The organism is Agrococcus pavilionensis RW1, from assembly GCF_000400485.1.
In the GTDB taxonomy this organism is placed as follows: domain Bacteria; phylum Actinomycetota; class Actinomycetes; order Actinomycetales; family Microbacteriaceae; genus Agrococcus; species Agrococcus pavilionensis.
On record NZ_ASHR01000017.1, the window covers coordinates 56,543 to 112,829 of the forward strand.

Annotated in this window: 51 protein-coding genes and 1 tRNA gene (2 of these 52 cut by a window edge); 31 read left to right on the top strand and 21 right to left on the bottom strand. The window is 73.7% G+C overall.

Translation table 11 applies throughout. The features are described 5' to 3' along the window. The 3 genes from L332_RS20520 to L332_RS20530 all read left to right on the top strand — a co-directional run. A protein-coding gene (locus tag L332_RS20520) for an ABC transporter family substrate-binding protein (protein WP_021010140.1) crosses the window boundary here: on the top strand, positions 1–737 show its 3' end. The gene continues 1,096 nt to the left of window position 1, outside the view; only the last 737 of its 1,833 coding nucleotides appear in the window; its start codon lies beyond the left edge, outside the window; the stop codon is at positions 735–737. Between the two features lie 162 nt (positions 738–899). Next, complete coding sequence (locus L332_RS20525; protein WP_021010141.1) at positions 900–2,471, top strand: ABC transporter permease; 1,572 nt, start codon at positions 900–902, stop codon at positions 2,469–2,471. Further along, positions 2,471–3,616 (top strand): ABC transporter permease, encoded by a 1,146-nt coding sequence (locus L332_RS20530; protein ID WP_021010142.1) that lies wholly within the window; start codon positions 2,471–2,473, stop codon positions 3,614–3,616. Before L332_RS20525 ends, L332_RS20530 begins: the two co-directional genes overlap by 1 nt. Positions 3,617–3,623: 7 nt before the next feature. On the opposite strand, the gene L332_RS0114990 is transcribed toward L332_RS20530, so the two are convergent. Next, positions 3,624–4,208, bottom strand: a complete 585-nt coding sequence (locus tag L332_RS0114990) for a PH domain-containing protein (protein WP_021010143.1) — start codon at positions 4,206–4,208, stop codon at positions 3,624–3,626. Positions 4,209–4,282: 74 nt separating this feature from the next. On the opposite strand from L332_RS0114990, the gene L332_RS20535 reads away from it, so the two are divergent. The 8 genes from L332_RS20535 to L332_RS20565 all read left to right on the top strand — a co-directional run bounded on the left by L332_RS20535 (position 4,283) and on the right by L332_RS20565 (position 14,140). Beyond that, on the top strand, positions 4,283–5,983 hold the full coding sequence (locus L332_RS20535) for an ABC transporter ATP-binding protein (protein WP_021010144.1): 1,701 nt from the start codon (positions 4,283–4,285) through the stop codon (positions 5,981–5,983). 90 nt (positions 5,984–6,073) lie between these two features. Continuing rightward, the gene (gene typA, locus L332_RS20540; RefSeq protein ID WP_021010145.1) at positions 6,074–7,978 is read left to right on the top strand and encodes a translational GTPase TypA; all 1,905 of its coding nucleotides are present in this window, start codon (positions 6,074–6,076) and stop codon (positions 7,976–7,978) included. Between the two features lie 161 nt (positions 7,979–8,139). Further along, complete coding sequence (gene msuE / locus L332_RS20545) at positions 8,140–8,712, top strand: FMN reductase (RefSeq protein ID WP_021010146.1); 573 nt, start codon at positions 8,140–8,142, stop codon at positions 8,710–8,712. Positions 8,713–8,777: 65 nt separating this feature from the next. Continuing rightward, positions 8,778–9,884 carry a PIG-L family deacetylase gene (locus L332_RS29345; RefSeq protein ID WP_021010147.1) on the top strand — a complete coding sequence of 369 codons (1,107 nt, stop codon included), beginning with the start codon at positions 8,778–8,780 and terminating at the stop codon, positions 9,882–9,884. Next, positions 9,881–10,201, top strand: a complete 321-nt coding sequence (gene fdxA / locus L332_RS20550) for a ferredoxin (RefSeq protein ID WP_021010148.1) — start codon at positions 9,881–9,883, stop codon at positions 10,199–10,201. The genes L332_RS29345 and fdxA overlap by 4 nt, the downstream gene beginning before the upstream one ends. A 6-nt stretch (positions 10,202–10,207) precedes the next feature. Beyond that, on the top strand, positions 10,208–11,281 hold the full coding sequence (dapC, locus tag L332_RS20555; RefSeq protein WP_021010149.1) for a succinyldiaminopimelate transaminase: 1,074 nt from the start codon (positions 10,208–10,210) through the stop codon (positions 11,279–11,281). Positions 11,282–11,389: 108 nt separating this feature from the next. Then, entirely contained in the window at positions 11,390–12,646 is a 1,257-nt protein-coding gene (locus L332_RS20560; protein ID WP_041203899.1) for a citrate synthase, read from the top strand. Positions 12,647–12,688: 42 nt separating this feature from the next. Next, positions 12,689–14,140 carry an NCS2 family permease gene (locus L332_RS20565; protein WP_021010151.1) on the top strand — a complete coding sequence of 484 codons (1,452 nt, stop codon included), beginning with the start codon at positions 12,689–12,691 and terminating at the stop codon, positions 14,138–14,140. Between the two features lie 16 nt (positions 14,141–14,156). Here L332_RS20565 and L332_RS20570 read toward each other — a convergent pair whose 3' ends face one another. The 3 genes from L332_RS20570 to L332_RS20580 form a co-directional block, all read right to left on the bottom strand. Next, complete coding sequence (locus tag L332_RS20570) at positions 14,157–15,758, bottom strand: hypothetical protein (protein ID WP_021010152.1); 1,602 nt, start codon at positions 15,756–15,758, stop codon at positions 14,157–14,159. After that, a complete protein-coding gene (locus tag L332_RS20575; protein ID WP_021010153.1) occupies positions 15,740–16,525 on the bottom strand; it encodes an ABC transporter ATP-binding protein in 786 nt (261 codons plus the stop codon). Before L332_RS20575 ends, L332_RS20570 begins: the two co-directional genes overlap by 19 nt. Positions 16,526–16,623: 98 nt before the next feature. After that, positions 16,624–17,535, bottom strand: a complete 912-nt coding sequence (locus L332_RS20580) for a tetrahydrodipicolinate N-succinyltransferase N-terminal domain-containing protein (protein ID WP_021010154.1) — start codon at positions 17,533–17,535, stop codon at positions 16,624–16,626. Between the two features lie 22 nt (positions 17,536–17,557). On the opposite strand from L332_RS20580, the gene dapE reads away from it, so the two are divergent. From dapE to L332_RS29780, 3 genes are all read left to right on the top strand, one after another. Continuing rightward, positions 17,558–18,640, top strand: a complete 1,083-nt coding sequence (dapE, locus tag L332_RS20585) for a succinyl-diaminopimelate desuccinylase (protein ID WP_021010155.1) — start codon at positions 17,558–17,560, stop codon at positions 18,638–18,640. Further along, complete coding sequence (locus L332_RS20590) at positions 18,622–19,803, top strand: hypothetical protein (RefSeq protein ID WP_021010156.1); 1,182 nt, start codon at positions 18,622–18,624, stop codon at positions 19,801–19,803. The genes dapE and L332_RS20590 overlap by 19 nt, the downstream gene beginning before the upstream one ends. Positions 19,804–19,897: 94 nt before the next feature. Then, entirely contained in the window at positions 19,898–20,071 is a 174-nt protein-coding gene (locus L332_RS29780) for a DUF3117 domain-containing protein (RefSeq protein ID WP_021010157.1), read from the top strand. Between the two features lie 71 nt (positions 20,072–20,142). Here the strand turns inward: L332_RS29780 and L332_RS20595 are convergent, their stop codons facing one another. Continuing rightward, positions 20,143–20,787, bottom strand: coding sequence for an O-methyltransferase (locus L332_RS20595; protein WP_021010158.1), 645 nt, complete (start codon positions 20,785–20,787; stop codon positions 20,143–20,145). Positions 20,788–20,869: 82 nt separating this feature from the next. On the opposite strand from L332_RS20595, the gene L332_RS20600 reads away from it, so the two are divergent. After that, positions 20,870–21,241: a Sec-independent protein translocase family protein gene (locus L332_RS20600; RefSeq protein ID WP_200860957.1), complete on the top strand. Its 372-nt coding sequence runs from the start codon at positions 20,870–20,872 to the stop codon at positions 21,239–21,241. Between the two features lie 189 nt (positions 21,242–21,430). Here L332_RS20600 and L332_RS20605 read toward each other — a convergent pair whose 3' ends face one another. From L332_RS20605 to L332_RS20615, 3 genes are read right to left on the bottom strand one after another with little or no spacing between them, the layout of a single operon-like run. Then, positions 21,431–22,513 carry an Mrp/NBP35 family ATP-binding protein gene (locus L332_RS20605; protein ID WP_021010160.1) on the bottom strand — a complete coding sequence of 361 codons (1,083 nt, stop codon included), beginning with the start codon at positions 22,511–22,513 and terminating at the stop codon, positions 21,431–21,433. Next, positions 22,510–22,956 (bottom strand): DUF1003 domain-containing protein, encoded by a 447-nt coding sequence (locus L332_RS20610; protein WP_081646068.1) that lies wholly within the window; start codon positions 22,954–22,956, stop codon positions 22,510–22,512. Before L332_RS20610 ends, L332_RS20605 begins: the two co-directional genes overlap by 4 nt. A gap of 49 nt (positions 22,957–23,005) precedes the next feature. Beyond that, a complete protein-coding gene (locus tag L332_RS20615; RefSeq protein WP_021010162.1) occupies positions 23,006–24,235 on the bottom strand; it encodes a magnesium transporter MgtE N-terminal domain-containing protein in 1,230 nt (409 codons plus the stop codon). Between the two features lie 95 nt (positions 24,236–24,330). Between L332_RS20615 and L332_RS20620 the strand changes: the two genes are divergently transcribed. Further along, entirely contained in the window at positions 24,331–24,870 is a 540-nt protein-coding gene (locus tag L332_RS20620; protein ID WP_021010163.1) for a general stress protein, read from the top strand. Here L332_RS20620 and L332_RS20625 read toward each other — a convergent pair whose 3' ends face one another. Then, the gene (locus L332_RS20625) at positions 24,871–25,752 is read right to left on the bottom strand and encodes a LysR family transcriptional regulator ArgP (protein ID WP_021010164.1); all 882 of its coding nucleotides are present in this window, start codon (positions 25,750–25,752) and stop codon (positions 24,871–24,873) included. Positions 25,753–25,838: 86 nt separating this feature from the next. Here L332_RS20625 and L332_RS20630 point away from each other — a divergent pair, with 86 nt between their 5' ends. Beyond that, on the top strand, positions 25,839–26,495 hold the full coding sequence (locus L332_RS20630) for a LysE/ArgO family amino acid transporter (protein WP_021010165.1): 657 nt from the start codon (positions 25,839–25,841) through the stop codon (positions 26,493–26,495). Positions 26,496–26,501: 6 nt separating this feature from the next. Here L332_RS20630 and L332_RS20635 read toward each other — a convergent pair whose 3' ends face one another. Next, a complete protein-coding gene (locus L332_RS20635; RefSeq protein ID WP_021010166.1) occupies positions 26,502–27,965 on the bottom strand; it encodes an aminopeptidase P family protein in 1,464 nt (487 codons plus the stop codon). Between the two features lie 53 nt (positions 27,966–28,018). Then, positions 28,019–28,534 (bottom strand): ArsR/SmtB family transcription factor, encoded by a 516-nt coding sequence (locus L332_RS20640; RefSeq protein WP_021010167.1) that lies wholly within the window; start codon positions 28,532–28,534, stop codon positions 28,019–28,021. 53 nt (positions 28,535–28,587) lie between these two features. Between L332_RS20640 and L332_RS20645 the strand changes: the two genes are divergently transcribed. The 3 genes from L332_RS20645 to L332_RS0115000 are packed head-to-tail and all read left to right on the top strand — an operon-like array spanning position 28,588 to position 32,067. Further along, positions 28,588–29,922, top strand: a complete 1,335-nt coding sequence (locus tag L332_RS20645; protein ID WP_021010168.1) for an MFS transporter — start codon at positions 28,588–28,590, stop codon at positions 29,920–29,922. A 9-nt stretch (positions 29,923–29,931) separates the two neighbouring features. Next, positions 29,932–31,275: an MFS transporter gene (locus tag L332_RS20650; protein ID WP_021010169.1), complete on the top strand. Its 1,344-nt coding sequence runs from the start codon at positions 29,932–29,934 to the stop codon at positions 31,273–31,275. Between the two features lie 9 nt (positions 31,276–31,284). Next, positions 31,285–32,067, top strand: a complete 783-nt coding sequence (locus tag L332_RS0115000; RefSeq protein WP_021064956.1) for an esterase/lipase family protein — start codon at positions 31,285–31,287, stop codon at positions 32,065–32,067. 28 nt (positions 32,068–32,095) lie between these two features. Here L332_RS0115000 and L332_RS20655 read toward each other — a convergent pair whose 3' ends face one another. Further along, positions 32,096–33,103 carry an endonuclease/exonuclease/phosphatase family protein gene (locus L332_RS20655; RefSeq protein WP_021010171.1) on the bottom strand — a complete coding sequence of 336 codons (1,008 nt, stop codon included), beginning with the start codon at positions 33,101–33,103 and terminating at the stop codon, positions 32,096–32,098. Between the two features lie 24 nt (positions 33,104–33,127). On the opposite strand from L332_RS20655, the gene L332_RS20660 reads away from it, so the two are divergent. Continuing rightward, entirely contained in the window at positions 33,128–33,997 is an 870-nt protein-coding gene (locus tag L332_RS20660; RefSeq protein WP_021010172.1) for a PHP domain-containing protein, read from the top strand. Positions 33,998–34,185: 188 nt separating this feature from the next. Here the strand turns inward: L332_RS20660 and L332_RS20665 are convergent, their stop codons facing one another. Next, positions 34,186–35,754, bottom strand: coding sequence for a DEAD/DEAH box helicase (locus tag L332_RS20665; RefSeq protein WP_021010173.1), 1,569 nt, complete (start codon positions 35,752–35,754; stop codon positions 34,186–34,188). Between the two features lie 39 nt (positions 35,755–35,793). Between L332_RS20665 and L332_RS29350 the strand changes: the two genes are divergently transcribed. Next, on the top strand, positions 35,794–36,519 hold the full coding sequence (locus L332_RS29350; protein WP_021064958.1) for a ferritin-like fold-containing protein: 726 nt from the start codon (positions 35,794–35,796) through the stop codon (positions 36,517–36,519). Between the two features lie 51 nt (positions 36,520–36,570). Here L332_RS29350 and L332_RS20670 read toward each other — a convergent pair whose 3' ends face one another. Further along, a complete protein-coding gene (locus L332_RS20670; RefSeq protein ID WP_021010175.1) occupies positions 36,571–36,876 on the bottom strand; it encodes a hypothetical protein in 306 nt (101 codons plus the stop codon). Further along, a complete protein-coding gene (locus tag L332_RS20675) occupies positions 36,876–37,094 on the bottom strand; it encodes a DUF3107 domain-containing protein (protein ID WP_021010176.1) in 219 nt (72 codons plus the stop codon). Before L332_RS20675 ends, L332_RS20670 begins: the two co-directional genes overlap by 1 nt. 101 nt (positions 37,095–37,195) lie before the next feature. Here L332_RS20675 and L332_RS20680 point away from each other — a divergent pair, with 101 nt between their 5' ends. Together L332_RS20680 and L332_RS20685 are read left to right on the top strand one after the other, a co-directional pair. Then, positions 37,196–40,288 carry a UrvD/REP family ATP-dependent DNA helicase gene (locus L332_RS20680; protein ID WP_021010177.1) on the top strand — a complete coding sequence of 1,031 codons (3,093 nt, stop codon included), beginning with the start codon at positions 37,196–37,198 and terminating at the stop codon, positions 40,286–40,288. After that, positions 40,285–43,440 carry an ATP-dependent DNA helicase gene (locus L332_RS20685; RefSeq protein WP_021010178.1) on the top strand — a complete coding sequence of 1,052 codons (3,156 nt, stop codon included), beginning with the start codon at positions 40,285–40,287 and terminating at the stop codon, positions 43,438–43,440. The genes L332_RS20680 and L332_RS20685 overlap by 4 nt, the downstream gene beginning before the upstream one ends. On the opposite strand, the gene L332_RS20690 is transcribed toward L332_RS20685, so the two are convergent. Beyond that, the gene (locus L332_RS20690; protein WP_021010179.1) at positions 43,426–44,451 is read right to left on the bottom strand and encodes a phosphotransferase; all 1,026 of its coding nucleotides are present in this window, start codon (positions 44,449–44,451) and stop codon (positions 43,426–43,428) included. The genes L332_RS20685 and L332_RS20690 overlap by 15 nt on opposite strands. Before the next feature lie 58 nt (positions 44,452–44,509). Between L332_RS20690 and nudC the strand changes: the two genes are divergently transcribed. Both nudC and L332_RS20700 read left to right on the top strand, forming a co-directional pair. Further along, the gene (nudC, locus tag L332_RS20695) at positions 44,510–45,403 is read left to right on the top strand and encodes an NAD(+) diphosphatase (protein WP_021010180.1); all 894 of its coding nucleotides are present in this window, start codon (positions 44,510–44,512) and stop codon (positions 45,401–45,403) included. Further along, the gene (locus L332_RS20700; protein WP_031223460.1) at positions 45,400–47,103 is read left to right on the top strand and encodes an ATP-dependent helicase; all 1,704 of its coding nucleotides are present in this window, start codon (positions 45,400–45,402) and stop codon (positions 47,101–47,103) included. The genes nudC and L332_RS20700 overlap by 4 nt, the downstream gene beginning before the upstream one ends. Here L332_RS20700 and L332_RS20705 read toward each other — a convergent pair. Continuing rightward, entirely contained in the window at positions 47,033–47,749 is a 717-nt protein-coding gene (locus tag L332_RS20705; RefSeq protein WP_021010182.1) for a hypothetical protein, read from the bottom strand. The genes L332_RS20700 and L332_RS20705 overlap by 71 nt on opposite strands. Before the next feature lie 84 nt (positions 47,750–47,833). Next, the gene (locus L332_RS20710; protein ID WP_021010183.1) at positions 47,834–49,186 is read right to left on the bottom strand and encodes a zinc-dependent metalloprotease; all 1,353 of its coding nucleotides are present in this window, start codon (positions 49,184–49,186) and stop codon (positions 47,834–47,836) included. A gap of 20 nt (positions 49,187–49,206) precedes the next feature. Between L332_RS20710 and L332_RS20715 the strand changes: the two genes are divergently transcribed. From L332_RS20715 to L332_RS20730, 4 genes are all read left to right on the top strand, one after another. Then, positions 49,207–50,343: a YlbL family protein gene (locus tag L332_RS20715; RefSeq protein ID WP_081646062.1), complete on the top strand. Its 1,137-nt coding sequence runs from the start codon at positions 49,207–49,209 to the stop codon at positions 50,341–50,343. An 82-nt stretch (positions 50,344–50,425) separates the two neighbouring features. Then, the gene (locus L332_RS20720) at positions 50,426–53,383 is read left to right on the top strand and encodes a UPF0182 family membrane protein (protein WP_021010185.1); all 2,958 of its coding nucleotides are present in this window, start codon (positions 50,426–50,428) and stop codon (positions 53,381–53,383) included. Positions 53,384–53,429: 46 nt separating this feature from the next. Next, positions 53,430–53,503 (top strand) — tRNA-Met (locus L332_RS20725). Between the two features lie 84 nt (positions 53,504–53,587). Continuing rightward, positions 53,588–54,331, top strand: coding sequence for a class I SAM-dependent methyltransferase (locus L332_RS20730; RefSeq protein WP_021010186.1), 744 nt, complete (start codon positions 53,588–53,590; stop codon positions 54,329–54,331). 3 nt (positions 54,332–54,334) lie between these two features. Here L332_RS20730 and L332_RS20735 read toward each other — a convergent pair whose 3' ends face one another. Further along, positions 54,335–55,051: an AIM24 family protein gene (locus tag L332_RS20735; RefSeq protein WP_021010187.1), complete on the bottom strand. Its 717-nt coding sequence runs from the start codon at positions 55,049–55,051 to the stop codon at positions 54,335–54,337. Then, positions 55,048–55,353, bottom strand: a complete 306-nt coding sequence (locus L332_RS20740; RefSeq protein ID WP_021010188.1) for a thiamine-binding protein — start codon at positions 55,351–55,353, stop codon at positions 55,048–55,050. Before L332_RS20740 ends, L332_RS20735 begins: the two co-directional genes overlap by 4 nt. A gap of 84 nt (positions 55,354–55,437) precedes the next feature. On the opposite strand from L332_RS20740, the gene L332_RS20745 reads away from it, so the two are divergent. Further along, positions 55,438–56,238, top strand: a complete 801-nt coding sequence (locus tag L332_RS20745; RefSeq protein WP_021010189.1) for a carbon-nitrogen hydrolase family protein — start codon at positions 55,438–55,440, stop codon at positions 56,236–56,238. Positions 56,239–56,257: 19 nt separating this feature from the next. Here L332_RS20745 and L332_RS20750 read toward each other — a convergent pair whose 3' ends face one another. Beyond that, positions 56,258–56,287 carry the final stretch of an aminotransferase class I/II-fold pyridoxal phosphate-dependent enzyme gene (locus L332_RS20750; protein ID WP_021010190.1) on the bottom strand. 1,194 nt of this gene lie beyond the right edge of the window, so only the last 30 of its 1,224 coding nucleotides appear in the window; its start codon lies off the right edge, out of view; the stop codon is at positions 56,258–56,260.

The following is a 56,287-nucleotide window of genomic DNA, read 5'->3' on the forward strand; positions in this document are numbered from 1 at the left end:
TCTTCTCGACGCTCGAAGCTCGCCAGTCGTTCCTCATGACGATCCCGCGCCAGGAGATCGTCGACCGCCTCATCAAGCCCCTCAACCCCGAGGCCACGGTCCGCAACTCCGCGGTCTTCGTCCCGGGCGCGAACGGCTACGACGAGTCGGTCGAGGAGTCGGGCATCCTCGACATGTACGCCGAGGTCGACATCGAGCAGGCCACGGCGCTGCGCGAGCAGGCCGGTCTCGCCGAGGGCACGGAGGTCTGCCTCCTGTTCGCCTCGACGAACCCGCGCCGCGTGTCGGAGTTCGAGCTCATCCGCGAGTCGGCCGCTCAGGCCGGCTGGTCGGTCACCGACTGCTCGTCGCCCGAGTGGGGCGGCCTCCTCGGTGCTCCGGGCGTCTACGACGCCTCGCTGTTCGGCTGGCAGTCGACGTCGCTCGGCGTCGCCTCGGTCGGCCCGAACTTCGAGACGGGCGGCATCAACAACCTGTCGTTCTACTCGAACCCCGAGATGGACGCGGTCGTGCAGGAGCTCAACGTGACCGTCGACGAGGAGCGCCAGCTGGAGCTGCTCAAGGAGATCGACCGCATCCTCGTCGAGGACGCGTTCGGCATCACCATCTTCCAGTTCCCCGAGGTCACCGCGTTCTCCGACCGCGTCTCGGGCATCGACTCGTCGCCGCTCGCGCCGACGGTGTTCTGGAACGTGTGGGACTGGACCCCGACCGAGACGAACGTCTCGGAGGGCTGATCCCCCCGACCGCCGGGGGTCGCATCCACTGCTAGTGTGATGTGGCCTTCAGGCAGAGAGGCGCCGGGCCGCCTGGCCCGGCGCCTCTCGCATGAAGTCTTCCGACGCGCTCGATCAGCGTGAGCGGACCCATCCCGAACCGGAAACCAAGGAGGCGAACCGGTGGCGACATTCATCGTCAGGCGCCTGATCGCAGCGGTGCTCATCCTGCTCGCCGCGACCTTCCTCATGTACAACATGGTCGCCCTCTCGGGAGACCCGCTCGAGGATCTGCGCGGAGTCCAGACGCCCAACACGGCGCAGCTCATCGAAGCCCGCATCCGCTTGCTGCACCTCGACGTGCCGCCGCCGCTGCGCTACTTCATCTGGCTCGGCGGCATCGCCGGCTGCTTCATCGGCCAGTGCGACTTCGGCATGACCATCCAGCAGCAGCCCGTGCTCGACGTGCTCCTCAACTCGATGGACCAGACGCTCCGCCTCGTCACGGTCGCGACGCTCGTCGCCATCATCCTCGGCATCATCATCGGCATCACGACGGCGCTGCGCCAGTACTCGGCCTACGACTACGGCGTGACGTTCGTCTCCTTCCTCTTCTACTCGCTGCCGATCTTCTGGTTCGCGGTGCTGCTCAAGCAGTTCCTCGCCATCGGCGCGAACGACTGGCTGCAGCGGGGCGGGCAGATCCACTGGTGGGTCATCGCACTCGTGGCGCTCGCATCCGGACTGTTCTGGATGTCGGTGCTCGGGGGAGACGTGAAGCGCAAGCTCATCACGTTCGGGCTCGCCGCCGCGTCCGGCGGCCTGCTGCTCTGGTACATGAGCGTCTCGGGCTGGTTCCTCAACCCCCGCTTCATCGTCTTCGGCCTCGACTTCTCGCTGCTCGCGATCGCGGTGCTCTTCCTCACGGTCGCGCTGCTCGTCACGGCGATCCTCACCGGCCTCAAGAACCGCCGCTCGCTCTTCATCGCGCTCGGCATGGCGGTGCTCGGCATCGCGCTCTACTACCCGGTGAACTTCTACCTGTTCAACCCGCAGGTCGTGCCGATGAACGCGTGGATCATGATCGCGAGCTTCCTCGTGGTGATCCTCTTCGGCGTCGCGGTCGGCCACCTCTTCGGCGGCGACAACAAGGCGGCGAACCGCAAGATCGCGGCGTGGACCGGGTTCCTCGTCTTCGCGATCATGGTGGTCGACCGCCACATGCAGCTGTGGCAGGCCTACTCGCAGTCGGGCTTCATCCGCGGCCGGCCGATCGCGACGATCGGTGCGTCGAACCCCGGGTTCGCGCAGTCGTCGTTCTTCGTGCAGGGCGTCGACGCGTTCACGCACCTGCTGCTGCCGTCGATCGCGCTCATGGTCATCTCGTTCGCCGGCTACACGCGCTACACCCGCGCGAGCCTGCTCGAGGTCATGAACCAGGACTACATCCGCACGGCTCGCGCGAAGGGCCTCACCGAGCGCACGGTCATCGTGCGGCACGCGTTCCGGAACGCGCTCATCCCCATCACGACGATCGTCGCGTTCGACATCGCCGGCATCATCGGCGGCGCGGTCATCACCGAGCGCGTGTTCGGCTGGACCGGCATGGGATCGATGTTCCAGAACGGCCTCGACCGCGTCGATCCGAACCCCGTCATGGCGTTCTTCCTCGTCACCGGCGCGCTCGCGCTCCTGTTCAACCTGCTGGCCGACATCGCCTATGCGGCCCTCGACCCCCGGATCCGGGTGAGCTGATGACCACGAACATCCCGCAGACCAACGAGCCCCACATCACCGATGCCGAGGCGAACCTCGAGCTCAAGGAGGTGGAGGGCCTCAGCCAGGGCCAGATCGTCCGGAAGCGGTTCTTCCGCCACGTCGGCGCCGTCGTGTCGATGGTCGTGCTCGCCCTCATCGTCCTCCTCGCCTTCACCTCGGTGGGCCTGTCGTTCGGCGGCGTCCGGGTGCCCGGCTGGTGGCAGTGGGACTGGACCCAGAATCCGCGCCCCATCAACGGCGGCGTGCCGTCGTGGGAGCACCCGTTCGGGCAGGACTCGATCGGCAAGGACCTGTTCGCGCTCGTCATGCGCGGCACGCAGCAGTCGCTCATGATCATGGTGCTCGTCGGCCTCATCGGCGCGACGATCGGCATCGTGATCGGCGCGCTCTCGGGCTTCTTCCGCGGCTGGGTCGACGCCGTGCTCATGCGCTTCACCGACGTCATCATCACGATCCCGTTCATCGTGATCGGCGCCGTCATCGGCTCGACCTTCGGGAAGCTCGGCGCCTTCATCCTCGCGATCGTGCTCGGCCTGTTCTCGTGGACGGGCCTCGCGCGACTCGTGCGCGGCGAGTTCCTCACGCTCCGCGAGCGCGAGTTCGTCGACGCGGCGCGCGTCGCGGGCGCCTCGAACGGCCGCATCATCTTCAAGCACATCCTGCCGAACGCGATGGGCGTCATCATCGTCAACACGACGCTGCTCATGGCGGGCGCGATCCTCGCCGAGACGGCGCTCTCGTACCTCGGCTACGGCGTGCAGGCGCCCGACACGTCGCTCGGGCTCATCATCAGCCAGAACCAGGAGGCGTTCCAGACGCGGCCGTGGCTGTTCTGGTGGCCGGGCATCTTCATCATCACGATCGCGCTGTGCATCAACTTCATCGGCGACGGCCTGCGCGACGCGTTCGACCCGCGCCAGAAGCGCATGCCGTCGGAGCGCGCGATGCGCAAGTCCGACACGGCCGCGGCCGACGCGGCGGCGCTGCGCGGTGCCGAGGTCGAGGACGCGATGAGCGCCACGGCGAGCGTCGGCCAAGCGCAGGCGCCGGGGCCCGACGCCCGCGCGCCGCGCGTCGAGGGCGACACGGCGGGCGACAACCCCGACCGCGATCGGGACTGACGTGCGGTCAGCGCAGCAGCAGCCCCGCGGCCGCGAGGAGGGCCGGCACCGCGACGACCGCGATCGCCGGCGCGCTCCACGCGCGCGTCGCGCGGGCCGCGTCGTCGAGCAGGCCCTCGTCGCGCAGCTCCTCCCAGTGCGCGCGGGTGACGTGCGCGGCGGCGCCCGAGACGCTGTGCACGGAGTCGCCGGGGCGGATGCCGCCGCCGACCGTGCTCGACTCGCGCGCGAGGCGGATGTCCTCGCGCGTGATGCGGGCGATGCCGTAGCGGCTCGGCGCCGGCGCGGCCCACGCGGTCACGGTGCCGCGCTCGAGCGTGAGCTCAAGGGCCCACTTCGTGTCGATGCGCTTGATGGCGCCCCACGGCACGTGCCAGTCGGCGAAGGGGTTGCGGATCGCGACGCCCTCGCCGTCGACCACGACGCGCGGGCGCCACATGAAGGCCCACGTGACGGCGGCGCCGAGCAGCGGCCACGGCAGCACCCAGAGGCTCGCCGCCGGGTCGTCGGCGAGCAGGACGCTCACGAGCGCGAGCGCCATGAGGATCCCGATCACCACCGTGATCACCCTGCCGAAGGACGATCGGAACACCGCTCGCTGATAGGCCATCCACTCAGTTTCGCAGACCACCACTGCTTCCCTGACTACGCAGGAGAGGAGCTCCCGTGACCGATACGGCAGCCGCCCCCATCGCCGAGCGCGAGGTCATCCTCGAGGCCAGCGGCCTCAACGTCGACTTCTGGGTCGACGGCACGTTCTACCCGGCCGTGAAGGACGCCGAGTTCCAGGTGCGCGCGGGCGAGGTGCTCGCGATCGTCGGCGAGTCCGGCTCGGGCAAGTCGACGACCGCGATGGCGCTCATCAGCCTGCTGCCGCCGAACGCGCGCGTGCGCGGCTCGGTCAAGCTCAAGGGCCGCGAGATCCTCGGCATCCCGGTGCGCGAGATGCGCCACATCCGCGGCAACGAGATCGCGGTGATCTTCCAGGAGCCGATGACGGCGCTCAACCCCGTCTACACGATCGGCTTCCAGATCGTCGAGGCGCTGCGCAGCCACTTCGACCTCACGCCCGACGCGGCGAAGGAGCGCGCGATCGAGCTCATCGCGAAGGTCGAGATCCCCGACCCGCCGACGGCGTTCAACAAGTACCCGCACCAGCTCTCGGGCGGCCAGCGCCAGCGCGCGATGATCGCGCAGTCGCTCGCGTGCGACCCGTCGCTGCTCATCGCCGACGAGCCGACGACCGCGCTCGACGTCACGGTGCAGGCCGAGGTGCTCGACCTCATGCGCAAGCTGAAGGACGAGCTGAGCTCCGCCGTCATCCTCATCACCCACGACATGGGCGTGGTCGCCGACCTCTCCGACCGCATCATCGTCATGCGCAACGGCGAGATGGTCGACCGCGGCACGTCGCTCGACGTCTTCCAGCGCCCGTCGCACGAGTACACGAAGGAGCTGCTCGCCGCGGTCCCGTACCTCGGCGTGCACGAGGACCAGACGGGTCGCGCGTTCGAGGCGTCGAAGGTCTCCGACTCGGTCGAGCCGATCCTCAAGTTCACGGATGTCGTGATCGAGTACCCGAAGCGCGGTCGCGTGCCCGCGTTCCGCGCGGCGGAGGACATCAACCTCGCCGTCTACCCGGGCGAGATCCTCGGCCTCGTCGGGGAGTCCGGCTCGGGCAAGACGACCCTCGGCCGTGCCGCGATCGGCCTGCTGCCCATCACGTCGGGCACGCTGAGCGTCGCGGGCTACGACATCTCGGCGGCGTCGATGAAGGACCTGCGGCCGCTGCGCGAGAAGACCGGCATCGTGTTCCAGGATCCGTCGTCGTCGCTCAACCCGCGCATGCCGATCGGCGAGTCGATCGGCGAGCCGATCCTGCTCTCGCGCCGGGCGGCGAAGGACCCGATCGACGCGAAGGCGCTCGACAAGCGCGTGCAGGAGCTGCTCGAGTCGGTCGAGCTGCCCGCCTCGTACCGCAACCGCTACCCGCACGAGCTCTCGGGCGGCCAGAAGCAGCGCGTCGGCATCGCGCGCGCGCTCGCGCTCGCGCCGGAGGTGCTCATCGCCGACGAGCCGACGAGCGCGCTCGACGTGTCGGTGCAGGCGCGCTTCCTCGAGCTGCTCACGCACATCCAGCAGCAGCTGCAGTTCGCGTGCCTCTTCATCAGCCATGACCTCGCGGTCGTCGACTCGCTCGCCCACCGCATCGCGGTCATGCGGAAGGGCCGCATCGTCGAGGAGGGCACGCGCGACGAGATCCTGCGCGCGCCGAAGGAGGCCTACACGCAGCGCCTCATCTCGGCCGTGCCGCTGCCCGACCCGATCGCTCAGCGCGAGCGCCGGGAGGCGCGCCGGGCGAGCTGAGCGCCGCCCTCGACGAACGGCCGCGACCGCCCGCTAGACTGGGGGGTCGCGGCCGTTCGTCGCACACTCCCGACACCGGAAGGCACCTGCATGCCGATCGCCGCGCGATCAGACCTCCGCAACGTGGCGATCGTCGCCCACGTCGACCACGGAAAGACCACCCTCGTCGACGCGATGCTCACGCAGACCGGCTCCTTCGGCGCCCACGACACGCATGACGAGCGTGCGATGGACTCGAACGAGCTCGAGCGCGAGAAGGGCATCACGATCCTCGCGAAGAACACCGCGATCCGCTACGCCGGCGCCCACGCCGCCGACGGGCCTGTGATCATCAACGTCATCGACACCCCCGGCCACGCCGACTTCGGCGGCGAGGTCGAGCGCGGCCTCTCGATGGTCGACGGCGTCGTGCTGCTCGTCGACGCCTCGGAGGGCCCGCTGCCGCAGACGCGCTTCGTGCTGCGCAAGGCGCTCGAGGCGAAGCTGCCCGTCATCCTGCTCGTCAACAAGACCGACCGCGGCGACGCGCGCATCGACGCGGTCGTGGCCGAGAGCCAGGACCTGCTGCTCGGCCTCGCGTCCGACCTCGCCGACGACGTGCCCGACCTCGACCTCGACGCCGTGCTCGACGTGCCGGTCGTCTACGCCTCCGGCAAGGCGGGCCGCGCCTCGACGGTCAAGCCCGCGAACGGCGAGCTGCCGGGCAGCGAGGACCTCGAGCCGCTCTTCGAGGCGATCCTGCAGCACATCCCGGCGCCGACGTACGACGACGAGGCGCCGCTGCAGGCGCACGTGACGAACCTCGACGCATCCCCCTTCCTCGGCCGCATCGCTCTGCTGCGCATCAAGGCGGGCACGATCCGCAAGGGCCAGACGGTCGCGTGGGTGCGCCACGACGGCGAGGTCTCGAACGTGCGCATCACCGAGCTGCTCGAGACGAAGGCGCTCGACCGCGTGCCGACCGAGAGCGCGGGCCCCGGCGACATCGTCGCGGTCGCGGGCATCCCCGACATCACGATCGGCGAGACGCTCGCCGACCCCGACGACGTGCGGCCGCTCCCGGCGATCACGGTCGACGAGCCGGCGATCTCGATGACGATCGGCACGAACACGTCGCCGCTCGCGGGCAAGGTCAAGGGCGCGAAGCTCACCGCGCGCATGGTGAAGGACCGCCTCGATCGCGAGCTCATCGGCAACGTGTCGCTGCGCGTGGTCGACATCGGCCGCCCCGACGCGTGGGAGGTGCAGGGCCGCGGCGAGCTCGCGCTCGCCATCCTCGTCGAGCAGATGCGCCGCGAGGGCTACGAGCTCACCGTCGGCAAGCCGCAGGTCGTCACGAAGAAGATCGACGGCGTGCTGCACGAGCCCTTCGAGCACCTCACGGTCGACGTGCCCGAGGAGCACCTCGGGGCCGTGACCCAGCTGCTCGCGAGCCGCAAGGGCATCATGGACGGCATGACGAACCACGGCACCGGCTGGGTGCGCATGGAGTTCGTCGTGCCGAGCCGCGGCCTCATCGGCTTCCGCACCGAGTTCATGACGATCACGCGCGGCACGGGCATCGCGAACGCGATCTCGCACGGCTGGCAGCCGTGGGCGGGCGCGATCACGACCCGCAACAACGGCGCGCTCGTCGCCGACCGCTCGGGCTCGGCGACGCCCAACGCGATCATGGCGCTCCAGGAGCGCGGGACGTTCTTCATCAAGCCGGGCGACGACGTCTACGAGGGCATGGTCGTGGGCGAGAACGCGCGCGCCGACGACATGGACGTCAACATCACCAAGGAGAAGAAGCTCAACAACATCCGGTCGTCGACCGGTGAGGAGCTCGAGCGCCTGACGCCGCCGCGGCAGCTCTCGCTCGAGGAGAGCCTCGAGTGGGCGCGCGACGACGAGTGCGTCGAGGTGACGCCGCAGCACGTGCGCATCCGCAAGGTGACGCTCGACGCGACGACGCGCGCTCGCGAGGCCTCGCGCCTCAAGAAGCAGGGCTGACGCAGCCTCGAGCGGACCCCTTCCACCAGCGGGGACCCGGTGCACCGGGTCCCGCTCGGCGGGAGGGGTCCCGTCGTGCCGCGATGCGGCGGGTTCCGCCGTGCACGTCACCGAGCGTCACACTCGAGCGTCGCGCGGGCCCGCGCACCTAGCGTTGCCGCATGACGCATCCCGATCGACTCCGCATCGTCGCCGTGAGCGGCAGCCTGCACCGGCCCTCGTCGACGACCGCGCTCGTCGCGGCGCTCGCCGAGGCGGTCGCGCGGCGGGAGGCCGCCGAGATCGCGGTCATCGAGCTCGCCGAGGTCGGGCCGTCGCTCGCGGGCGCGCTCGACCGCGCCGAGCTGCCGGAGCGGGCCGAGCGGGCGATCCGGGCGATCGAGTCGGCCGACCTGCTCATCGCCGGGAGTCCCGTCTACCGCGCGAGCTTCACGGGGCTCTTCAAGCACCTCTTCGACTTCGTCGACCAGCGGGCGCTCACCGACGTGCCGGTGCTGCTCGCCGCGACCGGCGGCTCGCACCGGCACGCGCTCACGATCGAGCACCAGCTGCGGCCCCTCTTCGCGTTCTTCCAGGCGCTCACGCTGCCCGTCGGCGTCTACGCGGCGAGCGAGGACTTCGCGCACGGGCGCGTGCGGTGCCCTGCGGTGCTCGACCGCATCGAGGCGGCCGCCGACCGGGCGCTCCCATACCTCGGCAGGGTGCCGGCGCCCGTGCGGCCCGCGGTCTTCTAGCCCCGGCTCGCTGGCCGGGAGCGCGCTGGCCGGGAGCGCGCCGGCGAAGTGCTTGGATGGAGGGGATGGATCCCCGCCTCGAGCGCGTGCTCTTCGTGCACGCGCACCCCGATGACGAGACGCTCTCGACCGGCGCCGCGATCGCGACCGTCGCCGCCGGCGGCGGCACCGCGGTCGTCGCGACCTTCACGCTCGGCGAGCGCGGCGAGTCGCGCCCCGACAGCCGCGCGGAGGTCGAGGAGGTCGGCGTCGGCGAGGTGCGCCGGCGCGAGCTCGAGCAGGCGCTGCGCGCCCTCGGCGCGCGCGGTCGCCGCATCCACGGCTGGGACGACTCCGGCATGTCGTGGCTCGCGACCGGCCGGGCCTCGGCCGCGCCCGACGCGCCCGAGACGGCGATGAGCCGCGCCGACCTCGACGACCTCGCGGATGCGCTCGGCGCCGTCATCGAGGAGGTCGACCCGACCGCGATCGTCACGTACGACGCCGACGGCGGCTACGGCCACCCCGACCACGTCGCCGCGCACCGCGCATCCGTCATCGCCGCCCGGCGCTACGACCTGCCGCTGTACGTGCGCACCGACCGCCCCGCCGACGTCGCGTTCGAGCTCGCGCCGGTGCGGGATCGCGTCGAGGGCGCGCTCGCGGCGCACCGCTCGCAGCTCGTGCTCGTCGGCGACGAGGTCGAGCACGTCGGCGGGCAGCGCCGGCCGCTCGACGCGATCGAGCACTACCGGCTCATCGAGACGCGCCCCGAGCGCCGCACCCGCTGGAGCCTCCGCGTCGGCGGCCTCCTCGCGGGCGTCGTCGTCGGCGTCGTCGGCACCTTCTCGCACCAGCAGGTGCCGTTCGGCATCGCGCTCTCGCTCCTCGCCGCCGTCGGCCTCATCGCGGGGGTGCGCGCGGCCTCGGGCTCGCGGCAGCTCACGATCGCGACCGTCATCGGGCTCGTCGGCGTCGTCGCGCTCGTCGCGATCGACCCGCTCGGCCGCGGCGCGTGGGGCACGGAGCGCGCGCTCATCCCGGCGAACCTGGCGGGCTGGCTCTGGACGCTCGTGCCGGCGGCCGCGTCGTTCGTCGCGCTCGCGTGGCCCGACGCGGAGGCGCTGCGGCGGATTAGGATGGCTGGACGGGCGCAGCCCGATCGGTCGTCGACGGAAGGGGAACAGCCATGACCTACGTGATCGCGCTCCCGTGCGTCGACGTGAAGGACCGCGCGTGCGTCGACGAGTGCCCCGTCGACTGCATCTACGAGGGCGAGCGGATGCTCTACATCCACCCCGACGAGTGCGTCGACTGCGGCGCGTGCGAGCCCGTGTGCCCCGTCGAGGCGATCTTCTACGAGGACGACACGCCGGAGGAGTGGGCCGAGTACTACGAGGCCAACGTGCACTTCTTCGACGAGATCGGCTCGCCCGGCGGCGCCGCGAAGGTCGGCGTCATCAAGCACGACCACCCGATCGTCGCCGCCCTGCCGCCCCAGAGCGTCTGACGCCGGATGCGGCTGCCCGACTTCCCCTGGGACACGCTCGCCGGCGCGAAGGCGATCGCCGCCGCGCACCCGCGCGGCCTCGTCGACCTGAGCGTCGGCTCGCCCGTCGACCCCACGCCCGAGCTGCTGCAGCGGGCGCTGCGCGAGGCGACCGACGCGCACGGCTACCCGACGAACTGGGGCACGCCCGAGGTGCGCCGCGCGATCGTCGCGTGGTTCGAGCGCGTCCGCGGCGTGCCGGGCCTCGCCGAGGAGGGCGTGCTCGTCACCGTCGGCTCGAAGGAGCTCGTCGCGGGCCTGCCGCAGCAGCTCGGCCTCGGCGTCGGCGACGCGGTCGTGCACCCGCGCGTCGCCTACCCGACGTACGACATCGGCGCGCGCATGGCCGGTGCGACGCCCGTGCCCGCCGACGACCCCGACGACTGGCCCGCAGCGACGCGGCTCGTGTGGGTCAACTCGCCGTCGAACCCGACGGGCGCCGTGCTCGGCACGGATGCGCTGCGGCGCATCGTGACCGCCGCGCGCGAGCGGGGGATCGTGGTCGCGAGCGACGAGTGCTACGCGCGGCTGCCGTGGGAGGTCGACGAGGCGCCCTCGATCCTCGACCCGCGCGTCACGGACGGCGACCTGACGGGCCTGCTCGCCGTGTACTCGCTCAGCAAGCAGTCGAACCTCGCGGGCTACCGCGCCGCGTTCGTCGCGGGCGACGCGCCGCTCGTGCAGCGCGTGCTCGCGGTGCGGAAGCACCTCGGGCTCATGGCGCCGACGCCGGTGCAGCACGCGCTCGCCGTCGCGCTCGGCGACGAGGCCCACGTCGACGAGCAGCGCGAGCGCTACCGCGCCCGCCGCGAGCAGCTGCTGCCCTCGCTCGAGGCGCGCGGCTTCGACGTCGCCTCCGAGGCGGGCCTCTACCTCTGGGCGAGCGATGGCACGGATGCGCTCGCGCAGGTCGACGCGCTCGCGCGGCTCGGGATCCTGGTGGCGCCCGGCACCTTCTACGGCGATCCGAGCCACGTGCGGGTCGCGCTCACCGCGCCCGACGAGCGCATCGCCGAGGCCGCGGCACGGCTGCGCGGCTGAGGCGCGGGCCGAGGAGGGGCACGGCTCCGCGCCGGGTAGGCTGTCATGGTGACTGAGAACGCCGCGCTCGATCCTGCCCGCTCCGCGGACGCATCCGCACCGCGCACCGTGACGCTGCAGCACGCCGGCGGCACGACGCCGCTCGAGGTGCTCGAGGCCTCCGACGGCCGCTCGGCGATCGACGTCGCGAAGCTCACGAAGGAGACGGGCCTCACCGCGCTCGACTACGGCTTCGTCAACACCGCCGCGACCCGCTCGTCGATCACCTACATCGACGGCGACGCGGGCATCCTGCGCTACCGCGGCTACCCGATCGAGGAGCTCGCCGAGCAGAAGACGTTCCTCGACGTCGCGCACCTGCTCATCTACGGCGAGCTGCCGACGGAGGACGAGCTCGCGAGCTTCGACCACCGCGTGCGCCGCCACACGCTCCTGCACGAGGACCTCCGCCGCTTCTTCGACGCGCTGCCGCGCGACGCGCACCCGATGAGCGCGCTCTCGAGCGCCGTCTCCGCCCTCTCGACCTACTACGAGGCCGACCACGACCCGCGCGACCCCGACAAGGTCGACAAGCAGACCATCCGGTTGCTCGCGAAGATGCCCGTCATCGCCGCCTACGCACACAAGAAGTCGATCGGGCAGGCGTTCCTCTACCCCGACAACTCGATGAGCTTCGTCGAGAACTACCTCAAGCTGAACTTCGGCATCCAGGCCGAGCCGTACGTGCAGAACCCCGTGATGGTGCGCGCGCTCGAGCGGCTCCTCATCCTGCACGCCGACCACGAGCAGAACGCGTCGACCTCGACCGTGCGGCTCGTGGGATCGACCGAGGCGAACCTGTTCGCGTCCGTCTCGGCGGGCATCCACGCCCTCTCCGGGCCGCTCCACGGCGGCGCGAACGAGGCCGTGCTGCAGATGCTGCGCGGCATCCGCGACTCGGGCGAGAGCGTCGAGCGCTTCGTCGAGCGCGTCAAGCGCAAGGAGCAGGGCGTCAAGCTCATGGGCTTCGGGCACCGCGTCTACAAGAACTACGACCCGCGCGCGAAGCTCGTGAAGCAGTCGGCCGAGGAGGTGCTCGCGCAGCTCGGCGTGCGCGACCCGCTGCTCGACATCGCGCAGGAGCTCGAGCAGGTCGCCCTCGCCGACGACTACTTCAAGGAGCGCAAGCTCTACCCGAACGTCGACTTCTACACCGGCGTCATCTACAAGGCGATGGGCTTCCCCGAGCGCATGTTCACCGTGCTGTTCGCGATCGGCCGGCTGCCCGGCTGGATCGCCCACTGGCGCGAGATGATGCTCGACCCGCAGACGAAGATCGGCCGCCCGCAGCAGCTCTACGTCGGCCCCGTCGAGCGCCACATCTAGACCCTCATCCCGCCGCCTGCGCGGCACGAGCACGGAGCTCCCATGACCAGCACCACGCAGGCGTCGCCCAAGGGCGCGCTCGACCGATTCTTCAAGATCTCCGAGCGCGGCTCGAGCGTCGCGCAAGAGCTGCGCGGCGGCCTCGTGACGTTCTTCGCGATGGCCTACATCATCGTGCTCAACCCGCTCATCATCGGCGGCTTCGCGCCGGAGCAGGCCGCGACCGACGTCGAGGGCGGATGGCTCCCCAACGGCCAGGTCGCGGCCGTCACCGCGCTCGTGGGCGGCATCATGACGCTCGCGATGGGGCTCATCGCCAACGTACCGTTCGGCCTCGCGGCGGGTCTCGGCATCAACTCGTTCCTCGCGTTCGGCCTCGTCGGCGAGCTCACGTGGCCCGAGGCCATGGGCCTCGTGCTCATCAACGGCCTCATCATCGTCGTGCTCGCCGCGACGGGGCTGCGGCGGATGATCTTCGACGCCGTGCCTGCGCCGCTCAAGAGCGCGATCGCGGTCGGCATCGGCCTGTTCATCGCCTTCATCGGCTTCGTCGACTCGGGCTTCGTGCGCTCGACCGGCGCGGCGTCGCCGCCCGTCGAGCTCGGCGACGGCGGCTCGGTCACGTCGCTGCCGACCGCGACCTTCGTGATCGGCGTCGTGCTCATGGGCATCCTGCTCGCCCGGCGCGTCAAGGGCGCGCTGCTCATCGGGATCGTCGCGACGACCGCGGTCGCGATCGTGCTCGAGTCGATCTTCCGCGTCGGCCCCTCGCTCGGCGCGAACCCGGACGCGTGGAACCTCAACGCGCCCGCGCTGCCGACGAGCATCGTCGCGCTGCCCGACCTCTCGCTCATCGGCCAGGTCTCGTTCGGCTCGTTCGAGCGCATCGGGCTGCTCGCGACGACGATGTTCATCTTCACGCTCGTGTTCATGAACTTCTTCGATGCGATGGGCACCATGACGGGGCTCGCGCGCCAAGCGGGCATCGCGACGCCCGACGGCCAGTTCCCGGGCCTCAAGCGCGCGCTCATCGTCGAGGGCTTCGGCGCCGTCGCGGGCGGCGGGGCGAGCGCCTCCTCCAACACCGTCTTCGTCGACTCCGCCGCCGGCGTCGGCGAGGGCGCCCGCACTGGGCTCGCGTCGGTCGTCACGGGGCTGCTCTTCCTCGCCGCGATGTTCCTCACACCGCTCACGCAGATCGTGCCGCTCGAAGTCGCAGCGGCGACGCTCGTCGTCGTCGGCGCGATGATGATGAGCCAGATCACCGACATCGACTTCACCGACTTCCGAGTGGCGCTCCCGGCGTTCCTGACGATCGTCGTGATGCCGCTCACCTACAACATCGCGAACGGCATCGGCGTCGGCTTCATCGCCTGGGTGGTCATCAACGCCGTCTCGGGCCGCGTGAAGCAGATCTCGCCGCTGCTGTGGATCGTCGCGGCGCTCTTCGTCGTCTTCTTCGTGCGCGGCCCGCTCCAGGCGCTCATCGGCTGACCAGCCGGGAGCGCGCTCAGCGCTCCTTCGCCACGTGCGCGAGCACCTCGGGGCCGCGTCGGTCGAGCGTCGCGCCGCCGACCCGGATGCCGAACCACGCGCCGAGGGCGCCGACGACGAGCCCCGCGGCGAGGCTGAGCCAGCCGAGCCACGGGATCCAGACGGACGCGATCGCGAGGCCGATCGCCGGCGCGCCGATCGTGCCGAGCACCGGCAGCGTGAGCGCGAGGCCCGCGAGCGACTGCACGCCGCCGGAGGAGCCCCGCCCGAGCGGGTTCGCACCGGGCGCCGGCGCATCGCCCGGCAGCAGCGCGCCGAGCCACAGGAGCACGCCGGCGACGAGCAGGAAGGTGCCGACGCTCGCGCCGACGCTCCCGGGCAGCAGCGCCCAGCGCCCGCTCGCCCACGTCGCGAGCACGGCGGTGACGACGAGCGCGGGCAGGTAGACGATCGAGATGCCGAGCAGCCGCCCCGCCCGATCGGCGGTGCCGCGCACACCGGTGAGCACGTGCCACGCGAAGGCGCTGTTGTCGTAGGCGACGTCGATCTGCACGATCGCGGCCGCGACGATCGCCATGAGCAGCGGCAGGAAGGCGAGCCCTTCGGCCGGGATGCGATCGCCATCGACCTCGACCCGCACGATGCCGGCGAGGTGCACGCCGCCGATGATGACGGGGATCATGAGCGTCGCGATGACGTTCATGAGGTGGCGCACGTCGCGGCGGCGGTAGCGGATGCTGCGCGCCGCGATCGCGCCCGTCGGGGTCGCCGGCAGCAGCCGGTCGAGCGCGCGCCCCTCGCGCACCCGCCCGCCGCCGCGCAGCACGATCGGGTTCGTGAGGCGCTCGTCGAGCAGCCGACCCCAGCCCCACCACGCGATCGCGATCGTCGCGACCGCGATCGCGAGCTTCGCGGCCGCCTCGAGCCACGCGCCGTCCGCCGCGACGCGCGGGAGGTCGAACGCGGCGCCGAGCGGCGTCCACGCGAGCACCGAGACGGCCGTGCCGATGGCGCCGCCGAGGTCGGCGAGCCCGCTGAGCCCGTTCGCGAGCAGCTGGATGCCGAACGCGGCGAAGAGGATGACGAGCAGCAGCAGGATCGCCATCGCGTCGCGGGCGCGCTTGCTCGCGAGCTGGCGCGCGAGCAGGTCGGACCCGGCGCGCGCGAGCAGGAGCACCGTCGCGACCCCGATCGGGAGCGCGAGCACGGCAGCGACGAGCGCGACGGGGGAGGTCGACCAGACGATGAGCCACAGCGCGAGCGCGAGCGCGGCGACGACGCTCCACGGCTCGAGCACCTGCGCGGCGAGCAGGCCCGCGCGCAGCTGCCTAGCGCGCAGCGGCAGGAGGCTGAAGCGCTCGGGCGCGAGCGGGTCGCTCGTGCCGACGAGCACGGCGATCGCCGTGAGCACGACGACGAGCGCCGCGCCGCCGAGCACGGCGAGCGAGGCGCCGAGCTCCGGCGCGAGCGCGCGCACGGCGATCGCGGCGAGCGCGGTGCCGCCGAGCAGCGACAGCCCGCCGAGCACGCTCATGACGAGCGCGACGATCGCCCACGGGCTCTGCTTGAGGGTGCCGAGCAGCAGCCGGAACCGCAGCGCTACGAAGTGCGCAGCCATGCGAGCGACTCGCCTCCCTGCGCCTGCTGGCCGACCATCTGCACGAAGCGCTCCTGCAGGCTCGCGCCCGCGCGCACCTCGTCGAGCGTCCCGGCGGCGATGAGCCGGCCGTCGGCGACGACGGCGACCCGGTCGCACAGCGACTCGACGAGCTCCATCACGTGGCTCGAGAGCACGACGGTGCCGCCTGAGGCGACGAAGTCGCGCAGGATCGCGCGGATCGCCTCGCCCGAGACGGGGTCGACGGCCTCGAACGGCTCGTCGAGCACGAGCAGCCGAGGAGCGTGGATGAGCGCGCTCGCGAGCGCGATCTTCTTGCGCATGCCGGCGGAGTAGTCGGCGACGAGCGTGCCGCCCGTGCCGGCGAGGCCGAGCGCCTCGAGCAGCGACGCAGAGCGGCGCGCGACCTCCTCCTCGGGCAGCGAGCGGAGCAGGCCGTTGTAGCGCAGCAGCTCTGCGCCCGTGAGCCGATCGAAGAGGTGCACGCCGTCGGGCAGCACGCCCATGCGCGCCTTCGCCGCGGCGGGATCGCGCCACACGTCGTGCCCGAGCACGGCCGCCGCGCCGTGGTCGGGGCGCAGCAGTCCGGTCGCCATCGAGAGCGTCGTGGTCTTGCCCGCGCCGTTGGGCCCGACGAGGCCGAGCATCGAGCCCTGCGGCACCGTGAGCGTGAGCCCGTCGACGGCGACCTTCGGCCCGAAGCGCTTCGCGAGCCGCTCGAGGTGCAGGGCGGGCGGCGGGGCGTCGACGGGCGTCGGTTGCGTCATGGTCGCAAGCCTCTCAGGTGCAGCCCGTCGCGCGCGTCCCTCGAGCGGCGGATCCTGCGGGTTCCCTCAGCCGGGGGAGCGGCGCTCGAGCGGCCGGCTCAGTGCAGGGCGGCGTTGAGCTCGATGCCGCGGCCGTCGCGCGCGACCGCCTCGACCGCGCCCGTGAGCGAGTTGCGGCGGAACAGCAGGTTCGGCCGCCCCGAGAGCTCGGCGGCCTTGACCGTCTCGCCACCCGGCACGAGCGTCACCTTCGTGCCGGCCGTGACGTAGAGCCCGGCCTCGACGACCGAGTCGTCGCCGACCGAGATGCCGACGCCCGAGTTCGCGCCGAGCAGCACGCGCTCACCGATGACGATCCGCTCGGTGCCGCCGCCCGAGAGCGTGCCCATGATCGATGCGCCGCCGCCGAGGTCGGTGCCGTCGCCGACGATCACGCCCTGCGAGACGCGGCCCTCGACCATCGAGGCGCCGAGGGTGCCGGCGTTGAAGTTCACGAAGCCCTCGTGCATCACGACGGTGCCGGGCGCGAGGTGCGCCCCGAGGCGGATGCGGGCGGCGTCGCCGATGCGGACGCCCGAGGGGATGACGTAGTCGGTCATGCGCGGGAAGCGGTCGACGAGCTGCACCTGGATGCCGGCGCGCTGCAGCTCGACGCGGTGGCTCGCGGCCCACGCCGGGTCGACGGGGCCGGCGCTCGTCCACGCGACGATCGGCAGCGTGCCGAAGAGGCCGTCGAGGTCGATCGAGTTGGGCTGCACGAGCCGGTGGCTCAGCAGGTGCAGGCGCAGGTAGGCGTCCTCGACGGACGACGGCGACGCATCCAGGTCGATCTCGACGAGCCGCGGCTCGAGCTCGACGCCGCGCTCCGGGACGGGTCCCGCGTGCCGCGCGAGCCCGTCGGGCGCGGCGCTCCCGTCCGCCGCGCCGAGGGCCGGTGCGGGGAACCACGCATCGAGCGGCCTCCCCTCGAAGAGCGTGACGAGCGCGTGTCCGTGTGCGAGGCGGGCCATGCTCCAAGTCTAGGCTTGCGCCATGGCCGCCCCCTCCCTCGACCTGACCGCGACGAGCCTCGACCTCACGCGCGCGCTGTGCGACATCGACTCCGTCTCGGGCAACGAGACCCCGCTCGCCGACGCGATCGAGGCCGCCGTGCGCGCCCACCCGCACCTCGAGGTCACGCGGCTCGGCGACACGGTCGTCGCGCGCACCGACCTCGGGCGCGAGCGCCGCGTCGTGATGGCCGGCCACATCGACACCGTGCCGATCAACGACAACCTCCCGACGCGCGACGCGGTCGTCGACGGCGAGCCGCACCTGTGGGGCCGCGGCACGGTCGACATGAAGGCGGGCGTCGCGGTGCAGCTCAAGCTCGCCGCCGAGCTCTCCGACCCCGCCGTCGACCTCACCTGGATCTGGTACGACCACGAGGAGGTCAGCGCCGAGCTCAACGGCCTCCGGCTGCTCGCGGCCGCGCGGCCCGAGCTCATGCAGGGCGACTTCGCGATCCTCGGGGAGCCCTCGAACGGCACGATCGAGGGCGGCTGCAACGGCACGCTGCGCGTCGAGGTGCGCACGCGCGGCGTGCGCGCGCACTCGGCGCGCGCGTGGGCGGGCCACAACGCCATCCACGACGCGGCAGAGGTGCTGCAGCGGCTGCGCGACAACCAGCCCGGCGAGGTCGAGGTCGACGGGCTCGCCTACCGCGAGGGGCTCAACGCCGTCATGATCGCGGGCGGCGTCGCCGGCAACGTCATCCCCGACGAGTGCGTCGTGGCCGTGAACTACCGCTTCGCGCCCTCGCGCTCGCTCGAGGAGGCGACGGCGCGGATGACCGAGCTCTTCGCGGGCTTCGAGGTCGAGGTCGTCGACGCGGCCGCGGGCGCGCGGCCGGGCCTCGACGCGCCGCTCGCGCAGGAGTTCATCGCCGCCGTCGGCGTCGAGCCGACCCCGAAGTACGGCTGGACGGACGTCGCGCGCTTCTCGAGCCTCGGCATCCCCGCCGTCAACTTCGGTCCCGGCGACCCGACGAAGGCGCACGCCGACGACGAGTCGGTGCCGGTCGCGCAGATCGAGCACGTCGAGCAGAGCCTGCGGGCGTGGCTCTCGCGCCGCTGACCGATCGGGCGCGCGTCGCCGAGCGCTGGTGGCTGTGGCCGCTCGCGCTCTGGGCCGTGTCGCGGCTCGTGTCGACGGCGTTCCTCGGCGCCTTCGCCGGCGTCCAGGAGCGCAGCCACTGGACCCCGGCGCAGCCCGACCTGCTCGACTACTCGACGATGTGGGACGCCCACTGGTACTACATCGTCGCGGTCTCCGGCTACCCGGTCGAGCTCCCGCGGGGCGACGACGGCCACGTCGGCGAGAACGCGTGGGCCTTCATGCCCGTCTACCCCATGCTCGCCCGCCTGCTCATGCTCTCGGGGCTGCCGTGGGAGGGGGCCGCGGTGCTGCTCTCGGTCGGCGCATCCGCCGCCTTCTCCCTCGTCGCCTACCGCCTCTTCCAGGACCTCGCGCCGGGCCGGGAGCGGTTCGCGCTCGCGCTCGTGCTGCTCTCGCCCGTCGCGCCCGTGCTGCAGCTCGGCTACGCCGAGTCGCTCTTCCTGCTGCTGCTCGCGGGCACCCTGCTCGCGTGGCGGCGCCGCGCGTGGGAGTGGCTGTGGGTGCTCATCCCGATCATGTCGCTCACGCGCCCTGGCGGGCTCGCCCTCGCGCTCGCGCTCGGCCTGTGGTTCCTCGTGCGCTGGTGGCGGGAGCGCGACGGCTTCCCGGTCGGGGAGCGGTGGATGCTCGTGGGGCTCGGGGCGTGGAGCGCGCTGTGGGGCTTCGGCTGGCTCATCGCGTGCACGATCGTGACGGGGAGTCCGGGCTCCTACCTCGAGACCGAGCTCTCGTGGCGCTCCGCGTACATCGGCAGGCAGGAGCTCGTGCCGTTCACGCCGTGGCCCATCGGGCTCGAGTGGTGGTTCGGCGGGTGGTGGCCCGTGTGGCTCGTCGGCATCGTCGGCGCCGCGGTCGCGCTGCTCGCGGGGCCGTGGGCGAGGGGCGTGGCGCTCGAGGGGCGCCTCTGGACGATCGCGTACTTCGCCTACCTCGCGGCGGTCTGGTTCCCGCAGTCGTCGACGTGGCGGCTGCTCATGCCGGCGTTCCCGGCTGCGCTCATCCTCGCCGCCGTCCGGCCCGCGTGGGCGCGCGGCATCCTGCTCGCTGCCTCGATCGCGCTGCAGCCGGTGTGGATCTGGTTCTGCTGGCACCACAACGCACCCGACTGGACCGTGCCCTAGCACATCTCGCGAAGCGATGCTTGAGCGCGGCGAGAGTGAAACCTGTCACCTGGCCGTGAGAAGATGGGGGTACGAGAACCGAAGGGGGAGCCGTATGGCCGCCATGAAACCACGCACCGGAGATGGACCGCTCGAGGCCGTCAAGGAGGGCAGGCTCATCGTCGTCCGCGTGCCGCTCGAGGGCGGGGGGCGCCTCGTCGTGTCCGTGAACGACGAAGAGGCCGCCGCGCTGCACAAGGCGCTGGGCGAGGTCGTCGTCACGGCGTGACGGCTGCGCGCTGCTGAAAGCACTCAGCGAGAGGGTCGATCCATAGGCGGGTCGGCCCTCTTCGCATCTCCTCAGGCGGCGGCCGGCTCCGGCAGCCGCACGATCTGCAGCAGTCCGTCGCCCACGGGCGACACCGCGGCGCGCACCGCGTCGCTCGACGAGAGCGCCTTGAGCAGCGCGCGCAGGTCGGCGACCGCCTCGTCGCGCTGCGCGGGATCGGCGACCTTGCCGCCGAGGAGCGCGTGGGCGACGAGCACCGAGCCGCCGACGCGCACGAGCGAGAGCGCGTGCTCGACGTACTCCATGAGCCCCGCGGGGTCGGCGTCGATGAGCACGATGTCGTAGCTCGCCTCGTTCATGCGGGGGAGCACGTCGCGCGCGCGGCCGGTGATGAGGCGCGCGCGAGTGACGGGGATGCCGGCCTGCGTGAACGCCGAGCGCGCGTGCTGCTGGTGGTCGAGCTCGGTGTCGATCGAGGTGAGCGTCGCACCGGGTGCGCCGCGCAGCAGCCACAGGCCGCTCACGCCCGCGCCGGTGCCGACCTCGAGGATCGCGCTCGCCTGCGTCGACGCGGCGATCGCGGCGAGCTGCGCGCCGACGGCGGGCGCGATGGGCGCGACGCCGAGCTCGACCGAGGCGTCGCGCGCCGCGGTGAGCACCTCGTCCTCGCTCGCGAGGTCGTCGAGGTACTTGGCGATGAGCGATGAAGTCTGCACGGTTCCTCCGCCCGCGAGCCTACCGACCGGGACGCATCCGCCCGCCGCAGGCTCGCCGATGCGGCTCGACTACCCTGGAGAGGTGTCCCTCGCAGGCATCACGCTCGACAAGCTGGTGATCATCGCCCTGCTCGCGGCCTTCCTCATCGGCCCCGAGCGGCTGCCCGTGCTCGCCGAGAAGCTCGGCGCGCTCGTGCGGGGCCTGCGCGACCTCGCGGGCGGCGCGAAGGAGCGGATGCGCGAGGAGATCGGGCCCGAGTTCGACGAGGTCGACTGGCAGAAGCTCGACCCCCGGCAGTACGACCCGCGGCGCATCGTGATGGACGCGCTCAAGGAGCCGCCGGCGCCGCCGGAGGACTTCGCGAGCGCGGCGGCGAAGGCCTCGGTCGCGACCGTCTCGGGCCTCCCGCAGCGCCAGCGCGGCCCGATGCGCTTCGACGACGAGGCCACCTGACCCGAGCCGCCTGCTCGCAGCGTGCCGGCACTCTGCGATCCTCGCGCTCCTGGATCGCAGAGTGCCGGAACTCTGAGATCCTCGCGCTCCTGGATCGCAGAGTGCCGGAACTCTGCTGCTCCGTCGCCGCGGGATCGCCGCGTGGCGGAGCTCTGCGCGGTGCAGCGCAGGGCGGGGCAGGCGGATGCGTCAGGCGGGGGAGACGGGCAGGCCGCGGCCCGCGATCGAGCGCGTGCCGCGCAGCGCCTCCGCGAGCGCGATGATCGCGGCCGCCGCCGGGTCGGTCGGCTCCGCCGCGACGACGGGCGCGCCGGCGTCGCCGCCCTCGCGGAGCGCGACCGAGAGCGGCACGCGCGCGAGCACGGGCACGCCGAGCCGGCGCGCGGCCTCGTCGCCGCCCCCGGCGCCGAAGAGCTCGAGGATCGAGCCGTCGCGCTGCGCGAGCCCCGCCATGTTCTCGACCACGCCGAGCACGCGCTGCCCCGTCTGCCGCGCGACCTCGCCCGCGCGCTCGGCGACCTCCGCCGCCGCCCGCTGCGGCGTCGTCACGACGAGCACCTCCGCGTGCGGCAGCAGCTGCCCGAGCGAGATCGCGACGTCGCCCGTGCCGGGCGGCATGTCGATGAGCAGCACGTCGAGGTCGCCCCACCACACGTCGCTCAGGAACTGCGCGAGCGTGCGGTGCAGCATCGGCCCGCGCCACGAGACCGAGCGGTTGCCCTCCACGAACATGCCGATCGAGACGAGCCGCACGCCGTGCGCCTCCGGCGGCATCATCATGTCGCCCACGCGCGTCGGGCGATCCGCCGAGCCGAGCAGCGCCGGGATCGAGTAGCCGTGCACGTCGGCGTCGATGACACCGACCGCGAGCCCGCGAGCGGCGAGCGCGACCGCGAGGTTCGCGGTCACGGTCGACTTGCCGACCCCGCCCTTGCCGCTCGCGACCGCGACGATGCGCGTGAGCGTGTCGGGCCCGAACTGCTGCGGGCGCGATCCGCGCAGCCGCTCGACGAGGGCCTGCCGCGTCGCGGGCGCCATGACGCCGACCTCGATCTCCACGCGCTCGACGCCCGTGACCGAAACGGCCGCCTGGCGCACATCCGCCTGGATGCGGTCGGCGGCGGGGCACGCGGCCACCGTGAGCTCGAGGCGGATGCGCGCGGTGCCGTCGTCGAGGGACGCGGCGGTGATCATGTCGAGCTCGACGAGCGGTCGCCGGATCTCGGGATCGACGACCGTGCCGAGCGCGCGCTCGAGCCGGGGGTCGATCACTGCGCTCGGCGCTCGGCGCCGCCCTGGCGCTCGTCGAGCTCGTCGACGAACGACTTGAGCTCCGCGCGGATGAACTCGCGCGTGGCCATGTCGCGCATCGCCATGCGGAGCGCCACGACCTCGCGCGCGAGGTACTCGGTGTCGTTGAGGTTGCGCTCGGCGCGGATGCGGTCCTGCTCGATCTGCACGCGGTCGCGGTCGTCCTGCCGGTTCTGGGCGAGCAGCAGGAGGGGAGCTGCGTAGGAGGCCTGGAGGCTCAGCACGAGGGTCAGGAGCGGGAAGCCCTGATCCTGCGGGTCGAACTGCGCCTCGGGCGGCATGATCGAGTTGTAGCCGAGCCAGAACGTGACGAAGATCGTCATCCCGATGAGGAACGCGGGCGTGCCCATCGCGCGCGCGAACGACTCGGTGAAGCGGCCGAAGCGGTCCTTCGACTCCGGCATCCGCAGCCAGCGGCGGCGCGACTTCGGGCGCGCGAACTCGTCGTCCCGCTCAGCCACGCGACGCCTCCTCCTGCGCGCGCCAGTCCTCGGGCAGCAGGTGGTCGAGCACGTCGTCGATCGTGACGACGCCGACGAGTCGGCCCGCGGCGTCGACGACCGGCACGGAGACGAGGTTGTAGGCGGCGAGCTCGCGCGTCACCTCGGCGGCGGAGGCGGACGCGAGCACGGGCTCGATCTGGTCGTCGAGCAGCGTGCCGACGCGCTCGTTCGGCGGGTAGCGCAGCAGCCGCTGGAAGTGCACGATGCCGAGGAAGCGGCCGGTGGGGGCCTCGTACGGGGGGAGCGTGACGCAGATCGCGGCGGCGAGCGCGGGCGCGACCTCGTGGCGGCGGATGAGCGCGAGCGCTTCGGCGACCGTCGCGTCGCTCGCGACGATGATCGGCTCGGTCGTCATGAGGCCGCCGGCGGTGTCGGCGCCGAACGCGAGCAGCATGCGCACGTCGTCGGCCTCGTCGGGGTCCATGAGCTCGAGCAGCGTCTCGCCGCGCTCGGGGGTCATGTGCGCGATGAGGTCGGCGGCGTCGTCGGGCTCCATCTGGTCGAGCACGTCGGCGACGCGGTCGTCCTCGAGCGCGGCGAGGATCTCGACCTGCCGGTCCTCGTGCATCTCCTCGAGGATGTCGGCGAGCCGGTCGTCGGAGAGGTCCTCGGCGACCTCGATCATGCGCTGCTGCGGCAGGTCGAGCATCGCCGATGCGGCGTCGGCGGCGGGCAGGTCGTCGAGCGACGCGACGAGGTGCTCCGTGTCGTGCTCCGCGTCGACGGCGGCCTGCACGTCGCCCCAGCGGGCGAGCAGCGACGGGCCCTTGCCGAACGGCGAGGTCTTGGGCTTGCGGAGGAAGAGCTCGTCGACCTCCCACTCGCCGGGGCCGCGCTCCGAGATCGAGAGGTCCTCGAGCACCGCGGTCGTGCCGTCGCGGAGCGTCACCTGGCGGCCGAGCACGTCGGCGAGCAGCAGCCGCTCGCTGCCGCGCTGGCTGAAGCGGCGATCGCTGATCGCGCTCGCGATGAGCTGCCCGCCGCCGATCGAGAGCACGCGCCCGATCGAGAGGAACACGCGCTGCCGTCCGCGGTCCTCGACCACGAGCCCGACGACGCGCGGAGGCGCGTCCCGGCGCGGCACGGTGACGACGTCGCGCACCTTGCCCATGCGCTCGCCGGCAGCGTCGAACACGCCCGCGCCCGCGAGGCGGGCGACGAAGACGGTGGCTGCGCTCATGGCTCCCAACGTACCGCGCAGCCTCTCCGCGGCGGGTGTGCCGCCCTCAGCGAACCGACCCCGGCCGGCTCGGGCGCGCGTGGGAGACTGAGGTCATGAGCATGTTCCAGGGCGCGGCGCGCGGCGACCAGCACTTGCCTTCCGGCGTGGTGGTCGCCTCGTTCGAGACGTACGACCAGGCGCAGGCCGCGATCGCGAAGGTCTCGGGCGCGGAGGGCGAGCTCAAGGGGCTCGCGATCGTCGGCAACGACCTCAAGCTCGTCGAGCGCATCACCGGCAGGCTCACGTGGGGCAAGGTCGCGCTCGCGGGCGCGATGCGCGGTCTCGGCTTCGGCGCGTTCATCGGCCTCGTCTACATGCTGCTCGTGCCCGAGGCGATCGCCTCGGTGCTGCTGTTCCCGCTGCTCGGCCTCGCGTTCGGCATCCTGCTCGGCGTCGTCACGCACTCGATGACGCGGCGGAAGCGCGACTACGCGTCGGTGCAGCAGGTGCTCGCCGCGCGCTACGACGTCGTCGCGCCGCAGCAGTCGGCGGGCAGGGCGATGCACATCATCGGCCAGCGCGGCGGCGCGGCCGAGCCGGTCGCGGCCGAGCAGCCGCCAGTGCAGCAGCCGCCCTCGCCGCCGGTCGCGTAGTCACACGAGCGCGCGCGAGGAGCGCGCGGCCTCGGTCACCGCATCCGTCACCGTGTCGAGCAGCGCCGAGGCGAGGTTCCAGCGCTGCCACCACAGCGGCACCTCGATCGCGTCGGGCGCGAGCTGCACGAGCGAGCCGTCGGCCACGCCGTCCTCGAACTGGCCGGGCAGCAGCATGCCCCAGCCGAGGCCCATCCGCACCGCTTCGGCGTACTCGGCGGATGCGCTGATGACGTGCCGGGGAGCGCTCCGCTCGGCGCCGTGGCGCCGCGCGAACCGCGACTGGAGCGAGTCGTGCGGGTCGAAGTCGACGAGCGGCGCCCGCTCGAGCGCTCGCGGCCCGATGCCGCGCGGGAACCACCGCTCGGCGAAGCCGCGCTCGGCGATCGCGACGTAGCGCATGCGCCCGAGCGGGGAGGCGACGCAGCCCGGCACGGGCTCCCGCTGCGCCGTCACGGCGCCCATCACGGTGCCGTCGGCGAGCAGCTGCGCCGTGCGTTCCTGGTCCTCGCGGTGCAGCTCGAACGACACGGGGCGCTCGCGCGCGACCGCGAGCAGCACGGGCATGAACCACGTGATGAGCGAGTCGGCGTTGACGGCGAGCGGCACGCGCGGCGCGGGGGAGGCGTCGCCGAGCGCCTCGAGCGCGTCGCGCTCGAGCAGGTCGAGCTGGCGCGCGAGCCGCACGAGCGCCTCGCCCGCCTCGGTCGCGCGCGCGGGCTTCGTGCGCTGCAGCACGACGCGGCCGACGCGCTGCTCGATCGCGCGGATGCGCTGGCTCACGGCGCTCGGCGTGACCCCGAGCCGGGCGGCGGCCCGCTCGAGGGTGCCCGCGTCGACGACAGCGGCGAGGGTGCGCAGGCTCTCGAGGGGCAGCTCCATGGCGTCAGCCTAGGTGAAGCGCTGCTTCATGACCTGCAGGATCCTTCGCTGGACTGCATCTCGCGGCTGCCCGTAGCGTCGTCCTCATGAACCCCGAGCTCGTCGCGCTGCTCTCGGGCCTCGGCGTCTGCCTCGGCCTCATCATCTCGATCGGCGCCCAGAACGCGATCGTGCTGCGCCAGGGCCTCCGGCGCGAGCACGTCGGGCTCGTCGTCGCCGTGTGCATCGCGAGCGACGTCGTGCTGCAGACGATCGGCGTCGCCGGTGTCGCGACCGTCGTCGCCGCCCACCCGTGGCTCGAGACCGCGGGCCGCTGGGCCGGCGCGATCTTCCTCGTCGGCTTCGCCGCCGTGAGCGCCCGCCGCGCATGGCGGGGCGGCGGCTCGCTCGAGGCCGCGCCCGAGCGCGACGCGTCGGAGGCGACGGCCGGCGGCGCCGTCGCGACCCGCACGCGCTCGAGCCGGCTCTCGACCTTGGCGACCATCCTCGCGGTGACGTGGCTCAACCCCCAGGCGCTCGTCGAGACGACCGTCGTGCTCGGCTCGATCGCGGCGCCCTTCGGCGACGCGCGCTGGTGGTTCCTCGCGGGCGGCATCGCCGCGGCGAGCATCTGGTTCGTGGGCTTCGGCTACGGCGCCCGCTACCTCGCGCCGCTCATGCGCACCGAGCGCGCGTGGCGGATCCTCGACGGCGGCATCGCGATCGTCATGCTCGTGATCGCCGTGAGCCTCGTCGCCGGCTGACGCGCCTCAGCGCGAGCGGATCTCGCGCATCCACGCCTCGACCTCGTCGGCCGTGCGGGGGATCGCGCCCGAGAGGTTCACGGCGCCGTCGGCGGTCACGAGGATGTCGTCCTCGATGCGCACGCCGATGCCGCGCAGCTCCGCCGGCACCGTGAGGTCGTCGGCCTGGAAGTAGAGGCCGGGCTCGATCGTGAAGACCATCCCCTCGCGCACGATGCCGTCGTGGTAGAAGTCGCGGCGGGCCGCGGCGCAGTCGTGCACGTCGAGTCCTAGGTGGTGGCTCGTGCCGTGCACCATCCAGCGGCGGTGCAGCTGCTGGTCGGGCTCGAGCGACTGCTCGGCCGAGATCGGCAGCAGGCCCCACTCGGCGGTCTTCGCGGCGATGACCTCCATCGCGGCCGCGTGCACCTCCTTGAAGACGATGCCGGGCCGCACGATCGCGAAGGCCGCGTCGGCCGCTTCGCGCACCGCTTCGTAGACGCGCCGCTGCAGCTCGGTGAACTCGCCCGAGATCGGCAGCGTGCGGGTGATGTCGGCGGTGTAGAGGCTGTCGACCTCGACGCCCGCGTCGAGCAGGATGAGGTCGCCCTCGCGCACCTCGCCGTCGTTGCGGGTCCAGTGCAGGTAGCACGCGTGGTGGCCCGAGGCCGCGATCGTGTCGTAGCCGACCGTGTTGCCGTCGAGCCGCGCTCGGCGGTGGAAGGCGCCCTCGACGACGCGCTCGCCGCGCGCGTGCCGGGTCGCCTCGGCGAGGTCGGCGATGACGTCGTCGAAGCCGCGCGCGGTCGCGTCGACCGCGGCCTGCACCTCGGCGATCTCGAACGCGTCCTTCACGAGCCGCAGCTCCGAGAGGTCGCGCGCGAGCATGTCGCCGTCGGGGTTCGCGCCCGCGACCATCGCCTCGACCGCGGCGTCCGCGCCCGTGACGACCAGTGCATCCGCCTCGCTCGAGAGCGCCGCCTCGAGCTCGCCGAGGTCGGCAGTCGCGAGGCCGAGGTCGGCCGCGACGTGCGCGAGCGAGGGGCGCGGGCCCACCCAGAACTCGCCGATCGCCGGGTTGGCGTAGAACTCGGTCGTGCCGCGGCCCGCGGGGCCGCGGAAGTAGAGCGTCGCGCGGTGGCCGTCGCCCTCTCCCTCACGCTCCGGCTCGAGCACGAGCACCGAGTCGGGCTCGGCGTCGGAGCCCCAGCCCGTGAGGTAGGTGAAGTCGGGGTGCGGGCGGAACGGGTAGTCGGTGTCGTTCGAGCGCACCTTGAGCGAGCCGGCGGGCACGACGAGCCGGACGCCGGGGTGCATCGCCGAGATGCGTGCGCGCCGCTCGGCCGCGAACGCGGCGGCCTCGCGCGGCTCGGGCGGCGATTCCGGCCGCTCGGCCCAGCCCCGCTGGATCTGCTCGGTGAACGCCGATCCCGTCGGGGTCGTGGAGCGGTTGGTCGTGGCCTGCGTCGTCGACTCGGTCATGGCGACCATCATCCCACTCGCCGCGCGCTCCCGGGCACGCGTCGTGCCGGCGAGCGGATGCGTCAGCGCTCGCCCGCGGGCGGGTTGCGGTCGGGGTGCAGGGCCGTGAAGAGCGAGTAGGGCCGGCCGTCGGGATCCGGCTCGCGCTCCTTGAACTCGGTCACGAGCTCGAAGAGCCGGCGCTCGAGCTCCTCCTTGCGCTCGTCGCTCAGCTTGAGGCCGAGCCAGGTCGTCTGGAGCTCGTCGGGGTCGAGCCCGTCGATCTGCTCGAGGAAGACGTCGACGAGCACGCGAGAGCCGCCGGGGAACTCCGTGCGCCACGAGAGGCCCGTCGCGCGGTAGGGGATCTCCCGCGCCCCCGTCGCGCCCGCGCGCTCGGGCTCGGCCGCGAGGAAGCCCGTCTGCACGAGCGTGCGCACGTGGTGGAGCATCGTGCCGGGGTTGACCTCGAGCAGCTCCGCGAGCTCCTTGTTCGTGCGCGCCTCGAACGCGCACAGCCGCAGCACGCGCAGCCGCAGCGGAGAGCTCAGCGCCCGGCCGCGCGCGAGCAGCTCGGCGTCGGCGTCGGTCGCGTCCATGCGTCGAACCTACCTGATTGACAGACCTCAATCGATGGCGGACACTGATCGACATGTCTCGATCAGAAGGCGGCGACGCCGCCCCGGGCGTCGTCGACGGCACGGGCTCCGACGGCGCGCAGCGCGACGGCGCGAGCCGCTCGCTGTGGCGCGACGGCAACTTCCTCACGATGTGGAGCGGGCAGGCGCTCGCGCAGCTCGGCTCGCAGGTGACGGAGCTCGCGATCCCGGTGCTCGCGGTGCTGCTGCTGCAGGCGAGCGAGCTCGAGCTCGGCTTCCTGAACGCCGCGGGCGTCGCGGCGTTCCTCGTCGTCGGCCTCCCGGCCGGCGCGTGGATCGATCGCATGCGCAAGCGCCACGTGATGATCTGGGCGGATGCCGTGCGCGCGCTCGCGCTCGCGGCGCTGCCGCTGCTGTGGTGGCTCGGCGCGCTCGAGATGTGGCACCTCTACGCCGTCGCGCTCGTCGTCGGGGTCGCGACCGTCTTCTTCGACGTCTCGTACCAGAGCATCATCCCCTCGCTCGTGCGGTCCGAGCAGATCGCCGAGGCGAACGGCAAGCTCGAGGCGACGCGCGAGCTCGCGAACATCGCGGGCCCCGCCGCGGGCGGCTGGCTCGTCGCGGCGCTCAGCGCGCCGTTCGCGATCCTCGCGACGGTCGGCACCTACGTCGCCTCGTTCGTCGCGCTGCTGCTGACGCGCGATGACGAGGAGCCGCGCACGGCCGACGACCGCGGGCCGATCCTGCGCGAGATCGGCGAGGGGCTGCGGTGGGTGTTCGGCAACCCGCTGCTGCTGCGCATCGTCGGCACGACCGCCTCGTCCAACCTCTTCGCCACCGTCTCCTTCACGCTCCTCCCGCTGTTCCTCCTGCGCGAGCTGGGCCTGAGTCCCGAGGCGATGGGCATCATCTTCTCCCTCGGCGCGATCGGCGGGCTCGCGGGCGCGATCGCGACGCCGCACGTCGTGCGCCGCATCGGCGAGGCGCGCGCGATCCCGGCGAGCGCGATCGCGTTCAGCGCCATCGCGTGCCTGCTGCCGCTCGCCGCGACCGTGCCGCCGATCGCGTTCGGGCTGCTCGTCGTGCAGGGCTTCGTCTCGAGCTTCACCGTGCTCGTCTACAACATCACGCAGGTCACGTTCCGCCAGCGCATCACGCCCCGCCGCCTGCTCGGCCGCATGAACGCATCCGTGCGCTTCTGCGTCTGGGGCGTCATGCCGATCGGTGCGCTGCTCGCCGGCGCGCTCGGCACGTGGCTCGGCGTCGTGCCGACGATGTGGATCGGCGCCGCCGGGCAGCTGCTCGCGGCCGCCTTCGTCGTGATCGGCCCCTTCTGGCGCATGCGGCAGCTGCCCGACGCCGAGCCCGCGAGCGGCGCCGGCTCGTAGGATCGGGGCGTGCGCGAGCCCCTCTCCGAGCGCGTCTACCGCCGCGCCGTGCGGCGCGACGAGGCCGCCGAGCGAGCGCTCCCGGCGGCGGTGCGCGAGCGCGTGCCCGCGAACGGCGTGCGGCAGGTCGCCGCGCAAGCGCTCCAGAGCGCGGGCGACCACTCGGTGCACGCCTCGACCGTGCTGCCGTGGCTGCTGCACGCGCTCGGCGCGCCCGGAGCGCTCGTCGGGCTGCTCGTGCCGGTGCGCGAGTCGCTCTCGATGCTGCCGCAGGCGATGCTCACGCCGCTCGTGCTGCGCGTGCGGCACCGGAAGGCGATCTTCGTCGCGGGCGCCCTCGTGCAAGCGGGGGCGGCGGGGGCGATCGCGCTCGTCGCCGCGCTCGGCGCGGGGGTCGCGGCGGGCGTCCTCATCGTGGCGGCGCTCGCGGTCTTCGCGCTCGGCCGCTGCCTGTGCTCGATCGCGTCGAAGGACGTCCAGGGCCGCACGATCCCGAAGGGCGAGCGCGGCCAGATCACGGGCCTCGCGACCACGGCGGGAGGGCTCGCCGCGATCACGCTCGGCGTCGCGATCCGGGTGGTCGGCGGCGAGGACGCCTCCGCGGGCCTCCTCGCGTGGGTCATCGCGGGCGGGGCGGCGCTCTGGGTGCTCGCGGCGCTGCTGTACTCGGGCATCCGGGAGCCCGACGGCGACCCGTGGGAGGACGACGCGGATGCGTCGGCCGGTGCCGCGGAGCGTCCCGGCTGGGCGCGCGACGCGTGGGCGCTGCTGCGCGAGGACGCGCAGCTGCGGCGCTTCGTCGGCGTGCGGAGCCTCCTGCTCGTCTCGGCGCTCAGCCCGCCCTTCCTCGTCTCGCTCGCCGCCGCGACCGGCTCCGGCTCGCTCGTCGGGCTCGGCGGCTTCGTGCTCTCGGCGGGCCTCGCGGCGCTGCTCGGCGGTCGCGTCGCCGGGCGGCTCGCCGACCGCTCGAGCCGCACGCTCATGTCGGTCGGCGCGGCGCTGGCCTCGGCGATCGTGCTCGCGGTCGTCGCGATCGCGGCGCTGCCCGGCTTCGACGGCGGCAGCCTCTGGGGGAGCGCCGTGCTCGTCGCCGCCTACTTCCTGCTCGCCCTCACCCACACGGCAGTGCGCGTCGCGCGGAAGACCTACGTCGTCGACATGGCCGACGGCGACCGGCGCACGCGCGCGGTCGCGGTGGCGAACTCGGCGATGGGCGTCGTGCTGCTCGTCGTGGGCGCGGCGAGCGCGGCGCTCGCGACGCTCGGGCCGACGTGGGCGCTGCTCCTCCTCGCCGCGTTGGGCGCGATCGGCGTCGTCGCCACGCGCAGGCTCCCCGAAGCCGGCCGCGACTAGCCTGTGGCGATGCGCATCCCGCTGCGTTCGCTCATCCCGCCCCGCTTCCGCGACGTCGACCCGATCGACCCCGCGGAGGTGGCGGTGTGGGCTCGCGACTACGCCTTCGCGGCGCGCATGCACCTGCGCTCGACGCTCGACCCGACGGCGCCGAAGGCGCTCGGCATCCCCGGCTCGCGCGTGCACGTCGTCTGCATCCCGGGCGTCATCGAGGGCTGGCACTTCATGGAGCCGCTCGCGAAGCGGCTCGTGCGGGCCGGCTTCGCCGTGCACTTCGTGCCGGAGCTCGGTCGCAACGTCGCGCCCGTGCTCGAGTCGGCCCCGATCGTCGGCGCCGTCGTCGACCGGGTCGCCGCAGCGCATCCGCACGCGAGCATCGTGCTCGTCGGCCACTCGAAGGGCGGGCTCATCGGCAAGCGGCTGCTCGTCGACCGCGCGCTCGAGCCGTCGAGGCCGCAGCCCGCGGGACTCGTGACGCTCGCGACGCCGTTCGCGGGATCGAGCCGCGCGGCGCTGCTGCCGGGGGAGTACATCCGCGAGTTCGACCCCTCGAACGCGATGCTCACCGCGCTCGCGGCGGAGCGGTCGGCGGATGCGCGCATCCGCGTCGTGCTGCCGCAGATCGACCCGCACGTGCCGAAGAACCGCGTGCCCGAGGGGATGCGCGGCGTGCGGCTGCGCGAGAGCGGGCACTTCCGGCCGCTCGCGACCGCGGAGGCGGCGCGCGCGATCGTCGCGGCGATCGACGAGCTCGCGGGGGCGCCCGCGTCGCGCGCCGAGCCGCCGGCCTGACCGCGCCCCCGGCTCGGCCGCGCGGGCCTCAGCCCGTCTGGCGCAGCTGCACGACGACCGGCCGGTGATCGGTGCCGGCGTCGTCGAGGCCCGTGAGCACGCGCGCGGCGACCGGCTCCCAATCGGGAGTCGCGACGACGTGGTCGATCTGCGCCCCGAGCCACGGGGGCGCCCACGTCGGCCAGCTGCCGACCGCGCCCGCGCCGACGGCGCTCGCCGCGTCGCGGCAGGTGCCGAGGTCGCCGCCCTCGGCGCGCAGCCCCCACCAGTGGTCGAGCGTCGAGTTGAAGTCGCCGCCCATGACGACCGACTCGGAGCCGTCGCACAGCGACGCGACGAACTCGAGGTCGGCGCGCCAGTTGCGCATCTGCTGCGGCACCGGCGCGACCGGGTGGGTCGCGACGAACACCGGGCCGTCGCCGTCGTCCGGCCGGGCGACGACCGTCGGCAGCGTGCGGGTGTCGCCGACCGAGCGATCGGTCGTGTACTCACCGAGCGCGGCGGAGATGAGCAGCGTCGTGTTGAGCGCGCCGTACGCGGGATCGACCCAGCTCGTGTGCACCCAGAACGGGTTGTCGCGCTCGCGCAGCAGCTCGGCCACCCCGACGCCGAGCTGGAGCGTCGTCTCGGGCAGCATCACGGCATCCGCCCCCGTCTCGTCGATCACGCGCGCGATCTCCTCGACGCCGGGCTCGTCGCCGAGGGTGTTCCAGGTGAGCACGACGAGGTCGCCCGAGTCGCGGTCGATCGACTGGCCGTCGTCGAGTCCGCGCGAGGCGTGGATGCCGCCAGAGACGAGCGAGAAGACGACGAGCAGCGAGACGATGCTGAGCACGAACGGCCGCACGCGGCGCCAGCCGACGAAGCACAGCGCGAGGAGCGCGAGCACGAGTGCGATGCCGATGACGCCCACCCGCATCGAGACGACCTGCGCGACGATCGGCGCCTGCTCGAGCGCGAGCGCTTGCGGCCACGCGGCGACCGCGAGGCACACCGCGACGACGAGGGCGGCGAGAACGCCGAGGATCGCGAGCATCGGGGCCCAGCGTAGTCTGGCGAGGTGACCACGGACTGGGCCGCGCTGGGGCCGATCGACCTCCACGCGCACTCCCGCGAGTCGGACGGGACGGATGCACCGGGCGACGTCGTGCGCGCCGCCGCGGCCGCGGGGCTCGGCGCGGTCGCGCTCACCGACCACGACACCGTGAGCGGCTGGGCGGAGGCGAGCGAGGCCGCGCGCGAGGCGGGCGTCGCGCTCATCCCCGGCGTCGAGTTCTCGGCGCAGCTGGGGCCCGCGAGCGTGCACGTGCTCGGCTACCTGCTCGATCCGGAGTCGGCGGCGTTCGTGGGGGAGCGGGAGCGGATCCGGCTCGAGCGGCTCGAGCGCGCCGAGCGCATGGTGCACGCGATCGGCCGCGACTACCCGCTCACGTGGGAGCATGTCGAGGAGCACTCCGCGCCCGGTGCGACGATCGGCCGCCCGCACATCGCCGACGCGCTCGTCACGCTCGGGATCGTGCCCGACCGCTCGGCGGCGTTCGAGGGCATCCTGCACTGGCAGGGCGGCTACTACCAGCCGCACCACGCGCCCGACCCCGTCGACGCGATCGGCATCATCAAGCAGGCCGGCGGCGTCGCGGTGCTCGCGCACCCGGCCGCGCGGGGCCGACCGGTGATGCGGATGCGCGCCCTCGGCCAGCTCGTCGATGCCGGCCTCGACGGCGTCGAGGTGTGGCACCGCGACAACGACGAGGCGTCGCGCCGCGTGCTGCTCGCCGACGCGGAGCGGTACGGGCTGCTCGTGACCGGCTCGAGCGACTACCACGGCTTCGGGAAGCCGAACCGGCTCGGCGAGCACACGACCGAGCCCGAGGTGCTCGCCGAGATCGTGCGCCGCGCGACCGGCTGGGCCCCTGTCCTCCCCGCCTGACCCGCCCCTCCCTCGCCCCACTCGACCGCCGAGTGTCGGCACTCTGCGATTCCCGGGGCCGCTGGGCGCAGAGTGCCGGCACTCTGCGATTCCCGCGGCCGCTGGGCGCAGAATGTCGGAACTCTGCCGCCGCAGCACGCGAACGGCCGCCCCGCGCGGTGCGGGGCGGCCGTTCGATCAGGAGGGCGTCAGGCCTGCGGGGCCTGCGGTGCGCCCGCGCCGCCGCCCGTGCGGCGACGACGGCGCCGGCGTTGCGTCGGCGCGGCGTTGCCGTCGCGGTGCTCGGTGCCGCCGCCGTCGTGCGTGCCGCGTCCCTCGGGCGTGCCCGACGCATCCGCCTGCTGTCCCTCGCCGCCGGAGCGTCCGCTGCCGCCGCGTCGACGGCGCTGCCCGCCGCCCTGCTCGCCGCGACCCCGATCGCCGCCGCGGCCGCGATCGCCGCCGCGCCCGCGGCCGCCCGCAGCCGAGCCGTCGCCCGCCGCGTACTCGGCGATGTGCTCGCGCTTCGCGTCCTTGTTGGGCGGCGTCGTCGTCAGCCGGCCCTTCGAGCCGACCGGGATGCCCAGGTCGCTGTAGAGGTGCGGGCTCGACGAGTAGGTCTCGAGCGGCTCGGGGCGGCCGAACTCGAGCGCGCGGTCGATGAGCGACCACTTGTGCAGGTCCTCCCAGTCGACGAACGTGACCGCGATGCCGGTGCGGCCGGCGCGGCCCGTGCGGCCCACGCGGTGCAGGTAGGCCTTCTCGTCCTCGGGGATCGTGTGGTTGATGACGTGCGTGACGTCGTCGACGTCGATGCCGCGCGCGGCGACATCGGTCGCGATGAGCACGTCCTTCTTGCCGGCCTTGAACTGCGCCATCGCGCGCTCGCGCGCCTCCTGGCTCATGTCGCCGTGCACCGCCGCGGCCGCGAAGCCGCGGTCGATGAGCTCCTCGGTGAGCCGCGAGGCGGCGCGCTTCGTGCGCGTGAAGATGACGGTCTTGCCGCGGCCCTCGGCCTGCAGGATGCGCGAGACGACCTCGTCCTTGTCGAGCGCGTGCGCGCGGTAGACGACGTGCTCGATGTTGGCCTGCGCGACGGTCTCGTCGACGCCCGCGGCGCGGATGTGCAGCGGCCGCGACATGAAGCGGCGCGCGAGCGCGACGACCGCGCCGGGCATGGTCGCCGAGAAGAGCATCGTGTGCCGCACCGCGGGCACCTTCGAGAAGATCTTCTCGACGTCGGGCAGGAAGCCGAGGTCGAGCATCTTGTCGGCCTCGTCGAGCACGATCTCCTTCACGTTGGAGAGGTCGAGGATGCGCTGCTGCGAGAGGTCGAGGAGGCGCCCGGGGGTGCCCACCACGATCTGCGCGCCGGCCTTGAGCTGCTCGACCTGGCCCTCGTAGGCCTTGCCGCCGTAGATGGAGACGATCGTCGTCGGCCGGTTGGAGGTGATGAGCTCCATGTCCTCGGTCACCTGCACGGCGAGCTCGCGCGTGGGCACGACGATGAGCGCCTGCACGCCGCTCTCGGGCTCGGGGCCGAGGCGCTGCGCGAGCGGCAGGCCGAACGCGAAGGTCTTGCCGGTGCCGGTCTTCGCCTGGCCGATGATGTCCTGTCCGGAGAGCGCGAGCGGGATCGTCTGCGCCTGGATGGGGAAGGGCTCGAGGATGCCGCGGTCGGCGAGCGCCTGGACCATGTCGGCATCGATGTTGAGGTCTTGGAAGGTCAAGAGGGGGTTCCGCCTGTTCGTTATCTGCCTCCAGCGTACAAGGGGCATGCGAGGCAGGCTCCCTGCACGCCCATAGACTGCACGACTGTGGTGAAGTGGTTCGACCGGACGCCGCGCGACGTCACGCGCCAGCTCCTCAGGCACCATCGGGTGCCGGTCGTCGGCGACCGCGTGCTGCTGCAGGACGTGCGGCCCGCGCTCGTGCCCTTCGTGGGCCAGGCGCTCGGCCTCGAGCTCGACCTCGTCGCGAAGGCCGGCCGCGTGCTGCAGGCGGCGCCCTCGGCCGAGGCGCAGGTCGCGCTCTCGGAGGTCGTCCGCATCCTCGCCACGCGCGCGACCGCGTTCGCGCGCATCCTCGAGGGGGAGGGCGTCGAGGCGCAGGACGCCATGCGCCCGTTCGCCGACTCGACGCGCGAGTTCTCGAAGCTCATCGCCGGCTCCGACTGGTACGAGGAGCTGCTCGCCGTGCACGTCGTGAGCGGGCTGCTCGAGGACTTCTTCGTCGCGGTCGTGCCGGGCCTGCCCGAGGACGATCAGGACGCGATGCTGCGCGCCCTGCGCGGCGAGAGCGCCCACCCGCAGCTCGTGAAGCTGCTGCTCGCGGCGATCGAGCAGACGCCGCGCCTCTCGGACCGGCTCGCGGTGTGGGGCCGGCGGCTCGTCGGCGACGCGCTGCTGCAGATGTACCTCGCGGTCAACGGCCCCGACGACGCGGGCCGCGCGGTGCCGAGCCAGCAGCGGCTCGAGCCGGCGTTCAACGACATCGTCGCCTCGCACACGCGCCGCATGGACGAGCTCGGCCTCACGGCCTGAGCACCCTGCGATCCCCGGTTGTCGAGCAGGCCCGCAGGGCCGCGTCGAGACCTACGCCCGCTTCGCGGCCGTGAGCGCCGCGAGGTACTCCCGGTCGGCCTGCTCGCGCCGCCTCGGCAGCAGCCGCGGCAGCACGAGGGCGACCGCGGTCGCGGCCGCGAGGCACACGAGCCACAGCCACAGGGCATCCGCCCCGACGCCCGCGAGCATGCCGATGATCCAGACGATGCCCGCGGCGGCGGCAGACGCGCCCGGGCTCAGGAAGAGCCCCATCCACTCGCGACCCGGCAGCGCGTAGCGCGCGAAGAGGCCGATCGCCGCGCCGAGCACCATCGGCACCAGGATGAGGATGGGCATCAGGCCACGAAGCCGATCTTGCGCGCCGTCTCGCTGCCGATCTCGACGTAGGCGATGTTCGCGCTCGGGACGATGTAGCGGTGGCCCTTCGCGTCGTCGATCGCCAGGTGGCCCGCGTCGAGCGCGTCGAGCACGAGCGCCTGCACCTCCTCGGCCGTCTGCGACGAGTCGAACGAGATCTCGCGGGGCGAGTCCTTGATGCCGATGCGGATGTCCATGCCTTGAGGATAGGCGATGGGATGCGGGCGCCCGCGCCGTTCCGCCGTGGGCGATCAGCGGGGCGAGCGGCGGTGTCGGCGGCCGTCGATACCGTGGGCGCGTGCCAGAGCGAAGCCTCACCCTCGACGCCCCCGAGCGGGCGCTCGCCGCGCAGCTCGACGCGTCGCAGCGCGCCGTGCTCGAGCGGCCCGACGACGCATCCGCGATCGTGCTCGGCGTCGCCGGCTCCGGCAAGACGACGACGCTCGTCGAGCTCGCGGCCGACCGCCTCGCGCGCGGCCTCGACCCCGCGCGGCTGCTCGTCATCGCCGGCTCGCGGCAAGCCGCGACGGCGCTCCGCGACCGGCTCGCGCACCGCACCGCGATCGTCACCCCGGGCCCGCTCGCGCGCTCGATGCCGTCGTTCGCGCACGCGCTCCTCACGGCCGCGGCGCTCGCCGACGAGCGGCCCGTGCCGCAGCTGCTCTCGGGTGCCGAGCAGGACCGCATCATCGCCGCGATGCTCGCCGGCCACGTCGACGACGCGGCGGCGGGCGCGCCGAGCGGCCCCGAGTGGCCCGAGCACCTGCACGCCGAGGTGCGCGAGCAGGCGGGGTTCCGGGCCGAGCTGCGCGAGCTGCTCGCCGCGGTGCAGGAGCGGGGGTGGGATGCGTCGACGCTCTCCGCGCTCGCGGCCGAGCGCGCGGTGCCCGAGTGGGCCGCCGCTGCGCAGTTCCTCGACGAGTTCGAGCGGCTCCAGCGGCTCGAGCGGCGCGGCGCCGAGGCGATGACGGCCGCGTCGCTCCTGCGGCGCGCGGCGAGCGCGATCGCCGAGACCGAGGTGCCGCTGCCGAGCCTCGTGCTCGTCGACGACGCGCAGGAGCTCACCGAGGGCGCGGTCGTCGTGCTCGAGGCGCTCCGCGCGCGCGGCGCGACGGTCGTGGCGTTCGGCGACCCCGACACGACGACGGGCGGCTTCCGCGGCGCCGACCCCGCGCTGCTCGCGGCGCTGCCGACGAGGCTCCGCTTCGCGAGCGAGCCCGGCCACCGGCTCGAGCTCGCGGTCGACCACCGCCACGGCGCGCGCGTGCGCGCGTTCCTCGCGAAGGCCGCCGAGGGCATCGGCACGGCGGGCGCGGGCGCGCACCGGCGCGCGGCCGCGGGCGGATCGAGCGCGGAGGACGTGCTCGAGCTGCACCTCGCGCAATCGCTCGACGAGCAGGCCCGTCGGATCGCGCGGCTCATCCACGAGCGCCGCGCCCGCGGCGTCGCGTTCGACGACATCGCCATCATCGCCCGCACCGGGCGCTCGGCCGCCGAGCTCGGCTCGCTGCTCTCGGCGCTCGAGGTGCCGGTCGCCTCGGGTGGGCCGACGCGGCTGCGCGAGACCGAGGTCGTCGACGCGCTCGTGAGCGTGCTCGCGGTCGCGACCGGGCGCCGCGAGCTCGACGCCCAGCTCGCCGAGGATCTGCTGCGCAGCGACCTGCTCGGCCTCGACGCGCTCGCGGTGCGGCGGCTCAAGCGCGCGCTCCGGCACCGCATCGTCGCCGAGGGCGGCTCCGTGCACGTCGCGGGCGCCGAGCTCGTGCGCGCCGCGATCGCCGATCCCGAGCAGCTCGAGGGCCTCGCGGGCGCGCGGCAGGGCGCCGCCGCCGCGCGCCGCCTCGTGCGCATGCTCGCCGACGCTCGCGCGCTCCTGACCGCCGACGACCCGGCCGGCGCCGACCGGGTGCTGTGGGCCGTCTGGAGCGCCGCGGGCGTCGCCGAGGGCTGGCGGCGCACGGCGCTCGGCGGCGCGGGCGTCGAGCGCGCGCTCGCCAACCGGCGGCTCGACGCGGTCGTCGCGCTCTTCGACCAGGTCGCGCGACTCATCGAGCGCCGGCCCGACGCCGACACCGGCGCGTTCGTCGACGCGTGGCTCGCCTCGAGCGTCGACGACGACTCGCTCGCCGCGCGCGCCGAGGGCGCCCGCGTCGCGATCGGCACGCCGGGCCAGTTCGTCGGGCGCGAGCTCGACACCGTCATCGTCGCGGGCCTGCAGGACGGCGTGTGGCCGAACCTGCGGCCGCGCGGATCGCTGCTCGGCGCGAACCGGCTCGACGGGGAGCCGACGGAGGACGCGCGCGCCGGCGTGCTGCACGACGAGCTGCGCACCTTCGTCAAGACCGTCTCGACCGCGCGCTCGGCCGTGCTCCTCACCGCGGTCGCGAGCGACGACGAGCAGCCCTCGCCCTTCGTGCTGACGGTCGACCCGGAGCCGACGCCCGGCGCCGACGACAGCTGGCACTCGCTGCGCTCGCTCGTCGCGAGCCTCCGCCGGCGGGTCGTCGACCAGCGGCACGATGCCGATGCGGCCGCGAGCGCGCTGCGCCGGCTCGCCGATGCGGGCGTGCCGGGCGCCGACCCGCGCGAGTGGGCGGGGCTCGCGCCCGTCACGACGACCGAGCGGCTCGACGCGAGCGAGCAGGTGCGCGTGAGCCCCTCGGCGCTCCAAGGGCTCGTCGAGTGCGAGCTCTCGTGGGTCATCGGCCGGCTCGCCGGCGGCACGTCGAACCGCGCCGCCGCGCTCGGCACGATCGTGCACGACGCGGTCGAGCACGTCGACGCGACCGACGCCGCGGCGATCGAGGCGGCCGTCGACGCGCGCTTCGCCGAGCTCGACCACCCCTCCGCGTGGGAGGCCGCGCAGCAGCGCGCCGAGGTCGTGCCGATGGCTTCGGCCCTCGCGGGCTACTTCCAGGTGCTGCGCGGCTCGGGCTGGCGGATCGAGCGCGACGAGCGCGAGGCGCGCTTCGAGGTCGAGGTCGGCGGCGCCGTGCTCTCGGGCGCGATCGACTGGCTCGAGCACGGGCCGAGCGGCGAGGTGCGCATCGTCGACCTCAAGACCGGCAAGCGCGTGCCGAAGGCTGTCGAGGGCCTCGGCAACCTGCAGCTGCGCGCCTACCAGCTCGCGGTCGCGCTCGGCGGCGTCGAGGGCATCGAGGCGGGCGCGCAGACCTCTGCGCGGCTCGTGATGCCCAAGCTCGCCCGCAAGGACAAGACGATCGACTCCGAGCCCTTCGACGAGGTGGCGGATGCGTTCCACGAGCACTTGCGGACAGCGATCGAGACCATGGGCGGCGCGGTCTTCACCGCCCGGCCCGAGCTGCACTGCAACGACGACTACAGCTTCGGCCAGTGCGCCATCCACGTCATCCCGGAGGTGACCGAGTGACCCGCGAGATCACCCCAGAGGAGCTCTCCGACGCGCTCGCCGCGGCGAGCGGGAAGCCCGGGCAGCGACCGACGCCCGAGCAGTCGGCCGTCATCGCTGCGCCCGAAGCGCCGACGCTCGTCGTCGCGGGCGCGGGCAGCGGCAAGACGCACACGATGGCGCAGCGCGTGCTGTGGCTCGTCGCGAACGGCCGCGTCGCGCCCGACGAGGTGCTCGGCCTCACGTTCACGCGGAAGGCGGCGCGCGAGCTCGCCGAGCGGCTGACGAAGGAGCTCGCGCTGCTCGCCAGGGCGGGCCTCGTCGACCCCGAGGTCGCCGCGACCCGCCGCCCCGTGGTGCAGACCTACAACTCGTTCGCGAGCTCGCTCTTCCGCGAGTGGGCGCTGCTCATCGGCCGCGACCCCGAGTCGGAGGTGCTCACCGACCCGGCCGCGTTCCTGCTCGCGCTCCGCGTCGCGCGCGCCTCCGACGACCTGCGGCTCGCCTCGCTCGGCCGCGCCGAGACCGTCGCCGAGCGCGTCGTGCAGCTCGCGGGCACGCTCGGCGACCACCGCGTCTCGACCGAGCGGCTGCGCCGCGGCCGCTACCCCGAGCGGTTCCGCGCCCTGCAGGCGCTCCCGACCGCCGACGAGCCGAAGCTGTTCAAGGCGGCGCACGCGAAGGCGATCGCGCAGGACGTCGAGCGCGTCGGAAGCCTCGACCCGCTCGCCGACCTCGTCGACGCGTTCGACGAGGCGAAGCGCCGGCGCAGCGCCGTGCAGTTCAGCGACCAGGTGCGGCTCGCGATCGACGCGATCGACGCGCACGAGGGCGCGGTGACCGAGCTGCGCGCCCGGCACCGCGCGGTGCTGCTCGACGAGTTCCAGGACACCTCGGTGCTGCAGCTCCAGCTCATCCACGCGCTCTTCGACGGCTCGCCCGTCATGGCCGTCGGCGACCCGAACCAGGCCATCTACGGCTTCCGCGGCGCGAGCGCCGGCACGCTCGCGCTCTTCGCGCAGCGCTTCCGGGTCGAGCGCACGCTCACGCTCTCGACGAGCTGGCGCAACGACGCCGAGGTGCTCTCGCTCGCGCACGCCGTCGCGAGCCGGCTGCCCGAGCAGCCCGGCGTGCCCGTCAAGCGGCTCGAGCCGCGGGAGGGCGCGGGCCCGGGCGACGTCGCGGTGCGGCACCTGCCGACGATCGAGGACGAGTCGCGCGAGCTCGCCGCGTGGCTGCGCTCGCACGGTGCGGGCGTCGCGGGCTCCGAGACGACCGCCGCCGTGCTCGTGCGCTCGCACTCGCAAGGCGTCGAGCTCACGCGCGCCCTGCGGGCGGAGGGCATCCGCGTCTTCCGCTCCGGCGGCGGCGGACTGCTCGACGAGCCCGAGGTCGTCGACCTCGTCGCGGCGCTGCGCGTGCTCGGCCGGCCCGAGGAGGGCTCGAGCCTCGTGCGGCTGCTCGCCGGCAGCCGCTGGCGCATCGGCGTCGCCGACCTCGCCGCGCTCCAGCGGCACGCGTCGATGCTCGCGAAGGCGGGGCTGAGTCCCGAGCAGCGCAGCGCCGACCGCGGCGCGATCGCGGTCGAGGCGAGCGTCTCGATCGTCGACGCGCTCGACGCGCTCGTCGACTCGCCGCGGCTCGAGGGCGCGACGGCGGAGGGGCTCGCGCGCATGCGCGACGCCGGCGCGCTGCTGCGCGAGCTGCGCCGCCGCGCCGGCATGCCGCTGCCCGAGCTCGTGCGCAGCGTCGAGCACGCCCTCCGGCTCGACATCGAGGTCGCCGCGAAGCGCCACCACGCGCACGGCGCGCTCGACGCCTTCGCGCGCGAGGTGCAGGCGTTCGCCGCGGCCGACGAGCGCGGCTCGCTCGAGGCCTTCCTCGCGTACCTCGACGTGCTCGAGGCGGGCCGCGGCCCCGACGTGCCCGAGCCCGAGGCCGAGCCCGGCTGGGTGCAGGTGCTCACGATGCACGCGTCGAAGGGCCTCGAGTGGGACGTCGTCGCGCTCCCGCGGCTCGCGGCCGCGAAGGGCGACGACCGGCCGCTCGGCTGGCTCACGCACGCGACGCTGCCCTACCCGCTGCGCGGCGACGCGTCGCTGCTGCCGCGGCTCGAGTGGGAGGGGCACGCGACGCAGCACGAGTACGCGCTCGCGCGCGAGCGCTTCCTCGAGGAGCTGTGGGACCACTACCAGTCGGAGGAGGACCGCCTCGCCTACGTCGGCGTCACGCGCGCGCGGCGCGCGCTGTGGCTCTCGGGCGCGCAGTGGTACGGCATGGCGAAGACGCCCGCGGCGCCCAAGCGGCTGCTCGAGATCGCCGCGGGCGCGATGGGCGCCGAGCTGCTCGAGGCGCCGGAGCGCGGTGCCGAGAACCCGCTCGGCGACCGCAGCCCCTCGCTCGCGTGGCCCGTCGACCCGCTCGGTCGCCGTCGCGAGGCGGTCGAGGCGGCCGCGGCGCGCGTCGAGGCGGCGGATGCGTCGGCCGAGACCCCCTGGGACGACGCGATCGAGCTCCTGCTCGCCGACCGCGGCCAGGCCGGGCTCTCGCTCCCGAGCCGCATCGCCGCATCCGGGTTCAAGGACTGGGCGGCCGACCCGGTCGCCGTCGCGCGGGCGATCGCGCGGCCCATGCCGCAGGAGCCGTTCGCGGCGACGCGGCTCGGCACGCTCTTCCACGGCTGGGTCGAGCGCCGCGGCAGCGCCGTGAGCCTCGGCGACGCGGTCGACGACGCGCCGCTCGACGACGAGCTCGTCGGCATCGACGCCGAGCGGCTCGAGCGGCTCAAGCAGACGTTCCTCCGCTCGCCCTACGGCGACCGCGGCCCCGCCGAGACCGAGCTCGAGATCCACTTGCCGCTCGCGGGCACGACCGTCGTCTGCAAGATCGACGCCGTCTACCGCGACGGCGAGCGCGCGACGGTCGTCGACTGGAAGACCGGCCGCCTGCCGTCGGGCGAGGCCGACCTCGAGGCCCGGCAGCTGCAGCTCGCGCTCTACCGCGCCGCGTACGCGGCGCACGCGGGGCTCGATCCTGACCTCGTGGATGCGGAGCTGTACTTCGTCGAGCACGACCGGATCGTGCGCCCCGAGCGCATCGAGTCGCTCGCCGAGCTCGAGGCGCGCTGGCTGCGGGCGCAGCAGGCGGTCGCCGAGGCGTCAGCGCTCGGCTGAACCGCCGGGCTCGGTCGCCTCGGGCTGGGCCTGCTCGCCGAGGTACTCCTGCACGCCCGTGAGGTCCATCGTCTCGAGCCGCTCGGGCGCGATCGCCGCGGTGGGATCGCGGTCGACGCGCGCGAGCAGCCCGGCGAGCATGCGCTTCGCGTCGTCGACGATCGACTGATCGCCGCGCTCGACGCCGTGCAGCAGCCAGCGGGCGATGTCGAGCTCCGCGTGCAGCATCGCGCGCTGCCGCACGTGCCGGTCGCCGGCGCCGCGCGCGGCGGCGTGCGCCTCGAAGGCGTCGTCGACGCTGCCGAACTCGCTCGAGCCCAGCAGGAAGGCGAGGTCGCGCGCCGGGTCGCCGACCGAGAGCGCGTGCCAGCCGTCGATGCCGACGACCCGCGCGCCCTCGATGCGGAACGCGGGCGCCTGCAGGTCGCCGTGCACGAGCGTGGGCTTGAACTGCCACAGCCGGTCGTCGCCGAGCGCGCCCTCCCAGCGCTCGAGCAGCGGCGCCGGCACCGATCCCGTCGCGGCCGCGCGGTCGAAGGTCGCGAGCAGGTGCTGGCGGAGCGTCATCGCGCTCTCGTGCGGGAGCCCCGCGTCGGCGGCGACCGAGGTGGGCAGCTCGTGGATCGCGGCGATCGCCTCGCCGACGCTCGTCGACAGCCCCGGCCGCGCGGGGGAGACGTCGGCGAGCCGCATGGGCTCGCCCCCGAGGCGAGAGAGCACGAAGAGGGTCGACTTGCCCGCGGCCGTCGTGCCGAGCACCGTCGGCACGACGAACGGCAGCCGCGAGCGCGTCGCGAGCGTGAGCGCGGCGAGCCCGGCGGCGTGCGCCTCCGCCGCCGTCAGCGCCGCGACGGATCGGGGCAGCACGACCTGCACCGTCTCGCCGTCGGCGAGGCGGGCGGCGACCACCGAGCGGTGCTCGTCGGAGCCGTCCTCCGTCGCCCCCACGATGTCGAGCCCGGGCACGGCCGTCGTGGCGAGCGCGGATAGGGTGAAGGGGTTCGTGCTCATGGATGCCAGGCTAGGCCGACCTCGACCGGGGGAGACCGCGCCACGCGACGGAGGTGACGTGCAGGTTCCCCCGCTCGCCCGCTCGGCGCTCGACCGAGACCACGCCGGGCGGCTCGGCGCCGATGCCGTCGCGCGCGCGCTCGAGCAGCCCTCGACGCGCGTCATCGCGGTCGCCGGCGACCGCGCACCCGTGCGCGACGGCGCGCTCGTGCGGCTGCGCCCGGACGAGCTGCCCGCGGCCGCGCGGCACGTCGAGCCGCGCGTGCCGCTCAGCTGGCTCGGCCGCGCTCCCGCTCGTGACGGCGCCCCCGGCGGCGTCGTGCTGAGCATGCTCGTCGCGGAGCCGTTCGAGGTCGAGGGAGCGCAGTGGCGGTCGCTCCGCGAGGTGGGCGCCGAGCTCGACGACGCCGATGCCGGAGCGTTCGTGCAGGCGGTCGCGCTCGGCGTCTGGCAGCGCGAGAGCCACCACAGCCCGGTCGACGGCTCGGCGGCGAGCTTCGAGGAGTCGGGCTGGGTGCGGCGCGACGCGAGCGGCGGCGCGCACTTCCCCCGCACCGACCCGGCGGTCATCGTCGCCATCCACGACGCATCCGACGAGCGCATCCTGCTCGGCCACAACGCCGCGTGGCCCGAGGGCCGCTACTCGCTCATCGCCGGCTTCGTCGACCCGGGCGAGTCGCTCGAGGCGGCGGTCGTCCGCGAGGTCCGCGAGGAGACGGGCCTCGCCGTCGCCGGCGTGCGCTACCTCGGCTCGCAGCCGTGGCCGTTCCCGCGGAGCCTCATGATCGGCTTCGAGTGCGTCGCGGCCGAGGCCGACGCGATCGTGCCCGACGGCGTCGAGATCCTCGACGTGCGCTGGTTCACGCGCGAGGAGCTGCGCTCGGGCGTCGTGCAGCTGCCTGGCCCGAAGTCGATCGCGGCCTGGATCATCGACGCGTGGCTCGGGCGATGAGCGCGCCGAAGCCCGACGCCGACCGGATCCTCGCCGGGCTCGACGAGCAGCAGCGGCTCGCCGCGACGACGCTCGGCGGCCCGGTCGCGATCCTCGCCGGCGCCGGCACCGGCAAGACGCGCGCGATCACGCACCGCATCGCCTACGGCGTCGCGACCGGGGAGCAGGTCGAGCACGCGTCGCTCGCGCTCACCTTCACGAGCCGGGCGGCGGGGGAGATGCGCACGCGGCTCGCGCGGCTCGGGGCGGGCGGCGTGCAGGCACGCACCTTCCACGCCGCGGCGCTCGCGCAGCTGTCGCACTTCTGGCCGCGCGTGACGGGCTCGCGCATGCCGCAGCTGCTGCCGCAGAAGGCGTCGACGCTCGCCGACGCGGCCGCGCAGCTGCGGCTGCGGCTGCCGACCGCGCAGCTGCGCGACGCGGCGGGCGAGATCGAGTGGCGCAAGTCGCAGGCGATGACCATGGAGGACTACGGCGTCCAGGCGCGCGTGCGCCCGCTGCCGACGGGCCTGACCCCCGAGGCGATGATCGACCTCCACATGGCGTACGAGCGGGTGAAGGACGAACGCCGCCAGATCGACTTCGAGGACGTGCTGCTCGCCACGACCGGCATGCTCGAGCGCGAGCCCGTCGTCGCCGACGAGGTGCGCTCGCGCTACCGCCACTTCACGGTCGACGAGTACCAGGACGTCTCGCCGATGCAGCAGCAGCTGCTCGCCGCCTGGCTCGGCGACCGCCGCGACGTGTGCGTCGTCGGCGACCCGAGCCAGACGATCTACTCGTTCGCGGGCGCCGACCCCGCGGGGCTGCAGCGCTTCCTGCACGAGCACCCCGACGCCGAGCTCGTGCGGCTCGAGCGCTCCTACCGCTCGACGGGAGCGATCGTCGGGCTCGCGAACCGGCTCATGCGCGGCCGCGACGCGCTCACGCTCGAGGCCGCCTCGGGCGAGCACGGGCTCGAGCCGAGCGTCACCGAGCACGCGAGCGACTCCGCGGAGGCCGCAGCGATCGCCGCGGCCGTGCGCGCGCAGGTCGCCGCGGGCGCCGACCCCGGCCAGATCGCGGTGCTCACGCGCTTCCACGCCCAGTCCGGGCTCATCGAGCAGGCGCTCGCCGCAGCCGGCATCTCGTCGACCGTGCGCGGCTCGGTGCGCTTCTTCGAGCTCCCCGTGGTCAAGCGCGCGCTCCTGATGCTGCGCAGTGCCCCCGCCGACGGGCGGCCGCTCTTCCAGGCGGTGACCGACATCGTCATGGGGCTCGGGTACCGAGCCGAGCCGCCGTCGAGCCACGGCGAGGAGCGGGCGCAGTGGGATGCGCTGCACGCGCTCGTGACGCTCGCGGAGGAGACGGGCGGCACCGACCTGCCGGGCTTCGCGCTCGACCTCCAGCGGCGTGCGGCGACCGAGCACGAGCCGGCCGTCGCGGCCGTCACGATCGCGACGATCCACGCCGCGAAGGGCCTCGAGTGGCAGCACGTGCACGTGTGCGGGCTCGCCGAGGGGCTGCTGCCCATCTCGCACGCGACCTCGCTCGCCGAGATCGACGAGGAGCGGCGGCTGCTCTACGTCGCCATCACGCGCGCGCAGCGCTCGCTCTCGCTCACGTGGGCGCGCAGCTCGGGTCACGCGGTCAGGCAGCCGTCGCGATTCCTCGCGGAGATCGGTGCCGGCAGGCCCGCCGCGCGCGCCGGAGCGCGCTGACCGCGCCGTCGCGCTGGCGCACCCGCGCGCCCCAGCCCGCGGGGAGCTCGTCGTCACCGAGGCGGCGGAGCGCGCCGAGCACCGTCGCGACCGCTTGCGCCGCGGCGATCGCGCTCGGCACCGGCGCGAGGTGCGCCGGCACGAGCACCGCGTCATCGACCGCGCACTCGACGCAGCCCGCGCCCGCGGGCACGAACGGGCCGATCTGCACCCACGCGTCGCCGACGGTGACCGGCAGGTGCGCGGTGCCCGACTCCACGAGCCTGTCGCGCTCGCGGTGGGGCAGCCGCCACGGCGAGACCGGCAGCACGAGCGGGTCGTCGCCGGCCGAGTGCCCGGCGCGGTGCCCCGCGCGATCGAGCGCGCGATGCAGCTCGAGGGCGAAGGGGATGCGTCCGCGCACGAGCGTCGGGACGGCGGGCGGCAGCGGGTCGAGCGCGGGTGCGAGCGCCTCGAGCAGCGCCGCGGCCGGCTCGTCGCCGAGCACGTGCTCGAGCTCGCGGCGCACGACCCCGCGCGTGAGGAGCGCGAGGCCGCGGAGCGTCGCGTCGTCGGCCGGCAGCTCGGCGACGGGCTGCTGCCCGCCGACCGTCACGCGGTCGGGGGCGCTGCGGAAGACGGCGAGGTGCGGGTCGAGGCGGAGCATGGCGGCATGGTGCGCCAGCGCGGCCGAGCGCGTCGGCGGCTGTCCACAGCCGGCCCGGCGCGGGCGCCCGTCTCGGGCCCCGCTTCAGCGCTGCTCCGCGCCGCCTGCCTCGTCGTCGCCGGTGCCCCGCTCCGCGTCGTCGAGCAGCTCCTGCAGCGCGAGGTCCATCTCGTCGAGCTCGCCGACGCCGCGGAGCCGCGCGATGACGCGGGAGGGGTCGTCGATGTCGGCCGAGCCCGGCATGAGGTCGGGCTGGTCCCACAGGGAGTCGCGCACCTCGGGGCCCACCGCATCCGTCACGGCGTGCCAGAAGGCGGCCGCCTCGCGCAGGCGCCGCGGGCGGATCTCGAGGCCGACGAGCGTGCCGAAGGCCTTCTCGGCCGGCCCGCCCGTCGCGCGCCGGCGGCGCACGGTCTCGGCGATCGCGTCGCGCTTGGGCAGGCGCGCGGTGGCCGCCTCGGTCACGGCGTCGACCCAGCCGTCGATGAGCGCGATCGTCGTCTCGAGCCGCGCGAGCGCCTCGACCTGCTCGGGCGTCTTCGGCGGGATGAGCGCGCCGCTGCCGAGCGCCTCGCGCAGCTGCTCGGGACTCGAGGGGTCGAACGACTCGGCGAGCTCCTCGAGCCGCTCGACGTCGATGCGGATGCCCTCGGCGTACTCCCGCACGGAGGAGAGCACGTGCAGGCGCAGCCAGCGGGCGTGGTGGAACAGGCGCGCGTGCGCGAGCTCGCGCGCAGCCATCCAGATGCGCACCTGATCCTCGGGGATCTCGAGGCCCTCGGCGGCCGAGCGCAGGTTGACGGGCAGGAGCGCCGCGGTGTCCTCGAGCAGCGGGAACCCGAAGTCGCCGCCCGCGATCGTCTCGCTCGCGAGCTGCCCGACGACGTTGCCGAGCTGCATCGCGAACATCGTGCCGCCGACGTTGCGGAGGATGCGCTCGGCGCCCGCGAGCATCTCCTGCGCCTCCTCGGGCGCGTGCTCCTGCATCGCGCTCGTGAGCGCGTTCGCGATGCTGTTCGCGACCGGCTCGCTCATCTCCTGCCACACAGGGATCGTCGCGTCGACCCACTGCTGGCGCGAGAGGAGCGTGAGCGAGCCGGCGGCGGCGCCGATCTCGGTCGTCTCGCTCAGCCAGAGCGCCGCGAGGTCGGCGGCCTGCCGCACGGCGTCGCGCTCGGCGGTCGTCACCGAGCCGGGGTCGCGCTGCACGACCGCGGCGGCCTGCCGCTGCGCGGCCGACCAGTCGATGCCGTCGTCGGTGCGGGCGAGCGCGGCCTGCAGCTGCGCCATGAGCGCGTGCAGCTGCGCCGGGTCGCTCGGCATGCCGGCGGCGCCGGCGAGGCGCGACGGATCGATGGGCCCCTGGCCGGAGAGGAACTGCTGGAGCATCTCCCGCAGCTCGTCCTCGGGGCGGCGGTCCTCGGGCTCCTCAGGCATGCGACTACGCTAGCCCCAGCATGTCCGAGCCCGCCGGGTATCCGCCCATCCAGCCATCCGCCGTCCGCGAACACCGGGCTCAGCCCCGCTTCCCGGACGTGCGCCCGCGCCGCGTGCGCCGCGCCGGCTGGGTCGCGCTCGGCGTGACGGGCCTCGCGTCGCTCTCGCTCGCGTTCGTGCCCTCGCCCTACGTCGTCGAGGTGCCCGGCCCCACGTTCGACACGCTCGGTGCGACCGACGCCGGCGAGCTCATCGAGATCGAGGGCGCCGAGACGTTCCCGACCGAGGGCGAGCTGCGGCTGCTCACGGTCTCGCTGCTCGGCAACCCCGAGCGGCCGCTCACGTGGGTCGACGTCGCGCGCGCGTACGTCGACCCGTCGCGCGCCATCATCCCGATGGAGGCCGCGTTCCCGCCGTCCGTCTCGGTGGAGGACCAGAACGAGGCCGGCCGGATCGAGATGCGCAACTCGCAATCGGCCGCGGTCGCCGCCGCGCTCCTGCACCTCGGCGAGCCGGTCGAGAGCGACGTGCGCGTCGCGGGCGTCATCGAGGGCTCGCCCGCGGAGGGGATCCTCGAGGAGGACGACCGGATCCTGCGCGTCAACGGCGACACCGCCTACGACGTCTACTCCATCCGCGCATCCATCGCCGCCGCCGAGGGCGCGTCGACGTTCGAGATCGAGCGCGACGGCGAGCCGCGCACGGTCGAAGTGATGCCCGCGATGGAGGGGGAGCAGCGCATCGTCGGGATCTACCCCGCGAACGAGTTCGCGTTCCCCTTCGAGGTCGACATCGAGCTGCCGAACGTCGGCGGGCCGAGCGCGGGCATGATGTTCGCGCTCGGGATCATCGACGAGCTCACCCCCGGCGCGATGACCGCCGGCACGAGCTGGGCGGGCACCGGCACGATCGCCGCGCTCGGCGAGGTCGGCGCGATCGGCGGCATCGTGCAGAAGATGCACGGCGCGGTCGACGCGGGCGCGACGCACTTCCTCGCCCCGGCCGCGAACTGCGCGGAGGTCGTGGGCCACGTGCCGGAGGGGCTCACGGTCTTCGCCGTCTCGACGCTCGACGAGGCCGTCACCGCGATCGAGACCGTCGCCGAGCAGGGCGACGCGGGCGCGCTCCCGACGTGCGAGGCCGTGCCCGGCTCATAGGCGCGGCCGATAGCATGGCGGCACCGCCCGCCGAGCCCCCTCTTTGGAGCATCCCGACGTGTCTGCCAACGCCGATCGACCCATGCCGACGACCGCGCCGAGCGGCAGGCGGCCATCGCCGCTGCTGATCACGGTGATCGTGGTCGCCGCGATCCTCGGAGCGTTCGTGCTCTTCTCCGGCTTCTACGCCGACATCCTGTGGTTCGACCAGCTCGGCTTCCTGCAGGTGCTGCAGACGCGCTGGCTCTCGATGCTCGTGATGTTCCTCATCGGCTTCCTCGGCATGGCGGTGCCGCTCGCGCTCAGCGTGCAGATCGCCTTCCGCTCGCGGCCCGTCTACGCGCAGCTGAGCTCGCAGCTCGACCGCTACCAGGAGCTCGTCGAGCCGCTGCGCCGCGTGGGCATGTGGGCCGCGCCCGCGGTGCTCGGCCTCTTCGCGGGCATCGCCTCCGCGTCGCAGTGGGAGACGGCCCAGCTGTGGCTGCACCGCAAGCCCTTCGGTGAGGCCGACCCGCAGTTCGGCTTCGACATCGGCTTCTACGTCTTCGAGCTGCCCTTCTACCAGTCGATCGTCGGCTTCGCGCTCGCGGTGCTGTTCATCTGCCTCGTCGCGGCGCTCGCGACCTCCTACCTCTACGGCGCGATCCGCGTCACGGGCCGCGAGTTCCGCATCTCGCGCTCCGCGCGCATCCAGCTCGCGGTCACGGGCGCGCTCTACATGCTCGCGCTCGGCGTCTCGATCTGGCTCGGCCAGTACGCCTCGCTCTCGATGCCCGCGCAGGGCTTCCTCGAGGCGGGCGCCGGCTACACCGAGGTCAACGCGTCGATCCCCGGCGCGCAGATCATGGCCGGCATCGCCGGGCTCGTCGCGGTGTTCTTCATCGTCACCGCGATCATCGGCCGCTGGCGCATCGCGATCGTCGGCACGGCGCTGCTCATCGCGTCGTCGCTCGTCGTCGGGGTCGCCTACCCCGCGATCGTGCAGCGCTTCCAGGTCGACCCGAGCGCGCGGACGCTCGAGGCCGAGTACATCCAGCGCAACATCGACGCGACGCGCGCCGCGTGGGGCGTCGACGAGATGGTCGAGGCGCCCTCCGACGCGCGCACCGACGCCGAGCCCGGCGCGCTGCGCGAGGACGCGGAGACGACCGCGAACATCCGCATCATCGACCCCGCGCTCGTCACCGACGCGTTCGCGAACCTGCAGGAGTACCGCCAGTACTACGGCTTCCCCGAGCAGCTCGACGTCGACCGCTACGAGATCGACGGGCAGACGACCGACACCGTCATCGCGGTGCGCGAGCTCGACCTCTCGGGCCTCGACGAGGACAGCTGGTACAACCGCCACATCGTCTACACCCACGGCTACGGCGTCGTCGCCGCGTACGGCAACCAGCGCGGGCCCGAGGGCCAGCCCGTGTTCCTGCAGGCGGGCATCCCGACCGACGGCGCGCTCGGCGACTACGAGCCGCGGGTCTACTTCGGCGAGTCGACGCCCGACTACTCGATCGTCGGCGGCCCCGAGGGCTCCCCGAACCTCGAGCTCGACTACCCGCGCTCGACCGAGGAGGGCAGCGGCAACGCGAACACGACGTTCGCGGGCGACGGCGGCCCGAAGCTCGACAGCTTCCTCAACCGGCTCGTCTACGCGCTCAAGTTCCAGTCGGAGCAGATCATCCTCTCCGACGCGGTCAACGAGGAGTCGCAGATCCTCTACGACCGCGACCCGCGCCAGCGGGTCGGCGAGGTCGCGCCGTACCTGACGCTCGACAGCGACACCTACCCGGCGGTCGTCGACGAGCGACTCGTCTGGATCGTCGACGGCATGACGACCTCGTCGTCGTTCCCCTACGCATCCCACCGCTCGATCGCGCAGACGATCGCCGACAGCACGAACCCCAACCCCGGCTTCACGCCCGGCGACGTCGTGAACTACATGCGCAACTCGGTCAAGGGCGTGGTGGATGCGTACGACGGCTCGGTCACGCTGTACGCGTGGGACACGGAGGACCCGATCCTGCAGGCGTGGCAGGAGATCTACCCCGGCACCATCCGCCCCATGAGCGAGATGTCGGGCGAGCTCATGAGCCACGTGCGCTACCCGGCCGACATGTTCAAGCTGCAGCGCAACATCCTCGGCGACTACCACGTCACCGACCCGGCGACCTTCTTCTCGGGCGACGACCAGTGGGCGACGCCGGCCGACCCGACGTGGTCGAGCGCGCAGACGCAGGCGCCGCCGCAGCCCCCGTACTACCTGACGATGTCGGTCGACGGGCAGGACCCCGCGTTCACGCTCTACTCGACGTTCATCCCGCGCGACGGCCGCGAGGTGCTCTACGGCTACCTGTCGGTCAACGCCGACGCGGGAGGCACCGCGGGCGAGCGGCTCGACACCTACGGGCAGCTGACGCTGCAGATGCTGCCGAAGGACCGCTCGATCCCGGGCCCCGGCCAGGTGCAGAACACCTTCGACACCGACGACCAGGTCTCCCGCGAGCTCAACCTGCTGCGCCAGGGCGCGTCCGACGTGATCAACGGCAACCTGCTGACCCTCCCGGTCGGCGGCGGCCTGCTCTACGTGCAGCCGGTGTACCTGCGCTCGACGGGTGCGACGTCGTTCCCGGTGCTGCGGAAGATCCTCGTGGCGTTCGGCGACGACATCGCCTTCGAGGACACGCTCGACGAGGCGCTCGACGCGCTCTTCGGCGGCGACTCGGGCGCCCAGGCGGGCGACTCCGACGTCGAGCCCGGCACCGAGGAGCCGGCGGAGCCCGGCGCCGAGGCACCCGACGCCGACCTGCAGGCGCAGCTCGACGCGGCGCTGCAGGAGGCCGTCGCGGCGATCCAGGCGCGCCAGGCCGCCTACGCGGAGGGTGACGTCGTCGCCGCCGCCGAGGCGGAGGTGCGGCTCAACGAGGCGGTGCAGCGCGCGGTCGACCTCTCGGCCGAGATCGAGGGCACCGAGGCGCCCGAGATCGCGCCCGAGGAGTCGGCGCCTGCCGAGGAGCCGGCGACGGAGGAGACGGCCGCGCCCTAGCCGGTTTGCCCTCCCGCCCCGCGGCTGATAGAGTCTCTTCTTGTGCCGCGGGGTGGAGCAGCTCGGTAGCTCGCCGGGCTCATAACCCGGAGGTCGCAGGTTCAAATCCTGTCCCCGCAACGAAGTCCGCGAACTGCGGCACGAGAAGAGGCGCCCGAGAGGGCGCCTCTTCTGCATCTCCGGCCGGCGGCGTAGCGTCCCGCCATGGGCTTCGCCGTCTCGGCCGACGCGTACGACCGCTTCATGGGCCGCTACTCGCGACCGCTCGCGCGCGCCTTCGCCGACTTCGCCGGCGCCGGGCCGGGGGAGGCCCTCGACGTCGGCAGCGGCCCCGGCGCGCTCACCGAGGAGCTGCTCGCGCGCGGCGCGACCGTCACGGCCCTCGACCCCTCGCCCTCGTTCGTCGCCGCGGTGCGCGAGCGCCACCCGGGCGCCCGAGCGCTCGAGGGCGCCGCCGAGGCGCTGCCGTTCGCCGACGCGGCGTTCGACGCCGCGCTCGCGCAGCTCGTCGTGCACTTCATGGCGGATGCGTCGGCGGGCGTCGCCGAGATGGCTCGGGTCGTGCGCCCCGGCGGCGCGGTGGCCGCGTGCGTCTGGGACCACGAGCGCGGGCCGCTCGGGCCGTTCTGGACGGCGGCCGCCGAGACGGCGGGCCTCGCGCCGCCGCCGCCGCGCGTCGGCACGCGGCGCGGCGACCTCGCGCGGCTGCTCGAGGCCGCGGGGCTCCGCGACGTCGTGGAGGCGCCGATCGAGGCGACCGCGCGCATCGGCTCGATCGACGAGTGGTGGGAGCCCTTCGAGCTCGGCGTCGGGCCGGTCGGGGAGCTCGTCGCCCGGCTCGGCGCGGCCGATCGCGCGCGCGTGCGCGATCGCTGCCGCGAGCTGCTGCCGGCGCCGCCGTTCGACGTGCGGGCGCTCGCGTGGGCGGCTCGCGGCACGCGAGCCTGAGCGTCACTCGAAGAGGCTGCCGAGCCCTCCGCCGGAGGAGGCGCCGCCGTTCGAGCCCGAGAGCTGCTGGCGGCCCTCGCTCGGCTGCACGACGACGAAGCCCGGCCCGTGGAAGGCGAGCTGGAACGCCTCGCCCGTGCCGCCGCGCAGCATCGAGCGCATGTTCATGCTGTTCACGACGCTCGGCTGCAGGTTCGCCGACCAGCAGACCGCCGCGTTCGGGTCGACGAAGGTGGGCTGCCGCGAGCAGTCGAGCAGCATCGGCTGGCCCTCGCACGAGATGCCGATCGTGCCGCGCCCGCCGATCTCGACGTTGAAGAGCCCACCGGCCATGATGTTGCCGCTGCGCAGCATCCTGATGTCCCACTGCAGGTCGGGGTCGAAGGCGAGCAGGTTCTTCCCGCTCACCGAGAGCCCCTCGCCCTCGAGCAGCACGGTGAAGACGTTCGCGGCGTCGCGCGCGAGGAACACCTCGCCCTCGCCGCGGATGCGCATGAGCGGCGCGCCCTCGCCCGTCACGAGCTTCTTGAGCATGCGGGCCGCGCCGGCGCCCTCGTGCTGGAACTCCATGCGCCCCTGGTAGGCGACCATCGCGCCCTTCGCGGCGAGCACGTCGCCGCCGTTCGAGATGCTGATGCGCAGCATCTTGCTCGACTGCTTGACCCAGCGCTCGGTCGATTGGGCCTCCTGGTTCGCCTCGGCGAACAGCTCTGATCTCATGCGTCCTCCTCGAGGGCTCGCTCGAGCCGGTCGATCTTGCCGTCGAGCTCGCCCGTCCACCCGGGTCGGATGTCGGCCTTCAGGACGAGGGATGCGCGGGGCGAGAGCGCGAGCACGGCGTCGGTCGCGCGCTTGACGACCGCCATCACCTCGTCCCACTCGCCCTCGAGCGTCGTGAACATCGCGTCGGTGCGGTGCGGCAGCCCGCTGGCGCGCACGACGCGCACGGCGGCCGCGACCGCGTCGTGCACCGAGCCGTCCGGTCCGGCCGTGCCGGGTGCGATCGAGAATGCGACGAGCATCCTGCTCCCTTCGTCGGTCGCATCCTCGCACCCGCCGCCGTCGACCGCCAGCAGCGCCGCGCGGGCCCGCCGTAGGCTGTCGGCATGGCGGATGCGACCGGGGTGCTGATGGCGGCGGCGGTGCAGCTCGCCGCGACGGAGGACGTCGATGCGAACCGCGCGGCGGCGGCCGCGTGGATCGACGGCGCGGCCGATCGCGGCGCGGAGCTCATCGTGCTGCCCGAGTACGCGCAGCACTGCTCCGCGACGCTCGCCGAGACCGCGCCCGACGCCGCCGAGCCGCTCGACGGGCCCTTCGTCTCGATGCTCGCCGAGCGCGCCGCGGCGCACGACGCGCTCGTCGTGGCCGGCCTCGTGGAGCGCACCGACGCCGGCCCGAGCAACACGGTCGTCGCCGTCGACGCGACGGGCCTGAGGGTCGCGTACCGCAAGGTGCACCTCTACGACGCCTTCGGCTCGAGCGAGTCGGACTGGCTGACGCCCGGCGATCCCGCGCAGGTGCCGGTCGTCGACTTCCGCGGCACGCGCATCGGCATCCAGACGTGCTACGACCTGCGCTTCCCGGAGTCGACGAGGCGGCTCGTGGATGCGGGGGCCGACGTCGTCCTCGTGCCCGCGGAGTGGGTGCGCGGCCCGCAGAAGGAGCGGCACTGGACGACGCTCGTCACCGCGCGCGCGATCGAGTCGACCGTGCACGTCGTCGCGGCGGGGCAAGCGCCCCCGCTCGGCGTCGGCTGCTCGCTCATCGCCGACCCGATGGGCATCCCGCTCGCGGCGCTCGGCGACGGGGAGGGGATCGCGATCGCTCCGATCGACCCGGCCGTGACGGCAGCGACGCGGCGGCGCAACCCCTCGCTCGCGAACCGGCGCTACCGGATCGCCTGAGCCGCGGCCGCTCGGGCGGTCAGCGCGCAGGCTCGAGCTCGACGCCGCG

Bases quoted from the DNA above. Each gene is read 5' to 3' on its own strand.
- L332_RS20530 (WP_021010142.1), top strand. From the start codon at position 2,471: ATGACCACGAACATCCCGCAGACCAACGAGCCCCACATCACCGATGCC.
- typA (WP_021010145.1), top strand. From the start codon at position 6,074: ATGCCGATCGCCGCGCGATCAGACCTCCGCAACGTGGCGATCGTCGCC.
- msuE (WP_021010146.1), top strand. From the start codon at position 8,140: ATGACGCATCCCGATCGACTCCGCATCGTCGCCGTGAGCGGCAGCCTG.
- L332_RS29345 (WP_021010147.1), top strand. From the start codon at position 8,778: ATGGATCCCCGCCTCGAGCGCGTGCTCTTCGTGCACGCGCACCCCGAT.
- fdxA (WP_021010148.1), top strand. From the start codon at position 9,881: ATGACCTACGTGATCGCGCTCCCGTGCGTCGACGTGAAGGACCGCGCG.
- dapC (WP_021010149.1), top strand. From the start codon at position 10,208: ATGCGGCTGCCCGACTTCCCCTGGGACACGCTCGCCGGCGCGAAGGCG.
- L332_RS20565 (WP_021010151.1), top strand. From the start codon at position 12,689: ATGACCAGCACCACGCAGGCGTCGCCCAAGGGCGCGCTCGACCGATTC.
- L332_RS20570 (WP_021010152.1), bottom strand. From the start codon at position 15,758: ATGGCTGCGCACTTCGTAGCGCTGCGGTTCCGGCTGCTGCTCGGCACC.
- L332_RS20575 (WP_021010153.1), bottom strand. From the start codon at position 16,525: ATGACGCAACCGACGCCCGTCGACGCCCCGCCGCCCGCCCTGCACCTC.
- L332_RS20580 (WP_021010154.1), bottom strand. From the start codon at position 17,535: ATGGCCCGCCTCGCACACGGACACGCGCTCGTCACGCTCTTCGAGGGG.
- dapE (WP_021010155.1), top strand. From the start codon at position 17,558: ATGGCCGCCCCCTCCCTCGACCTGACCGCGACGAGCCTCGACCTCACG.
- L332_RS29780 (WP_021010157.1), top strand. From the start codon at position 19,898: ATGGCCGCCATGAAACCACGCACCGGAGATGGACCGCTCGAGGCCGTC.
- L332_RS20610 (WP_081646068.1), bottom strand. From the start codon at position 22,956: ATGCCGGAGTCGAAGGACCGCTTCGGCCGCTTCACCGAGTCGTTCGCG.
- L332_RS20615 (WP_021010162.1), bottom strand. From the start codon at position 24,235: ATGAGCGCAGCCACCGTCTTCGTCGCCCGCCTCGCGGGCGCGGGCGTG.
- L332_RS20620 (WP_021010163.1), top strand. From the start codon at position 24,331: ATGAGCATGTTCCAGGGCGCGGCGCGCGGCGACCAGCACTTGCCTTCC.
- L332_RS20625 (WP_021010164.1), bottom strand. From the start codon at position 25,752: ATGGAGCTGCCCCTCGAGAGCCTGCGCACCCTCGCCGCTGTCGTCGAC.
- L332_RS20630 (WP_021010165.1), top strand. From the start codon at position 25,839: ATGAACCCCGAGCTCGTCGCGCTGCTCTCGGGCCTCGGCGTCTGCCTC.
- L332_RS20635 (WP_021010166.1), bottom strand. From the start codon at position 27,965: ATGGTCGCCATGACCGAGTCGACGACGCAGGCCACGACCAACCGCTCC.
- L332_RS20640 (WP_021010167.1), bottom strand. From the start codon at position 28,534: ATGGACGCGACCGACGCCGACGCCGAGCTGCTCGCGCGCGGCCGGGCG.
- L332_RS20645 (WP_021010168.1), top strand. From the start codon at position 28,588: ATGTCTCGATCAGAAGGCGGCGACGCCGCCCCGGGCGTCGTCGACGGC.
- L332_RS0115000 (WP_021064956.1), top strand. From the start codon at position 31,285: ATGCGCATCCCGCTGCGTTCGCTCATCCCGCCCCGCTTCCGCGACGTC.
- L332_RS20655 (WP_021010171.1), bottom strand. From the start codon at position 33,103: ATGCTCGCGATCCTCGGCGTTCTCGCCGCCCTCGTCGTCGCGGTGTGC.
- L332_RS20665 (WP_021010173.1), bottom strand. From the start codon at position 35,754: ATGCCCCTTGTACGCTGGAGGCAGATAACGAACAGGCGGAACCCCCTC.
- L332_RS20670 (WP_021010175.1), bottom strand. From the start codon at position 36,876: ATGCCCATCCTCATCCTGGTGCCGATGGTGCTCGGCGCGGCGATCGGC.
- L332_RS20675 (WP_021010176.1), bottom strand. From the start codon at position 37,094: ATGGACATCCGCATCGGCATCAAGGACTCGCCCCGCGAGATCTCGTTC.
- L332_RS20690 (WP_021010179.1), bottom strand. From the start codon at position 44,451: ATGAGCACGAACCCCTTCACCCTATCCGCGCTCGCCACGACGGCCGTG.
- L332_RS20700 (WP_031223460.1), top strand. From the start codon at position 45,400: ATGAGCGCGCCGAAGCCCGACGCCGACCGGATCCTCGCCGGGCTCGAC.
- L332_RS20705 (WP_021010182.1), bottom strand. From the start codon at position 47,749: ATGCTCCGCCTCGACCCGCACCTCGCCGTCTTCCGCAGCGCCCCCGAC.
- L332_RS20710 (WP_021010183.1), bottom strand. From the start codon at position 49,186: ATGCCTGAGGAGCCCGAGGACCGCCGCCCCGAGGACGAGCTGCGGGAG.
- L332_RS20715 (WP_081646062.1), top strand. From the start codon at position 49,207: ATGTCCGAGCCCGCCGGGTATCCGCCCATCCAGCCATCCGCCGTCCGC.
- L332_RS20720 (WP_021010185.1), top strand. From the start codon at position 50,426: ATGCCGACGACCGCGCCGAGCGGCAGGCGGCCATCGCCGCTGCTGATC.
- L332_RS20730 (WP_021010186.1), top strand. From the start codon at position 53,588: ATGGGCTTCGCCGTCTCGGCCGACGCGTACGACCGCTTCATGGGCCGC.
- L332_RS20735 (WP_021010187.1), bottom strand. From the start codon at position 55,051: ATGAGATCAGAGCTGTTCGCCGAGGCGAACCAGGAGGCCCAATCGACC.
- L332_RS20740 (WP_021010188.1), bottom strand. From the start codon at position 55,353: ATGCTCGTCGCATTCTCGATCGCACCCGGCACGGCCGGACCGGACGGC.
- L332_RS20745 (WP_021010189.1), top strand. From the start codon at position 55,438: ATGGCGGATGCGACCGGGGTGCTGATGGCGGCGGCGGTGCAGCTCGCC.